The following is a 44,475-nucleotide window of genomic DNA, read 5'->3' as shown; positions in this document are numbered from 1 at the left end:
GCAATGTTCATAGTGAAGCTCCTCCATGATAAAAGGTGGTCCCACTATGACAGCTCAGTGCAGGGAAAAACAGATGCGGTTATTTTGACGGATACGGAAAAGGGGAAGAGTGAATCACATTTCACCCCTGGGGTGAGGGTATCTCATGACATGATCAGCAGGTAGAGGAAGGGAATGAGGAATCCGGTCCCGGTAAGGATAATACCCCGCCATCGTGTCGCACGTCGGATCATCAGCATGCCGGTTACCGCCACGATCAGGAGGGCGATTGCATAGATGTCGGCCAGCCAGGTCCACAGGCCCTTTGCTTTGTTGAGATGGAGGTAGTTCATTTCAAAAAGCAGAGGGCGACGCGTGACCTTCTCCTGTAGTACCTTGCCGGAGCCTAGATCGACATCGATGGTATTGCCTTCCACAAAGATCCGTATTGTCTGTGGCGACAGCATTGCCACATTTTTCAACCCGGCTGTTTCTCCCAATTCCCGCAGGACCTGTGCCACGTAAGCCGATGATGGCTCGTTTCCTTGCGGCAGTGGGGATACTTCAGCCGTCGTTTTTTCGATGGTGTAACTGGGATTGAAACCATGTGAGGTGTGATTGACCACCACCCCGCTGATGGCGTAGATGATGGTCAGCCCGATGCAGATATAACCAATGTCCCGGTGCAGGACATGGTTGATTCGTCGCCAGCCCATATCGATGCTATTGGATTACAGCGCCAAGGCCCTTCAGGCGGACAAGGCGTACTGGTCCGGTTATGGTTGCTGGATCGAAGGTTCCGCCTGATTCCATTGCTTGGTGCTTTGCCATTTCAACCGCCTCTTCCCTGGAGAGGTTCAGTTCCTCGGCGATCCCTTCCACCTTGGCGTTTCTTCCTTTGGCTTCCATCGGGAAAACGATCTCACCATCGACCACCTTGACCTGAATTTTCTCGAAAGGCATATCACTGGCAATATCCAGCCAACATCCCCGTGCTGCGCAGACGTTGATGACCATACCTTCGATGAGGATCCGCTTGCCTTTGTATTTTTCGGGATTCTTGTTGATCTCGGACACTTTAGTAACTTCGGTGAGGGTCAACGGCTCACCGAGCTTGATTTCCTCGGCTGTGGCTAAATTTGCAGCAGAGAACACGAGCAATAACATAATCCATAATCTTTTCATAATAGTTGACCTCGTCAGGTTGAATTTAAAAAAATTACCCATACAACATCTGTGGTCAGGGAATGATATTCATTATCAGAACTTTGACAATGCTGTTTTACCGATCAATTCACATTTTTTCTGAGCCAAGGATTTGGACAACACCTTGGCCAACTTCAAGACCGTTTGGGCCAATTCGTCCCCCCCGTCGGACACCAACGGCCCCGACCTGCTGTCAGAAGATAGTCAGGCTCATATCCGTAACCTCAGTGGAAATCAACCAGGAGGGAGCAGTGGTGTCGGATCTGCTCGAAGAGCTTAGCGGTTAGGCTCATGCCTTAAATGAAGAAACCTCGATTTTTGAGCTGCTAGACGCTGGCAGAGACACCGCTATACTGATACTGTCGGTTTACTATGGTCTGCCGGATATGGAGAAGATAGAGCGATATTTCGCGATCCTGGATGAATTCAGGGCGTGGGAGGATCCGCCGGATCATGTTGGCAAAAAACGAGGTCAGGATTTTCATTTGAGGACGATCATTGGATATCTTCGGTAGTTGCAAGTTAACCCTGATAGGAGATGAGGACTCCTGTAGTTCGTATATACAGTAGGAAGGTAACGTTTAAGCAATTTGTAAATTTCTTGAGATTTCGAGCGGCAATTTCAATCGCTGCACAGTCGCCCTGAACGCTCAAGTTCAGCCGCAGCCGCGCCGCAGGGGCGAAGCCCCGAAGGCGTGAATGTCGGCTGGAACCTGTTGTTAGCCTTGTCCCTCGGTGAGAACGCGGCCCCAAGCTGAGGCAATCCGCCGCAAAAGAGCGTTATGTATCAATATGGATTGCTCTGATTTTATCCAAGCTATCCAGTGCTCGATAACTCTGTTCTTATAGCCGGAGCCGCGCCCCCATTCAGCAGCCATCGAATGCCAGATCGATACGAACGTCTTTACCTGCTCGATCCAATGCTCCATTGCTATAACACCCACGTAAACCGAGAAGGAATCGAACTGAGCAACACACTCGCTTTCCAGCGCGTCAATCTGGTTAGAAAACTCTGGGTACTTGCCGCGCAATAGGGCAAAACTATTCTTAATTTCCAATATTTCAGTTCCGCAGAACTTGACGGCGCTCGACCTTGCGCGTTGATTGATAGCCTCGTAGACGTTTAGGTTGTACCAAGAACCCTTTCGATCGATGCTCGCCGCGAGAGTCCGATGGTGTGTTGCGGAAAAGACACTCTTGATGTACTCACCAAAATGACTCCAGTCAGGTGATCTAGCATCTGCGTTTGCACGCCAATCGACCATCAGGGCATGGATGTCATGTTCAAAGGCCTCGGCCTTGCTCCCTTCGGCAGAAAGCAGTTCCTGTGATGCGGAAAGAAGCGTGACCAGCTCTCTCGATTTGCTGGTTATGTAGGCAGACCGCCGTGACTCTAATGCCTCCCATATCTCAGATTCTGCATCGATCCTGCTATCAAATGTGATGACATTCGGACTGATCTTGTATTCATGCGCGATCTTGTTTGAAACCTGTTCTTCCCTAATGCTTCGACCAATGCTTTTCCTATCTTCGAGGTCCGTAATATCGCTGTCGATGTCTGCAATCTTATCTGACTCGTTTTTGTCCAAAATTAGTAAGGTTACGTCACGAGCAACACGGCTACCCAGCCCCAGTTCGACCCCCAGTTCATAAAACGACCTGCAATCCGCATCCGGGGCATCCACGAACGAGGAGCAAATTACTGGAAATACTCCCTCTGTATCCAGCGCCCTTCGAATATCCTCCCGATGGATATAAGAATCGATGCCGCGTGTGTCGACAATGCTCCAGACGCTACCCCCTTGCATTAAGGGAAACGGTCCTCGGATTATTATACGTGCGGGAATTGAAACTGTTTTGTTCTTTCCATCGTTAATCCGGGCAAAAATTTCTTTGAGCCAGACCTGCCATCTTTTTGATTCCTCTGGGTTTGGCCAAAACTCGGTTTCTGTCCTGCTCTCGAGCGATAGGCAAGAGAACATAAGTTCATTCACTTCCTCTACAGATTTACAGTTCTTTGAGAATTCTAGTGCCTTATCACTTGAGCGCCACTTGCCGTCTTCTTTCTTTTTCTCAATTGTGAGACCGAGCATATTCCGTATGCATCGGGTGAGTTCTTCACTCAGAAGATTGCCGCCCTCGTCTTCATCGGCAATGGTCCTGTGGGCCTTCGCCCATATGAAGTCGGCAAAGTTACTTACTATTCGCTGAACTTCCTCGTTCGGCATCGGCTCAACTTTGATGGAGTACCGAGGTGCATACTCGATCGCTACCTCACACACCGTGGTTCGGCCGGCCCCTGTCTTCAGGACCTCCACCTGCTCATTGTCGGGGCCGTCATACTGTAGGTCGGCGACCTTGCATATTGCGGATGTTTTACCGACGCCGATCTTGCCGATAAAGGCCGCACCAAAGTGCTTCTGATCTAATGCATCGAGAAGTTTAGTTATTCCGTTCCTATTCTCGATCAGACGTGCAGCCACGTCCTGATTGAGCGGGGCTTCCAGGTAACGATCTATCTCGGCCAATAAAGGTTCCGCCTGTTCTCTCATATTTCACGCTCCTATTTGAAATTACTCAAAAGGCTAATCGCGGTGCTGACAAGCGCCGTAGGCGACGCGAGCAAGCTACACTTGGTTGTGTTGTTCAAGCGGTGTCTGGCTGCGGCCCAACATCGCATCAGGAATCATCAAAATCTCTCCCCACGGTCCGATTGAACGTATCGTTGGGCGTCATGTGCGAGTGAATATGTTGATTAACTTGAGGTTATCTGGCTCCCACTTGTTGCTGCCGATGTTGCGCTCAAAGTGCTTGAGACACTCAGCTCTTTGCTCTTCGGACAAGGAATCGAAGTGGTCCGGCGATAGAACGAAGTTCTCGCAGCGCTTCAATATCAGGTACGACAATTGCTCCAAGATGGGGCCGCTGTTGAAGAATCGTTTGAACGATCTCGAAAAGTCGCGAGCATGCTCGGCAAGAAACGATGCCAAAAGAATCGTCGAGCCATTGAACGGGAACACGTTCAGCGTCGCATATGCAAGGGAATCCGTGACACTGCTGTAGCGACCAGTAGAGAGCAATGCGTTCACCGCAACGGAAGGCCCGACACCCAAGTCTCTCTGATAGTGCTCCACCGCATCCCAAGTTTTTGCGAGGTATGCTGAATCGTAACGCTGCTTATGTTCGTGAGTCATGTAGGCCAGAGAAATGTGTTCAACCGCTAACATCCCAGGCTCGCACGGTTCACTCGGGAACAAGCCGTTTGCGACACCTGCCTGATAGCCAGCTTGGGTGTCCCGTGCCGACTTCGCCGTAGCGTGCGCCTCCTTCAAAACCGCTCGATACGATAGGAGGAAACGATGCTCTGGATTCGTCAAATCAAGAGTGCTCTTCTCGATCGGACGAAAGATCTCAGCATCATGCTTGGCACAGAGACCGTGAAACGTCGTTACGACGTTCCTACCGACTTTTTCAAAAGCCATGCAAGGACCGTTCGCGAAACTTAGGTTCAATCTTGGCGCAACAACGTGCCCACTTCGTTGAAGTAGCTCAAGCGTCATCGCGTTCTGAACCGAGTGCGCACGAATTGCCTCCTCCTCGCAGATCGCCCCCGGCGAAAGGCACATGGAATGCGGCGCCTTCATCGTTCTCATTGCGGCTCCAAAGGTGCGCTTTCGGATTTGCGACAGTTCGGAACTCATGACGCCCACCATGTTATTCTAAGGACGGAATCCGTCCTGCTATTGCACAGTTTTGTGATATTATCGATAAAAGCAAAATCCTTACCAGAATCAATCAAATCCTCAAGAGAGCTTAAAAGTTCAATGGGCTTTTTGCTTCTTTCACCGTTTTTATAATCGCTGCTAGTTTGAACAATTATGTTGGTCGTTTTCAGATGATAATACAAGAATATCTCGATTAGTCGTTAGGTATTTTCCCAAGCTTCCTGAAATTGTGACTTTCAGGAGAAAATAACCATGGAGAAAAACAATGTATTTCCATATGTTGGCATTAAAGATTCACAATGGCAAGGTAAATTACTTAATAATAACTGCATGTTAAACATATTCCTGATATGCATTATTCATGAACGCTTGCTCTTTACAATTCAGCTATTTGCTCTATGCGTGAGAGAATGGTCGGGACCCTGGATTGACTCGCCCCATCCGGCGGAAGATGGCCTGAGAGGGCCTCGCGAAATCGATGGCTTTCTAAAAGCTCCCGGAAGCCCTCGACCAAGTGCCGCCGCAGCGTGATTCGAGCCTGACCAATCTCTCCCACCACTTCAGGCCTTCCGTCCAATACCGCCACTATATCCTCCATGTCGTGACTCATCAGATAATCACCTTCGCCACGGTTTCTGAAGGCTGCCAGCTTGCACGCCAGAAAATAAGGTCCCGTGATCATGTGGATGCGTTTCCCTGATGGCAGAGTCTGGAGCGTTGCCGTCTCGAAGGCTTCTCGATACCATACGCTCCCGAAACCGAGCAGCTGTGGATTAGTCGGCATGACGTCGAGGAGAAGGCTACCCGCTTTCCAGCGGCAAATCGGGGCATCCCCACTTGTATCTTCTTGGAAACCACCTGCTCGCAACCGTTCAGCCAACTGATAATATTCCGTCATGGTCGCTACTTCGGTGATGACATCCACATCTTGTGTGGTACGGATCGGCGGGGCGGCCATATCTGTGAGCAGTAGACCGGTAGCGCAACCACCCAGGAAAACCAGTTGGTCGATCAATTCGTCAAGGAGTTCGGCTGCTGCTTCCAAGATCTCAAGGTTGGGGTTTGTTATCCGATGCATACTGCTCCAACCGCATTCTCAATTTTTTAGTGGCGATTTCTCTCTCTCTGGCTCGGCCGCTGCGAACCGCGTCCACCAAGGTTAGTAGCTCGTAGAGATTTTTATCGGCGCGCGCTGCCTGGGGTGCCAGCTTATGTAATGGCCGAAAGGCAATTCCACGTATCTCGCCGTCCGGATCAGGCCAGACCGGGGGAGGCTCCGCAGCGGTGCTGACCAATAATTCCGCAAGCGGAGGGGCCGCGTAGGCGGTCGGCATCCCCCTGGTCATCTCTCCCTGCTCAGCCCAAAAGACATATTTAAGGCCATGGATGAGAAATTCCTCGAGATTTCTGAAATTAGGCGCGATCTTCTCACTCTGGCGTACTGCCAGCTTTGCGGCCAAGGCGCGCTTGACCGCCGAATGGATCTGGGAAGAGCTCATTCCCAGTTCCACAGCCAAAATTGTATACGACCATGGCCGTGATCCCATCACAACCAGCTTAAGCAGAACGAAAATATCCTGTGGCTTCAACATGAATCATTCTCCATTCTAGATTCTAGAATGGAGAATAGCATGGTCGAGATAAAATGCAATTTGAATTTACCTCTTTTTGATTTTGTTTTCTTTCCATGAAATAGAGACTGCAATCGGCAATTGTAAACCGGGAAAGAAAGTCGGATCCTTACATCATCCCTGAATATCTTTTATAGATTGTTCAAGAAAACAAAGCCGTTGATTGTCATGTTATCACCAAATCCGGCTCCGTATGAAGTGGCAGGTATATGTACATACCTCTCCGTTTACCTCAGGTTCCGATCGCCGGCATCCTGCCGCAGGGCGGCGATGATGCCCTGCAGCTCGTAGGCCCCGGTCAGTTCGAGGAAGACCTCCTCGAGATTCTTCTTTCCCGCTGCCGCCTGTGCCCGCAGCTCGGCGATGCTGCCGGTGGTGGTGAGGCGGCCGTGCTGGATGATGCCGATCCGGTCGCACAGCTCCTCGGCGATCTCCATCGAATGGGTGGAGAGAAAGATTGCCGTGCCCCGGGCCGCCAGGGATTTGAAGAGCTCCTTGACGATCCGGGCGCTTTTCGGGTCGAGCCCGACCATCGGTTCGTCGACGATGATCAGCGGCTGGTCGAGCATGAAGATCGAGGTCATGATCAGCTTCTGGCGCATGCCGTGGGAATAGCCCTCGATCAGGTGGTGGCGCCAGTCGCCGAGGTCGAACAGCTCGAGGTAGCGGCCGGCCGCGGTCAGGACCTTTTCGGGGGCGTGATGCCGGTAAAGGCTGGCGATGAAGCGCAGGTATTCGTCGCCGGTCAGTTTTTCGTAGAGGAAGGGGCGGTCGGGGATGTAGCCGGTGAGACGTTTACCCTCGAGGGGGGCGCCGGCGAGATCGTGGCCGCAGATCGTCACCGTCCCGGCCGATGGCCGCAGCAGGCCGGCCAGCATCTTGATGGTCGTGGTCTTGCCGGCGCCGTTGGGGCCGAGGAAACCGTAGATTTCGCCGGCCGCCACCGTCAGGCTGACAGTGTCGACGGCGGTGAAGCTGCCGAAGTTCTTGCTGAGGTGATGAAGGTCGAGCACGGTGGCGGTCATCGCTGATTGCGTCCTTGGTGGTCCTGAGTCGCCGGGGAAGCGGCGGCGGGCGGCAGGGGTTCGATTGACAGCTGACCGAGCAGGGCGCCGATGCGGATCTGGTCCCTGAACTCGCCCTCGACGAACTTGATGTGGCCGAGATCGGCCGGCAGCTGGTTGGTGGTGGTGTCGACCGTGATCCACTGCCCGTCGAGGCAGACCTCGTTCCAGGCGTGATAGTAGAAGGCGTCCTTCAGGAACGTCACTCCGGCGGCGATCCGGCAGGGGATGCCGGCGGTGCGGGCCAGGGCGGCGAAGAGCACGGCATGTTCGTTGCAATCGCCGATGCGGCTGGCGAGGATCGTCAGGGCGTCGGGCAGGCCGAGCACCGGCCGTTTTTCCAGGTTGTCGTGGACCCAGGCGGCGATCGCCCGGAGGGCCTCGAGCCTCGATGTCTTGCCGGCGGTGATCCGTTCTGTCAGCTCCGTAAGCTTTGGATGACCGGTCTGCACCATCCGGGTGGCGGCCAGGTCGGCGGGATCGGCGGTGCAGGCTGGAGATGCGCCCGGGACCTGCGGCAGCGACTCGCGGTCGATTGTCAGGATGCCGTCCGCGTAGCGCTGGCGGCCGGAATGCAGGACAAAGCCGCCGTCGTCGGGGAAATGAAGGCGGTAGCGGATCTGCTCAAGGTCGTCGAGCGGCGGCATGTCGCCGATCAATCCGGCCGCCACCGCCGCCAGCAGGTCCGGGATCTCCCCGCTTTGAGCCAGGGCCTTGAATTTCGGTTCCTTGAGGAAGACGAAGCCGGCCGGCGATTCCTCCTTCAGGACGTCGCCGCGGTCGTCGAGCCAGGAACTTATCCGGGCCCCGGCGACAGTTTCGATGAAATGGTGGAGATTCTGCACCCGCCCGTGGATCAGCACCTTGTCCCGGCCCCGGTACTCGATCACCGAGTCCTTGCCGGCCAGCGATAGCGGGTCGAACCAGGGGATGCGGACCTTCTCCCCGACCTTGATGCCCTGGTTCAGCAGGTACTCGCGACGCGAAGTGGAGAGCATCGGCGGCGCCGGCAGTTCAATCCGTTCCCTGATCGTCGAACCGCCGGTCGCAAGGGTGAAGCTGACGCTGTTGCCGGAGGATCTGCCGTCGGCCTGCATCCGGTAGAACGGGGAGCGGAAGGAGAAAGTGAAGTCCTGCAGCCGGCTGTCGACGGTCATGACCGCCTTGAGGTGGAGGTTGATCGGTTGCTTGCCGCCGGCGACGTTGAGAATCATCGCCGCCTTCTGATCCAGAGTGATGCGGCCGTCGTCGCGGGGCTCGAAGGTCGTGGCGACGTAGCCGATCTTGCGGTCGTGAAAATAGATTCCCTGGTATTCTTCCCGTTCGGCTCGGACGATCGCCGACGATTCTTCCGGGTCAAGGGTGGTGATGAAGAAATCGCGTTGCACCAGCAGACCGAAGAGGATCAGCCAGAGAAGGAAGATCGTGATTTTGATGAATGGGCCCGGGAACCGGAACGCGCTCTGTTTCATTCGCCCACTATAGCAATTCGCTTCCCGGTTGTGAATGGCTGATGGCGATGATATCGGTCAGTGCGATCTGTCTGCGGCGGTTGCCGACGGACCTTCGCCGCCCTGCGGCCGGCCGGCGAAGGTCCGGGTGCAGATTCGCCTTTCCCTTCAGCAGGTTTCAGTTTAAAGATGTAGGCCTGCCGGTTCTCCCGTCCCCGTCGTTGAAGCCGGAATCTGCATGCATCGGGTATCTTTAAAAAAAGGTCTGCCATGTTCGTCTCCCTCAAACCGTTGGTCCTGGCCTCGAATTCGCCGCGGCGCCGGGCCTATTTCGAGGATCTCGGGCTTCATTTCACGGTGTGGTCCGCCGACGTCGATGAACAGCTGAGGGCCGGTGAAGACCCTGAGCACCTGGTCCTGCGGCTGGCCCGGGACAAGGCCCTGGCAGTTTGCCGTCTTTTCCCGGCGAGCTGGATTGTCGCCGCCGATACCGTCGTCTGTGTCGACGGCGAGGTCCTGGGCAAGCCGCGGGACGCCGAGGAGGCGGTCGCCATGCTGCTGGCGCTCGCCGGTCGGGAGCACACGGTCCGGACCGGGTTCTGCGTGACCTGCGCGGCTGAAGGGATTCTGGTGCGGCGCTCGGTGGTCTCCTCGGTCTGGTTTTCAGACTTCGGCGAGGACGTGGCCCGGGCCTATGCGGCAACCGGGGAACCACTCGACAAGGCCGGCGCCTATGGCATCCAGGGAAAAGGGGCCTTCCTTGTTCAGCGGATCTCGGGTTCGTATTCGAACATCGTCGGCCTGCCGCTCTGCGAAGTACTCCGGGAACTGCGGCGTTACAAGGTTGTCGCTCCGCGCCATCGGGCCGGGTGATCGCCGTCGCCGGCCGGCAAGTGAAACTGACTGCTTGCATTGCTTGACTTTCATGGTTGAGCTGTGTAATCAATTGAAGGGCATATTCCCAGATTGATTGTGGAAAATCGATGCAGTCGCCGTTGTGGCAGGGAGTTGCCAATGGAGCGTGCCGCAGGATATTTGCTTGCGACGAGCATCCCGGGACCGCATAGATCTGCAGCCATTCTGTTCCGGAATGGGGGCCGGCAACAGAAGATGTTCACCGTCAACAGGCTGTCGACGTGGTGACGCAGGTCGGCAGCATTCTTTCTCAGGAACCGGAACCATGAAAGAACCTGACAAGCAGCGTGAGGCGCTCGAGACCCTTAAGGCCTTCAACAACGCCATTATGACCGTTCGCCTGTATCCGCCCCACGCCCCCCAGATCAACAATGCGGTCGAACGCGGGTACAAGGCGCTGAAGCAGTTTGTCCGTCAGCATGGCGACCTTGTGATCAGTGTGCAGGAAAAAAAGCCGGTGCTCTGTGGTGAGCCCATCCCCGACCCGGTGCTGCAGACAATCACCAATCTGGTGGTCTACCGTCATCTCGAGGTCATCGGGGTTGATTTTCTGGTCTTGAAATCAAAAATCGACCGCCATGTCTTCAGCCAGATCCTTTCCATGTTCACCTCGAGCGTTGACAAGATCAAGAGGGAGGGCGGAGGGCGCGAATTTGCCCGCACCCTCAAGCTGGACGAGTATTTCCCCGAGGAGTACCGGTTTGCCGAGGAGGTCGAAGAGGCTGAGGTGGACAGGACCCTGATCGCCTCCGCCCGCCAGGATTATATGGACTGTCTCCTCGGGAGGGAGCAGGGGCGACCTGTCATCGATGACCTGAGGGCCGAGCTGGGCAATCCCCAACAGGCGGCGGCGACGGTGGCCGCCGCGGTCGCCACGCTGGTCCTCGATCTTCGCCGGCACAGGAAGTTTGCCGTTACCGCCGCTTTTACGAAGATGCTGGAAACTGCCGGAGGCCTGATTGACAAGAACAATGAACAGGCGACGGCAGTCCAGGCCGCCGATCTGCTTTGTCATGGGCTCGATGACACGTCTCTGGCGCTGGTCATGGTCCAGTCGTTTCCCCAGGGATTCGGGGCCATGCTCTTCGAGGCCCTGCTGGGCCGGATCGATACCGAACTTTTCGGCAAGATCATCGACCGTCTGCGGCGGCAGGAATCGACTCTGCGCCGGGCCGGGGATAAAGATCGGGGGGGGAGAGGGTTGCTCGCAGCGACACTGGGAAGGCTTCTCGATACCGGCAAAGGACGGCACTTTCTGGGTCTCGAGAAGGCGAAAAAAATTATGGAGGCCGGTGAGCGGGAACGGCAGGCAAAACGGATCGGCACCGGTCTGCAGGCCCTGCTCAAGGGCGATCTTCGTGGATTGCAGAACGATGAGCTGGTCATGGGCATTCCTCCCGCCATCCAGCAGTGGATCGGGGACGGAAAGGATCAACAGGCCGTTGCCCTGCTTACCCTCCTGAACCAGCAATTCCGGGAGGGAGACGATGCGATGCAGGCCAGACTGATCCAGAGTCTCGCCATCGTCGGCGACACCCTCGTCGCCGAAAAACGCTGGGATTTGCTGGCGAAAATCATCGAAGCCGTGCTGCTGTGGTTTCGAAGGTCGGATACGGCCGATTTCGTTTACGAAAAAATCGCCGCTCTCCTTCACGCCTTCATGGAGCAGGCCTGGAGAAGAGGGAACATCACCGCCGGCGACCGGATTCTCGAGACCTTCTTCCAGATTCGCGCCGGCATCATAGAGAAATCTCCGGCCGTGCAGGTTCTCGTCGGGCGGATACAGGACCGGGAAATCGATCGCTCGGCCCTGCCGGAACAATTGCAGGAATACCTGGACGACCCGTTCAATGAACAACGCGGTCGCCGGTTGAGCATGCAGGGGGCGGTGGTCGGCCGCTTTCTGGTTCATGCCCTGCTGGATTCCGACAAAACCGACGATCGGCTCAGGATCTTCAATCTCCTGACCTCTACCGGGAAAATACTGCTCCCGATCCTTCGCGAGCTGCTTCCGGAGCCGATGCCCTGGCACGGCAAGCGCAACCTGATCAAACTGCTGGCCGGAACCGGCGAAGAACAGGATGTCGATCTTGTCACCCCCTACCTTTTCCATGAGGATCTGCGGGTTCAGCGTGAGGCCTTTGACTGTCTGTACCGGATCAGCGGCGACCGGAAAAAAGAGGTGCTGCTGCGGGTGGCCTCGGAAGCCGGCGAACTGCTGCGGCCGGATGCGGTCAAGGCACTGATCTTCTTCTGCGACGAGGAGGTCGCGGCGGTTCTCGGCGAACTTCTCAGTGAACATGAACATTTTTCCGATACTATCCGGGATGCGCTCCTGACCGATGTGTGCAAGGTTCTCGGTCGCTGTCCCTATTCGCCGGCAGTCATGGCCCTGCAGGGATTTCTGCAGCTCAAGGGCAAACGGGCCGGCAGAAAGATCGGTCCGGCTGTCTGGGCTGCGGCTGAAGAGGCCAGTGCGCAGCTCGAGGCGGCACAACGGGAAGAGGAAAAACGTCAGCTCCGGGAAGCACGGCTCAGGATGCATCGATCCAGGCAGGATGGGCGGAGCGGCGATCATGCCCCGTCGGGGTCACATGACATCACCGGTCTTCCGGAAGAGCGGGCGGTGCGCACGGTTCTCGCCCAGGGGCAGAAAGAAACGGCGCGGAGGATGATGCTCGACCTCGTCTTCAGGACCGCCCGGATGGGCAATTTCGGTCAGGCGGAGCGGTTGCGCGAGTGGCTGATTGAAACCGATCCGACGGCCCTTGGTGACATCGTCAAGTCGGCGGAGATCATTGAAGAGGAAAAAAAGGCCGCCGTCGACCGAGGGCATCTCGATGTCTGGAAAAATCTCTACCAGATACTGACTCCGGAAGAATTCAGCACCCTGTATCACTGCCTCGAGCACAGGCGTTTTGACGACGACGAGATTATCGTCAGCCAGGGAACGCATCAGACCGCGCTGTTTTTCATCAATTCCGGCAAGGTGAAGATTTTTTTCCGTGATGGCGACAGCGATATCGAGGTCAAGACCATGGTCAGCGGTGAGATACTCGGGGCCGGGGTATTCTTCGATGCCTCGGTGTGGACCGTCTCTGCCGTCAGTGTCGGCCAAGCCGATATTTCAATCCTGACCTTGAGAGATCTTCTGCGCTGGCATGAGGAATATCCGGCGCTGAAATCGAAATTGAACGATTTTTGTCATAAGTTTGAAGATATCGATCGGTTTTTCCGGCTTTCCGACAAGGATCGCCGCAAGGACCGGCGCATCAGCGTTTCCGGTCGGATCAGCATCGATTTTCTTGATCTGCTGGGAAATAGTACCGGCCAGCAGGTCAACGGTGAACTGTTCGACATCTCGGCCGGCGGCGTCTCCTTCTTCCTGCGCCTCTCGCGGAAAGAGCTGTCCCGATCGCTGATCGGCACCAGCATCAGGATCGTCTTGCCCGCAAGGGAGATCGGCGACGCCGTCGCCTCCTGCCAGGGGGTGGTTCTGGCGGTAAAGGGGTATCGCCTTCTCGACAATGAATATTCGGTGCACGTTAAATTCGACGAGCCGATATCCGACGACCGGATGCAGCTGTTTATCCGCCAATCCCGGGACGGCGAAGGGGCAGGGCGTCCAACCTCCACCTGAGAGATCGGGATAAGATCGCCGCTGAGTCCGGGCGCTTGCCAATCGTGATAGCAATATATTGAAATTATGTCTCATTCCTCTGACATGACGACAGAGTTCTACCTTCGGCATCTGCCGGCAGGGCGGATGGAGAAGGCCACTCTGGTGGCGGAATGCCCGTTTTGCCGGGACCGGGGCTTCGATCCTGCCGGCCGGCTGACCGTGTTCCTCAACCAGGATGGGCCCTTCCATGGCTATTTCCGCTGTCACAATCGCTGCGTGCCGGGTGGATTTCCGCTGTGGTTTGCCCGTCTCGCGGCTATCGAGCCGGCCGAGGCGCCGGGGTTTGATCCGGAGCGGGAATATCTCCACCAGGGCGCCGAATTCCCGGTCGTCAACATCAACACCGAGATCAAGCAGTACCATGACCGCCTGACCGATGACCTGGTCCGGGATTTTTCGGCCGCCGGGGTCGGCCCCCAGGTGCTTGACGAGCTGCAGATCGGCTACAACGGTCGCTACATCGTCTACCCGTACTTCCAGACCGACGGCAACTGCTATGCCGCCCGCTGCGTTTTCCCTGACCGGCCGCAGGACTATTTCTGGCACGGCGACGAGCGGTTCGCCGTCGAGGAATACCAGATCTTCAATATCGTTGATCTCCTCTCCTGCGAGAATGGCGCTCTCTTTCTCTGTGAGGGGGAAAACAATCTTCTGCCGCTGAAGCAGCTCGGTTTCCCCGGGATCGCCGTGCCGTACAATCTCAACTTCGAACGCCTCGACTCCGAACTCTTCGCCCATCTCCGCACCCTGTTCATCATCATGGTGAATTCGGGCGAATCGGAGACGGCGGCCAGGGCCCTGGCCGCCCGTGTCGGCTACAAAGTGCGCCTGTTGCAATGGCCGGCCGGACTGCCGCGCGGCTACAGCGTGTGGCAGATGGCCCGTGATCGTGGCAGCGGTTTCAGGGCGGCGATCGCGGCGATGATCCAGTCCGCCAAGACCTTTTCCCCCTTTCCCGCCCCCCAGTTTGAACACCAGCGCTTTCTCCGGCGACTGGCATCGGAGCAGGGATCTGCCTATGCGGCGCTGCAGTCGGGGTTTTGTCGGCTCGATGCGGCCATCGGCGGCATCCACGGCATCAACGTTGTTGGCGGCGCCCCCAAGGTCGGCAAATCGATGTTCATGATCCAGATTGCCACCGAGATGGCGCTGCGGGGGATTCCGGTGCTCTACTACGATTTTGAGAACGGCCGGCAGAAGATCTACCAGCGGACTCTCAGCCGCCTGAGCCGGATGGACGCTTCGATGATGCGCCGGCAGCAGTGGACCGGGCCCGAGCGGGAGCGGTACGACGAGGCCTGTCGCCGGATGCGCCGGATGATGACGACCTTGCGGGTGGTCAACGACCGGAAGCTGACCCCCGAACTGATGCGCCGGCATATCGATTTTCTGCGCCACGAATCATCCAGTGAATACACGGTGGTCGTCGTCGACAGTCTGCACAAGCTGCCGTTCAAGGACCTGAGCGAGCGCCGGACCGGGATCGATGCCTGGCTGCGCCAGCTCGAGGCCATCCGCGACGAACTGCAGGTTTCCTTTCTCGTTATTTCCGAACTCACCCGTGGCGGCGACGGCTCATATCGGGAAGAACCGCACCTCGGGGTCTTCAAGGGCTCGGGCGATATCGAGTACAGCGCCGACAATGCGATGGTGCTGTATCCCGGCGACGTGCACCAGGATCCGGCGGCGGCAGGGGAAAGGAGCAACACCCTGTGGCTGGTGGCCAGCCGCGAGCACAGTCCGGGTCCGGTCGCCTCCTATGCCCTCGATTACCCGTACTGGGGATTCGTCGAGGAAGGGGGGAGCTGTGACTGACGCGGCCTGTCGCCGGTTTCCCGTCTGGTTCCGGGAAGGTATCGAACAGTGGGTATTGTTGTGCTATCCCGGCAACTTCGGCTGCCGGACAGCGATTCTTTTCAATTGACCACGACTATAAAATAGAGAAAGATGATCCTGTGCGGTTTAGAGACTGGCCTTTATATGAACTGACAATGGAGCCTCAAATGAACAAGACACGAATCTCGCTGTTGCTGTTGGCCGTGTGCGGCGTCTTTTTCGCCTCTGCCGCCGGAGCCGCCGACTGTAGCGGCGGCTGGCAGGTGCTGCCCAATTACAACCCCTCCTCCGGTGGCCCCTGTGCCGCTCTCGGACTGGATACCCACAGGGGGGTGTGCCTGCCCGGGCAGCGGTATGAAACCCTCTGCGACGATGCCTCGGGCGGGAGATACCGCACCTGCCAGGGCCCGAGACAGTGTTATGACGACCGGCGCCGGGGCGGCGGCGACTTCTTCGGTGGTGACCGTGGCAGACGCCGTGGTGATGATGACTGCCGGGGCTGGGATTACAACTATGACCAGCCCTGCCCGCCCGGCTACATCAACCGTGACTGCCGGGGCGGCTGCGAGCCTTACTGATCGCACGGTCCTTGACCGCTGCCGCCGGATCGGATTCTTTCTCCGGCCGGCGCCGCCACCTCAACCCGTCTGCCGGTGCGGCCGCAGACGGGTTTCGTGTCTGTTCTTCCCCCCGCTTCAGCCGTTTTTTCCGAGATCCTGCCGCCATCGATGCAGGGCGGCGACAGCCGTTTCCGCCCGCAATTGTCCCCGCAGTCGCTTCGGGGTTTTTTTCTCCCAGGCCGGAAACAGGCCGAAATTGACGTTTGACGGTTGAAAATGCCGGGGATCGCTCCTGGTCAGGTGGCTGATCAGAGCGCCGAGGGCGGTCTGCGGCGGCGGTGGCGGGGTCGTCGCCCCGGTGGCCAGGCGTGCCGCGTTGATCCCGGCCACCAGACCCATGGCGGCCGATTCGACGTAGCCTTCGACCCCGGCAAGCTGGCCGGCGAACAGCAGGTCGGGGCGGGCCTTGAGCTGCAGGGTCGGCTGCAGCAGCAGCGGGGCGCAGATGAAGGTGTTGCGGTGGATCGACCCCAGGCGGGCGAATTCGGCCCGCTCCATACCGGGGATGAGGTGGAAGATCCGCTGCTGTTCCCGATAGGTCAGCTTGGTCTGGAATCCGACCATGTTGCAGGTCGTGCCTTCCCGGTTCTCCTGGCGCAGCTGGACGACGGCATAGGGCTCACGCCCCGTCCGCGGGTCCGGAAGACCGACCGGTTTCATCGGCCCGAAGCGCAGGGTGTCCTCGCCCCGGGCACAGAGGACCTCGATCGGCAGGCAGCCCTCGAAGTATTTCGGTTCCTCGAACGGATGCAGCGGCACGTACTCGGCCCGGGCCAGCTCATCGATGAAGTGCCGGTACTGGTCCCGGTCCATCGGGCAGTTGAGGTAATCGCCGGGCCCGTCGTCATAGCGGGATTTCCGGTAGACGACATCATGATCAAGGCTCTCGGCAATGACGATCGGGGCAATGGCATCATAGAAGGAGAGCCGCTCCTCCCCGGTGACGGCGGCGATCGCCGAGCTCAGCGCTTCGGAGGTCAGCGGGCCGGTGGCGACGATCGTCGGTCCCTGCTCCGGGGAGGGCAATTCCTTTACCTCCCGGCGCTGGATCGTGATCAGCGGGTGCCCCTCCATCGTTTCGGTGATGTAGCCGGCGAAGCGCTCGCGATCGACCGCCAGCGCCCGCCCGGCAGGGACTTCGGTAGCGGCGGCCGCCCGCAGAACCAGGGAGTCGAGCAGGCGCATCTCCTGCTTCAGCAGACCGACGGCCGATCCGATATCACTGGCCCGCAGCGAATTGCTGCAGACCAGCTCCGCCAGCAGCGGGGAACTGTGGGCCGGACTGAAGCGCTGCGGCTTCATCTCGTAGAGGGTGACGCGGCAGCCGCGGAGAGTGGCCTGCCAGGCGGCCTCGCAGCCGGCGAGACCGCCGCCGATGATCGTGATGGAGCATTTACTCGTCATGATGATGTCGCCCTCGGATGCACGTGGGGAAGGTGGGGAGTGATACAGGGAATGCCACTGGAGCTGGTCCGGTCATCATCAGGGATATTGAATCTGGACCGGCACCTTGCGGCGGCCCCAGTGGAGGGCATCCCGGTGGGAGTCAAAGTAGAGATCGATGCGATCCGGCCCCTTGATGGCGCCGCCGCGGTCCTCCACCCGTCCCCAGCCGTATCCGGGCACATACATCCGGGTGCCGAACGGGTAATGGCGGGTATCGGCGGCGATGGTGCCATCTCCCGGCAGCAGGTACCAGGGAAAGAGGACCGTGCGGATCGGAATCATCCACGGCCGTTGCAGGCTGTCCAGCGAAAACAGCCCCTCCTGGGGTTCCTCGGGCCAGGCGCCGCTGGCGGTCCTGCCGCTGTACGGCCGGCCGGCGGCGGCGCCGCGGTTGACGTATTTGTTCCAGAAATCGAGGTAGAGCCACTCCGGGCTGCCGCGCTCCCAACTGCAGCAGGCACCGCAACCGCAGTAGGCGGTGGTCTCCATCATCCGTCCGACCTGGGTCTTGGCGCAGCCGTTGAGCAGTATGGCAAGCGACAGAAGGAGCAGGAGCACGAGGGGGGTGGAACTGCGGCGGACGATCGCCCGCCTCCGGTCGTCGATTTTTATGCCCGGTGAAACCATTTTCGTATCTCCGTTCGGCTGATGGTCTTCCACACCGGCCGCCCGTGGGGGCAGTGGCTGAAGAGGTCGGCCCGGGCCATCCGCTCGAGCAGCGCCTCGATTTCTTCGATTGACAGTCTCGCCCCGGCCTTGACGGCTGCCCGGCAGGCCATCGTCGCGAGAATCCGATCGATCCGGTTCTCCCTCTCGCTCTGGCCGCTCTCGCTGCCGAACTGTTCGAGCATATCGAGCAGCAGCTCCTGCGGCGGGCATTGACCGGCCAGCGCCGGCACCCCGGAAATGACGTAGGCGTTGCCGCCGAAGTGCCGCAGAGCGAAGCCCATCCGCTGCAGCTCGGGAAGGTGCTGTTCGACCAGACGGGCCTGGAACAGCGACAGCTCGATCGTCAGCGGGAAGAGCAGGTTCTGGCTGGCGATCCGGTCGCCGCTGTACTGGCGGCGCAGATCTTCAAACAGCAGGCGCTCGTGGGCGGCGTGCTGGTCGATCAGGACCAGGCCTTCGTCGTTCTGGCAGAGGATATAGAGGTCGTCGAGCTGACCGATGACCTGCATCCCGTGATGCTGCCGGTCCGGGACGGCGAGGGAGGTCTGGCGTGGCGACCGGGCGCCGAGGTCCGGAGCTGCTACCGGTTCAGGTTCAGCGGCGGCGAGCCCTCCTCCGGCAACACTGGCCGGACGGTATGTTCCGGGCGCCGGCAGCGGCGGCGCCGGTCGGTCTGCCTGGTCGGAGCCGGCGGCGGTCCGGGCCCGGGGGAGAGGTCGGGGCGGATCGTCCTTCTCGAGCGGGGCGGCAGCGAGGGAGGGGGGAGCCGCGACGGAGCGGCTGTCGAGAGGGATCGGGGTGGTCCGGCGGGCCTGGGCGGGGCCGAAGATCCGTCCCTGGACCTCTTGCTGGTAATGGCCCATCGCCCTGGCCACCGCCTCACTGATGAGGAGATGGATATCGCGGCTGTGGCGGAAACGGACTTCATGCTTCGCCGGGTGGACGTTGACATCGACCTCGGCGGCGGCGACGATGAGGTGGATCATTCCGGCCGGGTTCCGGCCCTTCATCAGAAAACCACGCAGCCCTTCGATGACGGCATGGGTCATCATCCGGTCCCGGACAGCACGGCCGTTGACGAACAGACGCAGCCTGGCGGCGGCCGGCAGGGTGGCCTCCGGCAGGGCGAGATAGCCGAAGACCCGTGGCGGCGGCGTTCCGGCGTCGGGATCGCCGACACCGAGCAACGGTACGGCGGCGGGCATCAGCCGGGCCAGTCGCTGCTGCAGGGACAGTGTCCGGTCGAGATGCAGGATCTCCCTGCCGTCGACCCTGAGGACGATGGTGGTCTCGGGCGAACCGAGGGCGTAATTCTTCACCACCTCCTCGATATGGGCCTGTTCGGTGCGGACGGTGCGCAGGAACTTGCGGCGGGCCGGGGTATTGCCGAACAGATGCGCCACCTCGAACCGGGTGCCCTGGGCGGCCCCGATCGCGTGGATCTTGACCAGTTTGCCGTAGGCGACGACCGCCTCGGTGCCGAGATCCGCTCCGGCGGGCCGCGAGGTGATCGTCATATGCGAGACCGAACCGATCGAGGGAAGCGCCTCGCCACGGAAACCGAGGGTGGCGATCGCCGCGAGGTCACGGTCTTCCCTGATCTTCGAGGTCCCGTGGCGTTCGAGGCAGAGCAGGACGTCGTCCTCGTCCATGCCCTCGCCGTTGTCGATGACCCTGATCAGCCGGATGCCGCCGCCCTCGATCTCGATTTCGATCCGGGTGGCGCCGGCGTCTAGACTGTTTTCGAGAAGTTCCTTGACCACCGAGGCCGGCCGTTCGATGACCTCGCCGGCGGCAATCTGGTTTGCCAGGTGTTCGGGTAGGATATGGATTTTGGCCATGCGGGGATTGCTTTCCTGTTGCGTCGAGGGTGGTGCGTGTTACATTGGAACGAGGCGATAGAACCATCAAGGAAGGAATTCTACCATCACTCTCCTGTCAGTGTCACCCGAAAAACCCAGCACGGAAGATCCCCGGTCGCCGCCTTCCGGAAAACGGCGACAGAGGATCTGTCGTTCCCGCCACATTGTCGTTGTTCTCGCCGTTGTCACTCTGATCCTCACCGCCGCCTGCGGGGCGCCACTCGTCGCCCTCATCGCGTTGCGCCTCCCCGACCTGAGCTCCGTCGCCCACTATCAACCGCCGCAGACCAGTCTGATCTATGACCGCCATGGCAACATGATCGCCAGGATCTTTGAGGAGAACCGGATCGTCATTCCCCTCGCGGCGATGCCGGACCTGCTGGTGAAGGCCTTTATCGCCGCCGAGGACAACCGCTTTTTCGACCACCAGGGTCTCGACTTTTTTTCGGTGTTCCGGGCGGTCGTGGTCAATCTCCGGCGGGGAGAGAGGGGGCAGGGCGGGTCGACGATCACCCAGCAGGTCGCCCGGTCGCTGCTGCTGACCCCGGAAAAGACCTATGTACGAAAATTCAAGGAGGCGATCCTCGCCTGGCGGATCGACACCCTGCTGTCGAAGGAGGAGATCCTCTACATCTATCTCAACCAGATCTATCTCGGGGCCGGCGCCTACGGCGTCGAGGCCGCCTCCCAGGCCTATTTCCGCAAGCGGGCGGCGGACCTGTCGCTGGCCGAAATGGCCGTCCTCGCCGGCCTTCCCCAGGCCCCGAGCCGCTATACCCCCTTGGGTTTTCCGAAACGGGCCGTGGCCCGTCAGCTCTATGTCCTCAACCGGATGGCCGCCGCCGGCTACATCACCCCGCAGCAGGCCCGGGAGGCCTATTCGAGCCCGATCACCTATCATAATCCGGCAGCGGCCGATGAGCTTGAAGAGAACGGCTACTTTATCGAAGCGGTCAAGAAGAAGGTGGCCCGGCAGGTGAAGATGCCGCTGACCCGGGCCGGCCTGCGCATCTATACGACCCTCGACCCCGGGATGCAGCACGAGGCGACGGTGGCGGTGAAGGACGGGGTCCGCGAGATCCATGCGCGGATGGTGAAGGGCAACGGAGCGAAAACACCGTCGCCGCAGGCGGCGCTGGCGAGCATCGAAATCTCGTCGGCGAAGGTCAGGGCCCTGGTGGGGGGGACGGACTTTTCCACCTCCCCCTTTGACCGGGCCACCCAGGCGAAACGGCAGGCCGGTTCGTCGTTCAAGCCGCTGGTCTACGCGACGGCCCTGGCGATAGGCTGGGAACCGGAATCGTCTATCGATGACAGCCCCTTCTCGCTGACCGGCAGCAACGGGGTGCGCTGGCAGCCGAAGAATTTCGGCGGCAAATACCACGGGACGGTGACTCTGGCCGAGGCCCTGGCCCACTCCTACAACAGCGCCGCGGTCCGGCTGCTCCAGGCGGTGGGGGTAAAGAGGGTCCACGATCTGGCGCGAGCGACAGGGATTGCCTCCTCCCTGCCGCCGGACCTGTCGCTGGCCCTGGGGTCGGCCGATCTTACCCTGCTCGAGCTGACCGCCGCCTATATGCCCTATGCCCGCCAGGGGCGGTTTTCGCCGCCCTCGCTGATCGAACGGATTGAGATGCCGGACGGCACGGTGCTGCCGGGAGACGGCGGCGAGATCCGGCAGGTGCTGGCGGTCGCCAACGCCTACAAGATGCGGAGGATGCTGGAAGGGGTGGTCCGGGGGGGCACCGGTCGGCGGGTGGCGGTCCTGGGAGGATCGATCGGCGGCAAGACCGGCACCTCGAACGACAACCGTGACGCCTGGTTCATCGGCTTCAACGAACGACTGCTGACCGGGGTCTGGGTCGGCTACGATCACAATCAGAGCCTTGGCGACGGCGAGACGGGCGGCCGTACGGCGGCGCCGATCTGGCTGGCGTACACCCGGTCGCTGCCCCAGTCATTCTGGTAACGGCGGCGGAATCCCAGGGGGTTGCGGCCCGTCAGTCGACATGGAGGATGACGGCATAACAGCTGAAGATCGCCCAGACCCGGTCACCCTCCTGCAGACCGAGGAGTGCGCTGCCGCCGCTGCCGACGATGGCGCAGAGCTCGGTCCCGTCCTCAAGGCGCAGGCTGAATTCGGAGTTGATCGTCCCGGTGCTGATCCGTTCGATCAGGCCGCAGAACCGGTTCTCCGCCGTACATCGCGGTTCCTCCCTGGAGAGGACGACCCATGGGGCCTTGACCTCGGCCCTGACCAGGCGGCCGATCGCCAGATCGAGCTGCTGCAGGCTGCCATGGGTGATGATCGACTGGATCGTCATGCCGCTGACCGTGGCGATTTCGATGATCGCCTGGATGTCGCCCTTGCGGATGGCGCCGATCTTGCCGAAAAAGACGTTGCAGGCGCTGGTCTTGCGCGAAAATTCGCGCTCGACGTGATAGCGGGTGACCTGCGCCAGCTCCTCCTCGGAAAAGGAGACATAGCTGCTGGTCAGGGTGGGATTTGAATGGCCGAGGAAGGCCTGGACCGCCGGCAGCGGCATTCTGTCGAGGAGCAGTTCGACCGCCCGGGCCTTGCGGATCATTTCCGGACCGCCCTGGCGGGGAGGAAGGCCTATCGCCTTCGTCCGTTCATAGAATTTGCGGCGGACGAAGCCGGGGTCGATAGCCAGCGAGTTGTTGAGCGCCTGGCGTAACGGGGGGTCGGCCAGCAGCGCGGCAATCGTGTCGGACATGCTCTCGGGGATCCGCACTTCACGACTAGTCGCCTTTTCCCCTGCATTGCCACCGGAGAAGCGGATGATATGCCGAGTTGGGTCGAAGTCTTTGTAGGGATTGAGATTCAGGACCTCGTTGAGTTTGGCGCCGGTGTAGCGGATGAGCAGGAAGATGAGATAGATGCGCTGCCGGGAGAGCCGCACTTCGCGGCGGGTCGAGGTCTCGAACCAGGTACGGAAATCGTCCTCGAGCCGCTGCAACTGGAGGGTGTCGAGGCAGGTTCTGTCATTATCCTGTGTGGATGGAGCTGTCGCGGCCATAGAACCGGGAGGTCGTCAATTTTATCTGGACGGGCAGGGGAAATGACCGGCTTGAGGCTGATCTGCCTGGGTTCGGGTCACCCCTACCTCTACCATAACCAGGCGGAATTCACAAATAGAGAGCAACGCACCGTTCCACTGCGGCACCGAATCTCTCCGGTTCGCTATCGATCCGGCGGGAAGGCGATCCCGATTCGACCCTGCCGGCGGCGACCGCGTCGGATCGAAACGTTCTCAAGGCACAAGGAGACATCATGCATCCCGATATTGATCAACAGGACATCCTCTGCCGCACGATATCTTCACCGATCGGCGACCTGGTCCTCTATGCCGACGCCGACCATCTCTTCGCCATCGACAGTATCAGCGGCGATCACCGGATACGCCCGGGTCGGCACGATGAAAACCGGGTCCTGATCGAGGCCGAACGCCAGCTGCGGGCCTATTTCGCCGGCCGGCTGCAGGTCTTCGACCTGCCGCTGCTGCCGGCCGGCACCGACTTTCAGCTGGCGGTGTGGCAGGCCATGCGGGGTATTGCCTATGGCGCGGTCCTGACCTACGGCGAACTGGCCGCCCTCGTCGGCGGCCGCAACAAGGCCAGGGCAGTGGGCCAGGCGGCCAACCGCAATCCGCTGCTGATCGTCATCCCCTGTCATCGGGTGATCGGCAGTGACGGGCGGCTGGTCGGATTCGGTGCCGGGATCGCCATCAAGGACCTGCTGCTCCGCCATGAACGGGGCGAGAAGGTGTGGCCCCCGGCCCCCTGATTCCGCTTCGCCCCCTTCGGGCCTGGGTTCACGGCAACAATCCCGGTGTGGCGGCTAGAAGGCGTTCATCGTCCAGATGCCGCAGGGGCAGGTGTCGGCGCAGAAGCCGCAGGCGATGCATTTGTTGTCGTCGGAGACATACTCGAAGGTCTTTTGCCGCGCCAGCAGCCGGTCGCTGCCGCCCGGTTCGATCTCCCGCCGGCTGATCGCCCCGGTCGGGCAGATGGTCTCGCACAGGTGGCAATCGCGACAGGAGGCGCAGGACAGGCAGCGGTCGGCCTGGTCGCTTTCGGTCGGTCCCGAGTCACCGGGAAAATAATGGGTGATCGTCAGCGCCTTGTGGGGGATCAGCGGTTTGGTGAACGGCTGCCACTTTTCGCCCTTGATGTCGGCGATGATGTATTCGGCGGCGGTCTTGCCGGCGCCGAGGGCGTTGGTCGCCAGGCCCGGCTTCTCGACATCGCCGACCGCCAGGATCCGGGCATTCGAGGTGACATGGGCCTGATCGGTGGTGATCCATGCGGCGCCGCCGACGGACATGGTCTCGATCGTCTCGGGCAGGAAGGGCAGGGCCGGGACATCGCCGATCGAGATGATGGTCGTCTGGGCCGGGATCAGCTCGCCGGAGTCGGTGACCACGCCGATGGGGGTCACCTCCTTGGTCACCACCGGCCAGCGGAAGACGGCGCCGTGGGCCTCCGCCGCCTCCTTCTCCTTGCCGAAGGCCAGCGGTTTCTGGATATCGATCAGGGTCACCTTCTCCGCCCCGAGCCGGTAGGCCTCGCAGGCGACATCGCAGCCGACGTTGCCGGCGCCGATGACCACCACCTCCCGGCCGACGGCCATCGGTGTCTCGCTCTTGGCCTTCTTCAGGAAGTCGAGGGCGGTGATCACCCGCTCATGGCCGGGGAACGGGATCCGCCGCGGCTCGTGGGCGCCGACCGCGATCACCACGTAATCGTAGTCCCGCTCCAGGCCGGCGAACTGTTCCTTGTCCATGTCGACGTTGAGGTGAACCTTGATGTTCGGCATCGCCAGGAAGCGCTTTATCTCGACGTCCCAGATCGCCTGCGACAACCGCTCCCAGGGGATGACCTGGGCCAGCTTGCCGCCGATCCGGCCGTCCTTTTCGAAGATGTGGGCCTCGACCCCGGCCAGGGCCAGCTGCCAGGCGACATTCATCCCGGCCGGGCCGCCGCCGATGACCGCGACCTTCTTGCCCAGCGATTCGGCCGGCGTGGGGGCGGGGAAATTGCCGACCGCCCGGCCGAGGATCTGGATCTCGATCGGGCCGTCGACCCCGCGCCGGGAACAGTTCTCCATGCACAGGTTCGGACAGACGGCGCCGCAGACCGAGGCCGGCAGCGGGGTGTAGCGCAGCAGCATCTCGTAGGCCTCGTCTATCCGGCCTTCCCGGATCAGGCGGAGACGCTCGACCGTCGGGATATGGATCGGACAGTAGAAGGTGCACGGGGCCGCGGCCTCGCTGTTGGCCCAGTAGGGTTGCCTGCGTCGCAGGTCGCCGGTGACGATCGTCTCGATGACGCTGCGATCCAGTCCCGGGGCGAGATCGCGCAGGGGGTCGCCGCCACCGAAGGCCTTGTTCCAGAACTGGTTGCGGAATTCCGCCATCGGCATCGGTCCCGAGAACATCAGGGCCCGTTCCTGGGGGGTGACGGTGGCGAGGATGCGCCATTCGTCGCGCCGGGTGAGGGTTGAGAAGAGATCGGCCCTCCCGATTTTGCCGAGGTAGACCGGCATGTTCTCGACCAGCCACTGCCACTGCTGATCGTTCGGCTGGTCGAGGCGGGCATTGGTTCTGGGGTAGGAGTCGTCGATGGGCCCCCGGAAATAGATGAGGCCGCCGACCATCCCGACACAGGGGCGGTAGCCGAGGATGTTGTCGGGGTTCTTGGGGTTGACGCCGCAGACGACGGCGATGCCGCCGCAGTTGAATTCGGCGAACGAGTCGCCGGTCGAACCGAGGACCCAGAGCTGCGGTTTGTCGTATTCCGGGTTCCACTTGGTCATCGTCAGACCGCGGGAACCGATCGACCCGCCGATGTAGACTTTGCCGTTGGCCATGGCGTTGCAGGCGCCGTTGGTGGCATCGCCGAGGACGGTGATCTCGGCGCCGATATTGAGGTAGCCGACGTCGTCGGAGGTCGGCCCCTTGCAGAGGATGGTGGTTCCCGGCATCCCCATGCAGCCGAGGCGCTGTCCGGAAGGGCCGTTGACCTGGAGATGGAGACCGCCCTCACGCTGCAACCTGATGCCGATATTGTGCTGACCGTAGGATTCGAGGAGGAGGGAAGACGAGGTGACGGCGGCCTCACGCACCATCCGTTCGAATTCCATCGACCTGATCCGATGCCCCTGATCGTCTCGACCTTTTACAACCGTTGTTGTCACTGCAGGCTCCTTGTTTCAGCGGCGGCGGCAGATCCCTGCCGGCGACGGGCATGATGGTGTGTTCGGGGTGGACTAACAGACATAGTTGATTTTCAGCAGATCGGCGGCATCCCTGTCGGCGATGCCGATGGCGTCCGACATGCCGACCGGCAGGCTCTGCGAGCGGCCGAGCGGCGCCATGATCTTCTTGACCTCCGTCCGGATCGCCATGAAGACCTCGGCCACCCGATCGGCGACGAGGTCGGGATCGAGCCGACGGTAGAGCTTGGGATTCTGGCTGGTGATGCCTTTCGGGCAGATGCCGAGATTGCAGACGTTGCAGCGGCCTTTCTCGTTGCCGAGGCAGCCGGCGGCGGCCTGCATGATGTACTTGCCGACATGGACCCCGGAGGCCCCGAGCATGATCAGGGCCATGCCGTTCTGGGCGATGTTGCCGTTCTTGCCGACTCCGCCGGCGGCGAAGATCGGGATCTCGTTCTGCCGCCCCTGGGCGACGAGGTCGAGGTAGCATTCCCGGACGCAGGAGGCGATCGGATTGCCGGTCGCATCCATCGAGATGTTGTAGGCGGCGCCGGTGCCGCCGTCGATCCCGTCGATCAGCAGGCCGGCGGCGTAGGGGTTGCGCACCAGGTTGTTGAGGACGGCCTTGGCCGAGGTCGAGGCCGAGATCTTGGGGTAGACCGGGACCTTGTGGCCGAAGGCGGTCGACATGGTCTGCACCATCTTCATCACGCTCTCCTCGATCGAGTAGAGGGTCTGGTGGACCGGCGGCGAGGGCAGATCGACGCTCTCGGGGACCCCGCGCAGGCGGGCGATGAGCTTCGAGACCTTGTGCCACATCAACAGGCCGCCGTCGCCGGGCTTGGCGCCCTGGCCGTACTTGATCTCGATCGCTGCCGGATCGCACTGCATCTCCGGGATGGCCCGGATGATCTCGTCCCAGCCGAAATACCCCGAGGCGATCTGGAGGACGATGTACTTGAGGTACGGGCTGCGCAGGACCCAGGGCGGACAGCCGCCCTCGCCGGTGCACATGACGACCGGGATGCCGAGGACCTCGTTGCAGTAGGCGACGCCCTGCAGCAGGCCCAGCCACATATTGGGCGACAGGGCGCCGAACGACATCGAGCCGATGACGAAGGGGAAGATCTCGCGGGTCGGCGGGATCCAGCCGCCGTGTTGGATTCGGTCGAGGAAGTCCTCGGGGGGCAGGATGCGGCCGAGGGTCGTGGTGAGGTTGAATTCGTGGCGACCGGCGTCGAGGGCCGGGTCGGTCAGCATCGAGATGCGGTTGAAGACGATGCGGTCGAGCAGGTTCGGGCCGCTGACGTTGCGCCGTCCGCCCCGCTTCTGGGGCTCACCCTTCTGGTTGTTGAAGAACAGGGTGCGGTGTTCGTTGGTGTTGGGCGCCGGCATGATCGCCTCGTTGGGGCAGACCATCGCGCACATGCCGCAGCCGATGCAGGCGTTGGCGATCGCCGTCTCCTGGCGGATGCCGGTAAAGGTCCGGTATTCGCTGCCCCGCTTCGTGCTCAGGATGTCGAGCCTGGGCAGCCGCTGGCGCCGGTAGGCGAGTCGGATCGCCTCCTTGGGGCAGACCGAGGTGCAGTTGCCGCAGAGGGTGCACCGATCCTCGCGATGCTCGATGATCCAGGGGAAATCGTTAGGGGTCAGGCTGCCTGGGGCAACGGATACGGATCGTGTTGAGACCATATGGTGAGTTCCTTTCTATCGGGTGGAATGATGACGGTATGTTCGCGCATCGGCTGGAAGTCAAGGGCGCGGTCGCGATCCGGGATCATGGCGTCGACGCCGCACATCTCGCTGGCGATGGCCCACTCGCCCGTACGGCCGCCGACGGTCGCCGGACGCAGTTTCTTCTGGTCCATGACCAGCAGGCAGGTCTCGTCGGGCAGGGTGCCGATAACGGCATTCGGGCCGTCGATGATCAGCCGCCGGCAGACGTTGCGGAGCCCGGCGAGGAATTCGCCCTGCGGATGGACGGCCAGTTCCTGCGAACTGAGCGGGGTGATGATGTGCTTGTAGGCCTGCAGCGGCAGCTTCAGCTGCTTCAGCGTATAGTGGAGGATGTGGGTGAAGACCTCGGAATCGCTCTGGTAACCGAGATATCCGGGAAAATGGCGGCCCAGCAGCCAGTCCTTGATCGGCACGAAGGCGGTGTTTTCGCCGTTGGTCATCGTCGAGATCCCCTGGAGAAAGAAGGGGTGGCAGGCGTAGAGGTTGATGCCGTAGTTGGTGTTCTGACGCCCCTGGGCCATACAGACCCTGGACTTGATCTGACCGTCGTGGAGACAGAGGGAATCACCGATCTTGATTGGCCAGCCGACCTCCTTGATGATGGTGACGTCCGGCCAGAACGAGAAAACGGTCAGGTCACCGCCATGCAGTTCGCCGTCCTTGCGCAGGGCCAGCCGGGTCAGCATCAGCTCGTCGTCTTTTTCCTGCTGTGTCCGGTCGGTGAACTTGTCGGGCATGCGGTAGGCCCGGACGAAATAGCGGTAGCGGTCCTTCGACTCGACCAGGTCCCAGCGCATATGGAACTTGTGGTCGTACTTCAGTTCGTAGCCGCGTTCCTCCATGAAGTCGTCGAGGCGACGCCAGGCGGCGACGCTGTGGGCGATCCCGGAGAGGATCGGGAACTTGTGGTTGTAGCGGAAGTCCTCGAACTCCATGCCCCGCAGCAGCAGGCCGAGGCCGGAACCGTCGTACCCTTCCTGCATGGCCTCCATGGCGGTGAGAACCGTATACGGGGAGAACGGTTCGAGAGCGGTTTTCAGGGCTAAACGACACATGTCCTACTCCTGATGGATGAAGGTGAAAGCGCCCGAAGGCGGGTGGCGGCATGGCAGCGGGGTAGACACCGAAAAATACTGTATTGGACAATAATGTAAAATATTGAAGTCAATAATTTACATTTATAGCAGAGTTATGTGGTTGTCAAGAAGATTGTCGTTTATTGATAAACGTTATTTTATCAACGTATTAACTATCGTTGAGTGGGGAAAATCATGCCACCGGAATACTGAAACACCAGTTTCTTCAGCAATAGTGCAAGGTAGAAAAGAGAAAAAGGCAGGGAGATGCGAGCAGGGCAACCGCGGAAAGGATGGCCGGTGAGGGGGATGACGGAGAGGCCGGTTTGGACAGGCCATCGTTGCAGGACTGCAGCGGTGATCAGCCGCGGTCCTGCGGTCGATGGGGCTTACTTGATGACCTTGCCGATATTTTTGACCTGATCGATGGTCTGTTTGACCTCGGCCGCCTCTTTGACGCCGGGGATGCCGTTCATCAGTTCCTTGCCCTCGTCTTCGACATCGCGAATACCCTTTTTGAAAGAGGTTATCGCCTTGCCGAGACCGGCGCCGATCTCGGGCAGTTTCTTGCCGCCGAAGATCAGGAAGGCAATGACGAGAATGACGATCAATTCTGGGGTGCCAAGTCCGAACATGGTGTTACTCCGTAGATAGGTGGATGTCAGGTAGCCTTCGAGCTGTCATTCTTGTCGTCGTCGATTTTTTTCGGCTCTTCTTCTTTTTTAGTCGCATCTTTGAAGTTTTTGATCCCTTTGCCGATTCCCGAGCCAATTTCAGGGAGTTTGCCGGCACCGAAGATGATGACGACAATCACCAGGATGACAATCAGTTCCGGCATTCCAAGTCCAAACATAAAAACCTCTTTGACAGGGCGGTTGTATTCTCACCGGTTGCGACACCTCGTGCTTCAGCAGCATGCAGGTTACGAATGTAGAGCAGTCCGAGGAGAAAGTCAAGGTTGTCATCGCCGGCCCGGCAGCGGGCGGAAACCGGCCGAGATGGTCCGCATCGCCGCCATGACTTCGTGTTCGTCGATCGTCAGCAACCGGCGGTCCCGCATGACGATCCGTCCGTTGATGACCGAATGGACGACATCGCCGCCTCTTGCGGCATATACCAGGTGCGACGGCACGTTATAGAGCGGGATGAGATGCGGTTGGTCGAGGTCGATGACGATGACGTCGGCCTTCCTGCCGACCGCGAGCGAACCGATCCGCTCTTCCATCCCGAGGGCCTTGGCGCCGCCTGCGGTCGCCGCCTCGAGGGTGGATTCGGCGTTCATCGCCGTCGGGTCCATCCGCTCGACCTTGTGGACCTTGGCGACGCAGTTCATCTCGCCGAACATATCGACATTGTTGTTGCTGGCACTGCCGTCGGTCCCGAGCGACACGGTGACGCCCCGTTCGATCATCCGGACGACGGGAGCGATGCCCGAGGCCAGCTTCAGGTTGGATTCGACGCAGTGGCAGACCTTGACTCTCCGTGCGGCGAGCAGATTGATATCGTCTTCGTCGAGGACCACGCAGTGGGCGGCGAGGGTGTTGTCGCCGAGGACCCCGAGCTCGTCGAGGTGCCGTGTCGGAGTGGCGCCGTAGCGCTCCCGGCAGGTTGCCACTTCGGCGGCATTCTCCGACAGGTGGATATGGAGGATGGCGTTTTCCCGGCGGGCGGTTTCGGCCAGGCGGCGGAGCAGATCCGGCGAACAGGTGTAGACGCTGTGCGGCATCACCGCCACGCTCACCAGCGGATGATGGCGATAGTGGCGGAACATCTCCTCGACATAGCTGTGGCCGGCCTCCACCGGGCCGTAGGACGGGGAAGGGAAATCGTAGAGGACTTCGCCGATCCATGCCCGCAGGCCGGACTGCTCGGCCGCCCGGGCGACGTCCTTGGCGAACAGGTACATGTCGCAGAAGCTGGTGGTCCCGGACTTGATCATCTCGGCCAGCGACAGCAGGGTCGAGTGGTAGACGATTTCCGGGGTCAGGCGCCGTTCGAGGGGAAAAATATATTCCTGCAGCCAGGTCATCAACGGCAGGTCGTCGGCGATGCCGCGGAAACAGCTCATCGCCGCATGGGTGTGGGTGTTGATCAGGCCGGGCATGATCAGACCATGGGCGGTATGCAGCCGCTGGGCCCGGGGATGGGCCGCCACCAGGTCGGCCGTGGGGCCGATGGCGATGATGGTGTCGCCGGCAACGGCGATGCCGTGGTCTTCGCGCAGCTCCGACTGGCGGGCGCCGGGCAGGAGGTGCGATCCGGTGATGAGGAGGTCGGCCTGGGGTGTCATAATGGAAAGGAGGAAAGGCTCAGTACGCTGAAGTATCCCGTGCCAGCACAGCCGCGATCAGGGTGGTGATCTGGGGGCCGATCCGGCCGGCGCAGTTTATGATATCGTCGAGCAGGATCGGTTGGAAGTTGTCGGGATCGTTGATATTGGATACCGCCGACAGCCCGAGCACGGCCATCCCGGCATGGCGGGCGACGATGACTTCGGGAACGGACGACATGCCGACGGCGTCGGCGCCGCAGTCCCGAAGCCACCTCGTCTCGGCCGGGGTCTCGAGGCTGGGGCCGGGGATGCAGGCGTAGATGCCGGTGATGACGTTGTTCAGGCCGCAGGCAACGGCGCAGTCCAGGGCGGCCTTGATGAGGCCGAGATCGTACGGTTGCGACAGGTCGGGGAACCGTGGTCCCCAGGCATCGACGTTGGGGCCGCGCAACGGGTTTTCGCCCAGGAAATTGAGATGGTCGCGGATGACCATGATCGATCCGGCCTTGAACAGCGGGTTCAGGCCGCCGGCGGCGTTGGTCAGGATCAGGGTCCTGGCCCCGAGCAGGGACAGCACCCTGATCGGGAAGGCCACTTCGCGGGTGGAATACCCTTCGTAGTAATGGAACCGCCCCTGAAGGACGGCGACTGGCCGGCCGCCCAGCCGGCCGATGATCAGGTTGCCGGAGTGGCTGGCGACGGTGGCCCGGGGAAAATGGGGGAGGTCCGTGTAGGGGATGATCAGCTCCGCCTGGATCCGGTCGGCAAAGCCGCCGAGACCGGTTCCCAGCTGAACGACCGTTTCCGGCAGGAACGGCAGCCTGGCCCGGCAGAAGGCCGCACATTCCAGCACGGCCTCAACGTATCGCCCATGGTCCATGATCAGCGGTAGAGGGCGTTTTTCCTGAGATAATCCCGGATCTGGTCGACATCGGCGTCCATGATCTCGCAGCGGCTTTCCCGCTCGAGGATGCCGGTCAGCGATTCCGGGTAGGTCGGCGGTCGACCGATCGCCTTCTCGACGGCATCGCCGAACTTGGCCGGATGGGCGGTAGCGAGGCAGACCATCGGGATCCCGGGTTTCTGGTGATCCTGGCCGGCCTTGACCCCGACGGCGGTGTGGGGGTCAAGGATGTAGTCGTATTCATTATAGATTTCAGCGATGGTGGCCAGAACCTCGTCTTCGGAAACGGCGGTGGCGGCAAAATCGCGGCGGATCTGGTCGAGATGTGACGAGAGATCGATCCTGCCGGTGGCGGCGAACTCCGCCATCAGCTTTGCGACCTGTTGCGGTTCCTTGTCGAGAAGGTAGTAGAGGTAGCGCTCGAAATTGGAGGCCGCCTGGATATCCATCGACGGGCTTGAGGTCTGGACCACCTGGCCGAGCGAGTAGTCACCCTTGTTGACGAAGCGGGAAAGGATGTCGTTGGCGTTGGTGGCAAGGACGAGCTGGCGGATGCAGCCTTCCGGAAGCATCCGTTTGGCGATGTAGCCGGCGAAGATATCACCGAAGTTACCGGTCGGCACCGAAAAGGCCAGCGATCCGTCGTTTTCGTGACGGCTGACGTGGAGGGCGCTGTGGACGTAGTAGACGACCTGGGCCAGGACCCTGGCCCAGTTGATCGAATTGATCGCCCCGAGGCTGAGCGCCGTCTTGAATTCGATGTCGCTGAAGATCTGTTTGACGATGGCCTGGCCGTCGTCGAAGGAGCCATGGATGGCGATGTTGAAGACATTGTCGTCCATGATCGAGGTCATCTGCTTTTCCTGCACCGGACTGACCCGCTTATGGGGGTGGAGGATGAATATCCGGATCCGGTCCTTGCCGCGGACGCCGTAGATGGCGGCGCTGCCGGTGTCCCCCGACGTGGCGCCGAGGATGTTGAGGACCTCGCCGCTTTTGGCGAGGAGGTATTCGAACAGGTTGCCGAGAAACTGCAGGGCGATGTCCTTGAAGGCCAGGGTCGGGCCATGGAAAAGCTCGAGGATGTGGAGGTTGCCGCAATGGACGAGGGGGACGACATCCGCGGCGTCAAAGGTGGCGTACGACCGGTTGATCAGATTCTTCAGGTCGCTGACCGGGATATCGTCGATGAACCTCGACATGACCTCGAAGGCCAGGTCCGCGTAGCCGAGCCCTTTCCAGGAGGACAGGGTCTGGCTGTCGATGCGGGGAATCGTTCGGGGCAGCAGGAGCCCGCCGTCTTCGGCGAGGCCCATCATCACGGCTTTGGTGAAGGGGACGGGCTGAATCCCTCCCCGAGTGCTCAAGTATTGCATATCGTTGATGTCGTGAAACCGGTAAAATTCCTGGGACGGGAGATATCCCGAAAAGGCGCGATCAGGAAAGCGGAGTGTCCTGTTCGCCGGCAGAGATATCGACACGCCTGGCGTCATGCCAGAGCCCGTCCAGATCGTAGAATTTTCTCTGTTCGTGGTAGAAGATATGGACAATGACATCGTCGAGATCGAGGAGGACCCACAACCCTTCCTGCAGCCCTTCGGCATGGGCGGCCTTCACCCGTTTGTTGCTCAGTTCTCCCTCGATGGCCTCGGCGAGGCCCTGGACATGGCGGGTCGATCGGCCCGTCATGATGACGAAGTAATCGGTGAATGATGCAATTCCCCGGACATCGAGGACCACCACATCCTCGGCCTTGGTGTCGAGGGCGATGGCGGCGCAGAGCCTGGCGATTTCCAGCCCGCTCTTGTCGCGGTGTTCTATCTTGAGTTGTTTCATGATTCTCTTGTGCCCTTTTCTCCCGGGGCTGTCAATTTATTTTTGTTGTTTTTTCGGCGTTCGCGGCGGGAACTCGAAGGTGACCTTGCCGCTTTTCGAGAGCAGCAGATAGGCGTCGAACGGCCGTTTCTTCTTGGAAATGAAGCCCGGGATCAGTTCGGTCTTTCCCTCCTCCAGCATCTGCCGGATATGTTGGGCGGTGATCGGCTTCTCGAGAATGATGCGGCTGATTCTCAGACCGTTTTTGTCGTCGCCGGTCAGGGCCGATTCGGACATATAGGCGGTCGGGGTCTCGTATACCGGTGTGCCGTCGATCGGCGACCGGCCGAGGGGCTCTCCCTGGCGGATGGCCTCCAGGTCGAGATTGCTCGTCGATTCGGCAAAGAGAAATTCGACCTTGTCGTTCACCAGGTGGATGGAGGCGGTGAACGGTTTGCCCTTTTTTGACCGGAAGTCGCTGAAAGGGCCGAGGGTCTTGCCTTCGATCAGGGCGACGATCTCGTTTTCGGCCATGACCCGGCCACCGAGGATCTTACGCAGCCTGATCTTGCGGTCTTCGGAGATATAGGCGGTCGGGGAGGAAAAAAAACGTTTTCCGGCCACAGGACTGAACGGGGCCTCCGGTTCAGTGGCATCGGTCTCGAAATTCTTGACCTGGGAGATGATGTGACGGGTCAGGTTTCGAATTTCCTCCATGAATTTGTGCCGCGAAAATTCACCCTTGAGCATCTTGTTCAACTTCAGCTCCCACTCACCGGTCATCTCCGGCGAAGCGAGGACATCGATCTGCATTGCCTCGAGGAGGGCGAGCAGGTCGAAGGCCTTGCCGGTCGGAGTGAGGTCCTTGCCTTCGCGGACGACGTATTTCTCCTTGATCAGTTTTTCGATGATCGCGGCGCGGGTGGCCGGGGTGCCGAGACCGCGCTCTTTCATCGCGTCGGCCAGTTCATCGTCGTCGATCAGTTTGTCGGAATTCTCCATCGCCGAGAGCAGGGTCGCCTCGTTGAAACGTGGCGGCGGCGTCGTTTCCTGCTCATCCCGGTTTATTTGGATGCAGCTCACCGCGGCCCCGGCGGGAATCGGTTTGAGCACCGTATCCGTGTCATCGTCCTCGAATTTGCCGTAGATCGCCTTCCAACCGGCCTCGAGCAGGATTTTGCCCTCGGTGACGAAGGTCTCGCCGGAGACGACCGATATCCGGCGGGCATTGAGGTAAACGGCCGGGGGGAAGAAGACGGCGAGAAACCGTTGCACCACCATCCGATAGATCTTCATTTCCGGTTCCGACAGGGTGGCCGAAAGGGCAGTGGTGGGGATGATGGCGTGGTGATCCGTGACCTTGCTGTTGTTGAAGATCCGCTTGTCCGGCTGGATATACCCTTTGTTCAGCGCTTCCGTCGCATAGTGGGAAAACTGCCAGTCCGTCTGGGCTTTGAAGACCCTGGTGACAATGTCGTTGTAATCTTCCGGCAGGTGCCGGCTGTCGGTCCTCGGGTAGGTCAGGACTTTGTGGCGTTCGTAGAGGGACTGGGCGATGGACAGGGTCTTCTGGGCCGAAATGCCGAAGCGGGTATTGGCCTCGCGTTGCAGCGAGGTCAAGTCGAAGAGCTGGGGGGAGCGCTGGGAGGTCTTCTTGCTCGTCTCCTCGATTGCCGCCGGCTGGCCGGTGCAGGCGGCGACGATGGCCTCGGCCTTCTCTTTCTCCCAGATCCGGTCGGCGCGCTCGTAGCCGTCATTTTCCTCCCGGATGAAATGAGGATCGATCCATTTTCCCTGATAGGCATCCTGGTCGTAGGCAAAGGTGGCGAGCAGGGTCGAATACGGCCGCGGCACAAAAATCTGGCGGGCCCGCTCGCGTTTGACCAGCAGCGACAGGGTCGGTGTCTGCACCCGACCGCACGGTGTCAGGAAGAAACCGCCTCGCCTCGAGTTGTAGCCGGTCAGGGCGCGGGTGGCGTTGATGCCGATCAACCAGTCTGATTCGGAGCGGCAGAGGGCGGTGTCCTCGAGGGGAAGCATCTCCTTGTCGGATCGCAGTCGGGTGAGGCCGGTCCTGATAGCCTCGCTGGTCATCGATTGCAGCCATAACCGTTTGAAGGTCTTGTGGCCGACGGAGCTGTTCCACACATACTGGATGATGTACTTGAAGATCAATTCCCCTTCGCGGCCGGCGTCGCAGGCGTTGATGATCTCGACGACATCCTTGCGGCGGATGAGTTTCTGCAGGGCGTGCAGCTGCCCCTTGGTGTCGGGCAGTTCCTTCAGGGGGAATTTTTCCGGCAGGATCGGGAGCTTGGCGATATCCCATTTTTGATAGGCGGGATCGATCTCCTCGGGGTAGCGGATGGAAACCAGGTGGCCGATGGCGAAGGACACGATATGCCGTTCCCCTTCGTAATGGGTCTTGGCCTTGGTGAACTTACCGGGCAGCACCTTGACGATGTCTGCTGCGACGCTGGGTTTTTCGGCGATGATGAGAGTCTTTTCAGTCATGAACAGGTTGTCGATCAGGCTGGCTGCGGATTGTCGACCATCGCGTCAGTTGTTCGCCGGATGGAAGCTTGAATGATAGCTGTATCGGCTTTGGTCGAGGACGAAGAATGGAAGCTGGTGTTGATGGGGTACTCGAAGGCTCCGGACGCGGACCAAAACAGAGAGTTGTTGTAAAGGTCGAATATCTGTTTGTCAAATGTATTTTCTATGAAACTGGATCGATTGGTATCGGTAAGATTATAAAATAACGGAAGATTTATTTTTTTCATTGTGGTTGTCGGTGCTCTTGGGACATGGAGAGGATGTCTGCGCGGCAGGGGGCATTGCTAGAACATCTTTTTCCGATGATGTCAACGACTACATTGCCGACGGATCGCTTCGGGCATCGGCCGGAACGCTGGGCCGGGGGAAAGCTCAAATCTTTCCTCCAGCAGGAGATCCTCCCTGTAAGGTTTGGTTTCTTCCCTCTGGTTGGTAGCGGCCGAAGACGCCCGGGATTGCCGGACGGATGCCGTTGTACCATCCTCGTGACGGGATAAAAACGGGATGCCCTCGGAGAAACTGACAGGTTGGCGCTATTTTCTGCTGCGGATAAAGGCCGAGACGTCGCGGGTCATCTCCAGGACCTTGCGGGCATGGTCCGGCGAGATCGATCCGGTGCCGCAGCTGGGGGTGATGAGGGTCTGGGCGATGATCTTGTCTCGTGAAATTCCCAGCTGTTCGAGTTGCGTCGTCTGCTGGTCCCATCTGGCGACCAGGGAATCGGCGGATTCCCTGTCGATCAGCTCCTCGTCGGTCGGCACGATGCCCGTTGCCAGTATGCCACCGCGCTGCAGGAAACTGCGAAGGTGCTCGGGGTAGAGTATCAGCCGGTCGAAAAAGGAGTAGGCATCATAACTGAGGATGTCGATACCGGCATCGAAAATGACCGGCCATTCGGTGTTGGCGCAGACGTGGACCCCAACCAGTCCGCCTTCGGCCCGAACCGCCTCGAAGGTCTCGGCCAGGCAGGCGATGATCTCGTCGGCAGTGATGGTGATATAGGCCGATGACCCAAGGCCGGCCAGGGCCGGTTCATCGAAGAAGAGCAGCACCGTTTCGGCGATTTCCTTCATCCTGCGGGTTTGCCAGCGGGCCTTGAGCGCCAGCAGCTTGACGGCCGCATCCCGCAGCTGGTCATTGTAAAATATGGCTTTGCCCCCCTGATCGACCAGGCCGGTACAGAAGGTGATCGGACCGGTGATCTGGCCTTTGAGGGCGATCAGCGCCTCTTTGTTCCGGTGGGCAATGTCCAGGAAGGTGAAGAATCCCTTCGCCTCCTTTTCGGAGAGTGTAAACCGCGAGTCGGCGAGATCGACGGCGTCTTCGGCGACCGATAGGTATTCTTCATAAAAGGCGAGGATCTCGGCCTCGAATTCATCCTTTTCGGTGTTGATGAACAGCCGGTCGTCCATTTCCGAGATCCCGGGGAGACCGGGGAGGAACTGGCGCAGCATCCCCTCGTCGCGAAAGACCGGAAGCTGGGGCCAGAGGGGGATCTCAGGGGTATGGGCCATAATGAGTTCAATGGCGGCGGCATGCTCCTGCAGCGGCAGGCTGCCGATCAGGACGGGAAGGGCTCGGGGGGTGAATATTGCCATGTCTGGTTTTTGACCTTAGCACCTGCAGTGCAGGCTGGTGGGGTGTGGCCGGCCGATCCGGGCACAACGCAGTGAGGACATCGGGGGTCAGACGTTCGGATAAAAAAAAGGCAGGCGCACAAGCGCCTGCCGGTACCGCCATAGGACGTGGAATCGTCAGTAGCAGGGGACCTCGTACCTCCGTTTCATCGGGTACGGAAAAGACACCCAGTACCGGGTTCCGTCATAGGGATTCTGCTGCCATTCACCACTGACGACCCGTTCTTCGACGCAGATCCGCTGCTGCTCGACGACGACAGGCGGGGCATAATAATAGCGAGGGGTATAGACCGGCGCCGGCGGCGGGGCGAAGGCCTGGCCGATGATCGCTCCGGTCAGCAATCCGAAGGCGACCCCGGCGATGATGTCGCCGTCATGGTGCCCGTGATGGCTGTAGTAGCGGGGGGGAGGGTAGTGATAGTAACCTCCTCCCCCGCGGGGATAGTAACCTCCCCCGCGGGCGAAAGCCGGGGCAGAGACCAACAGTAACGATACCAGGCAGATGAAAGCGGATAATTTTTTCATTGGCGATTTCCTCATGGGTTGGAAAAATTGCATGCTCGTACCAGTCCCACAGTCGAAATATGTGGAGATTTTTGCTTTTTGTCAAGATCCGTGAGGCAGGTTTCAGCGGGAATCGAATTTCCCGTCGGCTGTTCTTTCGCTTTTGCTTCATGCTTGACAGGCCATCACTAATATGGTTATGTAACGCCGCTGTTGTATCTGGTGCGGGTGTAGCTCAGTTGGTAGAGCACAAGCTTCCCAAGCTTGGGGTCGCGAGTTCGAGCCTCGTTGCCCGCTCCATTTCCAGAGCGGGACCGGTGTATCTGGTCGGTAATCGTTCTGTTCCGGTATACTTCCTGCAGAATTTTTGCAGGCAGGCTTTGGAAAGTGGGCAATGCCCGCTTTTTTTTATGCCCGTTGACCGGAGAGGGGGGTTGTCTGTCAGGTTGAGACTCCGGTTGATCATATTGAATTTACAGAATTAAGTTGTTTGGCCGGAAAATACCGGTTGGCTGGCTGGGCGCGATGAAAATATGAGTGATCATGTAGCGGACAAGGTTCGGGCCTTTGCTGAGGTCCTTCTGCCGACGATGGGATTGGAACTGGTCGATGTCCAGTTCCGCCGGGAAGGGCATGGATGGGTCCTGCGTCTCTTTATCGACCGGGAAGAAGGCGTCACCGTCGATCATTGTGCCGACGTCAGTCGTGAAGTCGGACAATTCCTTGATGTCGAGGATGTGATCGATCATCCCTATCACCTCGAAGTGTCGTCGCCCGGCCTCGAGCGGCCGCTGAAAAGTGTCCGCGATTTCAACCGGTTTCTCGGCAAGAAAGCGAAGGTCAGGGTCCATGAAAACGTTGACGGCCAGAAGGTGTTTGTCGGAATCATCAGCGAAGCGTCGGAAGAGGCGATACAGCTCGATCTCGAGGATGGGGGTAAAATTCGTGTCGCCTTCGATCAGATCAGCAGGGCCAGGCTGGTGTTTTGAAGTGAATAGTTGAAAATTCGGGGAATGACAGAATTACATTCTCGAGATAGAGACGGTAAAGGATGGGGTAAAGCATGTTATCGGAATTGAAGCGCATAATCGACCAGATCAGCAGGGATCGCGGCATCGACAGGAGGTTGCTGATCGAGGCCATTGAAGAGGCGGTACAGTCGGCCGCGCGCAAGAAGCTGGGAAGCCGGCGCGAAATCGAGGTCCGCTACAACGAGGAATTCGGCGAGGTCGAGGTTTATCAATTCAGGAACGTCGTCGAGGTGGCCGAAGACGAGCAGACCGAAATATCCATTGACGATGCCCTGCTCCTTGACCCTGAAGTCCAGCTTGGCGACGAACTGGGCGAAAAGATGGAAAACATCACCGATCTCGGCCGGATCGCCGCCCAGTCGGCCAAGCAGGTCATCATTCACAAGATGAAGGATGCCGAGCGCGAGGTCATCTACGATATGTTCAAGGATCGTCTCGGCGAGGTCGTCAGCGGGATCGTCCAGCGCTTCGATCGTGGCAATATGATCATCAACCTCGGTCGTACCGACGCGATCCTGCCGAAGGACCACCAGATCCCGAAACGCTCCTTCAAACAGGGGGACCGCATCCGTGCGTACCTGATGGAGGTGCGCCAGACAGCGCGCGATTCCCAACTGGTCCTCTCCAGGACCTGTGACGAGTTCCTGGCCAAGCTTTTCCAGATGGAGGTTCCGGAGATCTCCGAGGGAATCGTCAAGATCATGGGCGTCAGCCGCGAGCCGGGTTTTCGCGCCAAGATCGCCGTCAGTTCCTCCGAAAGCGACGTCGATCCGGTCGGTGCCTGCGTCGGGATGAAGGGTTCCCGGGTGCAGAATGTCGTCCAGGAACTGCAGGGCGAGCGGATCGACATAGTGACCTGGAGCCCGGATCCGGCCAAGTATGTCTACAACGCTCTGGCCCCGGCCCACGTAAGCATGGTCATGGTTGACGAGGAAAACCATTCCCTGCTTGTGGTCGTGCCGAACGATCAGCTGTCGCTGGCGATCGGACGTCAGGGCCAGAATGTGCGCCTGGCCTCGAAGCTTCTGGGGTGGAGAATCGATGTCAAGAGCGAGCAGCGCTATGCCAATCTCGAGGATCCAGGGTATCGGTCACTGCTGGAGATTGAAGGCGTCGACGAGGCCTTGGCCGACACGATCCTCGCCAAGGGCATACCGTCGGTTGAAGCGCTGGCCCGGGCCCAGGTCGAGGAACTCACCGTCATCCGCGCCATCGATGATGAATTTGCCGCCTACCTGATTCACGCGGCCGGAAAGATCAGCGGGGAATCACCAGCGAACTTCGCCCCGATTGCTGTTGCCGAGGAGCAGCCTTCGGAGGAGAATCAGCCAGATGGTGATCAAGATACCGATACGGTGGGCGAAGGCAATGGGGATGATGAACCGCACATCATGTGATGTTCACCCATGACGGAACCTGTTCGGACTTGTGCCGCCTGCGGGACAAAGCGAGGCAAAGGGGAAATGCAGCGCTTTGTCTGGGGGGATGAACAGCCGGTTCGGGATGCCGATGGGCGCTGCAAGGGTCGCGGAGCATATTGCTGCCGGGATGAAATTTGCCTCGAAAGGTTCCTGAGCCAGAAGAAAAAATGGAAAAGACTGTTTCGCCTTTAGGGAAATACTCTTTATAATACTTGAGAGAAAGCTGTGCCGCTGCGGACTGCCAACTCTGAGAAAGGATGCCGTAGAGAAGGATAGACGGGAGCAACGAATGAGCAGGGTGAGGATTTATGAGTTAGCCAAAGAGGCTGGGATGAACAGCAAGGCCTTGGCAGACAAGCTGGTGGCAAAGGGTTATGCGATCAAGGGGCCGAGTTCCACGGTTGATGAAGACGTCGCTGATACGATCCGCAAGACGGTTCTCCGGCAGGCAAATGTCGAACTGGCGGAAAAGCCCATTGCTGCCGACCGGGGGCAGGCGCCCGTTCAAAGAAGGACCACGGTGATCCGCCGCAGGCCGAAAACCGCTCCCGAAGAGGTTGCCGCCGAGCAGCCTAAAGCGGGTGACGAAGAAGAACGGCCGGTTCCAGGCGCAGCCATTCCTTCAATGGAAAGAAGCGAGAAAGAATCGTTGATCCAGAAAGCCGTGGAGACATCCCCGGCGGAGGCCGATCAGGAGAAGCAGGCCGAGCGCATCGCTGAACATGGAGATGAGAAAGATGCCCCGCATGTGATATTGACACCGACTTCGGAACGGGAGACCGAGATGAGGGAGGCCGAAGCGCCGATTCGGACCGAAGACGCCGGGGAAACCCCTGAGACGGAGGCTGCCGAATCGCCTGCCTTCGAAACCAAACAGTTTTTTCCCGAACGCAAGCCGAAGAAAGAAAAAGAAAAGGAAGTCGAGAAGAAGTTGCCGGCCCGTAAAGGTCTGGCGCGCGTCGTCGGCACGATCGCGATCCCGGTGGAGGATGATCAGTCGTCGCAGCGGTTCAAAAAGAAAGTCGCCAGAACGGGACCTGCGGGAAAAGTTGCGGGAGAGCAGCCGGTCGCGGCCGTGGTCACACCAGTGACCGAGGACAGCGCCCGCGGCAAGAAAAAGGGAAAACGGGCTCCAGGGGCTGTCGAGGAAGAGGACGATCGGCGGCAGGGTAAAGGGGCAGGCAAGAAGGGTAAAAAAGGGGTCAAGTTTACCCATTTCGGTGCCGATTATCAGGCTCCACGCGGTTCCGGGAAGAAAGGAAGACGTGACAAGGGGCGCGACAAGACAATGCCTCCGGCTGCTGAAATGAAGGCCAGCAAGAGACGGATCAAGGTCTTTGAGACGATCAGCGTTGCCGAACTTGCCAGCAGGATGAAGGTCAAGGCCAGCGAGGTGATCGCCAAACTCATGTCGCTCGGCGTGATGGCAACGATGAACCAGGCGGTGGATGTCGATACTGCCATGCTGATTGCCACTGACTTCGGTTACGAGGTCGAGCAGGGCATCACCGAGGAGATCGGCATCCAGATGTTCGAGGAGGCCGAGGAGGGCGGGGAGATGCAACCACGCTCTCCGGTTGTCACGGTCATGGGTCACGTCGATCATGGCAAGACCTCGATTCTCGACGCGATTCGCAAGACCGATGTGGCGGTCGGTGAGGCGGGCGGCATCACCCAGCATATCGGCGCCTACCATGTTCGTTCCAGCGCCGGCGATGTCACGTTCGTCGATACCCCGGGGCATGCCGCGTTTACCGAAATGCGATCGCGCGGGGCGCAGATAACCGACCTGGTCATTCTCGTTGTGGCAGCCGATGACGGCGTTATGGATCAGACCCGTGAGGCTATAAATCACGCCCAGGCGGCCGGGGTTCCGATCCTGGTGGCGGTCAACAAGATCGACAAGCCCAATGCCGATATCGATCGGGTCAAGAGGGAACTGTCCGACCTCAATCTCGCTCCCGAGGACTGGGGCGGGCAGACGGTCTACTGCGAGACCTCGGCGAAAAAAAATATCGGTATCGACAACCTGATGGAGAGTATCCAGCTGGTCGCCGAGATGCTCGAACTCAAGGCCGATCCGACCAGGAAGGCCAAAGGACGGGTCGTCGAAGCTCAACTCGACAAGGGCCGTGGGGCGGTGGCGACCGTGCTGGTCCAGGAGGGGACGCTCAATCGCGGTGATCATTTCGTCGTCGGTCAGTTCAGCGGCAAGGTCCGGGCGATGCTGGACGACAAGGGCCGGCCCATTAAAAAGGCCGGACCTTCGATTCCCGTCGAGGTCCAGGGTCTTTCCGGCGTTCCCTCGGCCGGCGACGAATTTCTCGTGGTTACCGACGAGAAGATGGCAAAAAGCGTCAGCAGCGCCAGGGCCCTGAAGGCGAGAGAGATGGAACTTGGAGCCACCTCCAAGATATCCCTCGACAAGCTCTTTGAGAAGATGAACGAAGGCGAGGTGCAGGAGTTGCGCGTCATTATCCGCGCCGATGTCCAGGGGACCCTCGAGGCCTTCGCCAAGGCCGCCGAAGAGCTCTCGACCAAGGATATCAAGGTCAAGGTCCTGCACGAGGGGACCGGTACCATCACCGAGTCCGATATCCTCCTGGCTTCGGCCTCCGAGGCCATTATTATCGGCTTCAACGTCCGGCCGACGGTCAAGGTCAAGGATTTGGCGGTTCGGGAAAATGTCGATGTCCGCTCCTACGATGTCATTTACCATGCCCTTGACGATATCCGTAATGCGATGGTGGGTATGCTCGAGCCGACCTTCAAGGAGGATGTCATCGGTAATGCGGAGATCCGTGAGATTTTCCATGTCCCGAAAATAGGCACGATAGCCGGCTGTTCTGTCACTGATGGCAAGATTCAGCGCAATGCCAGTGTCCGTGTACTCCGTGAGGGAGTCGTGATTTTCACCGGCAAGATTGCCTCGCTGCGTCGCTTCAAGGATGACGTGAAGGAAGTACTGACCGGATACGAATGCGGCATCGGGGTGGAAAACTTCAACGATCTGAAGATCGGCGACAACCTCGAGGCCTTCGTGCTGCGCGAGGTCGAGGCGACGCTTGAGTGAGGTGAAAGGTATGGCAGGCAGCTTCGACCCGAAAAGAACGTTTGATGCACTGGGGCTGGGTCGTGCCGGACAAAAACGGTCTGCACGGGTGGCCGATGTCATTCAGAAGGAATTGGCGATGC

Annotated in this window: 35 protein-coding genes and 1 tRNA gene (1 of these 36 only partly in view); 12 read left to right on the top strand and 24 right to left on the bottom strand. The window is 59.9% G+C overall.

From position 1 onward, the window contains the following. Positions 1-143 precede the first annotated feature (143 nt). The 8 genes from HNQ81_RS07565 to HNQ81_RS07530 form a co-directional block, all read right to left on the bottom strand. Positions 144-695: a PepSY-associated TM helix domain-containing protein gene (locus HNQ81_RS07565; protein ID WP_183349910.1), complete on the bottom strand. Its 552-nt coding sequence runs from the start codon at positions 693-695 to the stop codon at positions 144-146. 7 nt (positions 696-702) lie between these two features. Continuing rightward, positions 703-1,164: a DUF4920 domain-containing protein gene (locus tag HNQ81_RS07560; protein ID WP_183349908.1), complete on the bottom strand. Its 462-nt coding sequence runs from the start codon at positions 1,162-1,164 to the stop codon at positions 703-705. A gap of 740 nt (positions 1,165-1,904) precedes the next feature. Continuing rightward, positions 1,905-3,737: a hypothetical protein gene (locus HNQ81_RS07555; protein WP_183349906.1), complete on the bottom strand. Its 1,833-nt coding sequence runs from the start codon at positions 3,735-3,737 to the stop codon at positions 1,905-1,907. Positions 3,738-3,917: 180 nt separating this feature from the next. Beyond that, positions 3,918-4,886 carry a hypothetical protein gene (locus HNQ81_RS07550; protein WP_183349904.1) on the bottom strand — a complete coding sequence of 323 codons (969 nt, stop codon included), beginning with the start codon at positions 4,884-4,886 and terminating at the stop codon, positions 3,918-3,920. 400 nt (positions 4,887-5,286) lie between these two features. After that, positions 5,287-5,955 (bottom strand): hypothetical protein, encoded by a 669-nt coding sequence (locus tag HNQ81_RS07545; RefSeq protein WP_240191833.1) that lies wholly within the window; start codon positions 5,953-5,955, stop codon positions 5,287-5,289. Positions 5,956-5,959: 4 nt separating this feature from the next. After that, positions 5,960-6,502: a hypothetical protein gene (locus tag HNQ81_RS07540; RefSeq protein WP_183349900.1), complete on the bottom strand. Its 543-nt coding sequence runs from the start codon at positions 6,500-6,502 to the stop codon at positions 5,960-5,962. Positions 6,503-6,768: 266 nt separating this feature from the next. Beyond that, entirely contained in the window at positions 6,769-7,566 is a 798-nt protein-coding gene (locus HNQ81_RS07535) for an ABC transporter ATP-binding protein (protein ID WP_183349898.1), read from the bottom strand. Then, positions 7,563-9,077 carry a transglutaminase-like domain-containing protein gene (locus HNQ81_RS07530; RefSeq protein WP_183349896.1) on the bottom strand — a complete coding sequence of 505 codons (1,515 nt, stop codon included), beginning with the start codon at positions 9,075-9,077 and terminating at the stop codon, positions 7,563-7,565. Before HNQ81_RS07530 ends, HNQ81_RS07535 begins: the two co-directional genes overlap by 4 nt. Before the next feature lie 249 nt (positions 9,078-9,326). Between HNQ81_RS07530 and HNQ81_RS07525 the strand changes: the two genes are divergently transcribed. The 4 genes from HNQ81_RS07525 to HNQ81_RS07510 all read left to right on the top strand — a co-directional run bounded on the left by HNQ81_RS07525 (position 9,327) and on the right by HNQ81_RS07510 (position 16,067). After that, positions 9,327-9,929 carry a Maf family protein gene (locus tag HNQ81_RS07525; protein WP_183349894.1) on the top strand — a complete coding sequence of 201 codons (603 nt, stop codon included), beginning with the start codon at positions 9,327-9,329 and terminating at the stop codon, positions 9,927-9,929. A gap of 307 nt (positions 9,930-10,236) precedes the next feature. After that, on the top strand, positions 10,237-13,611 hold the full coding sequence (locus HNQ81_RS07520; protein WP_183349892.1) for a cyclic nucleotide-binding domain-containing protein: 3,375 nt from the start codon (positions 10,237-10,239) through the stop codon (positions 13,609-13,611). A gap of 126 nt (positions 13,612-13,737) precedes the next feature. Continuing rightward, positions 13,738-15,468, top strand: coding sequence for a DnaB-like helicase C-terminal domain-containing protein (locus HNQ81_RS07515; RefSeq protein ID WP_240191832.1), 1,731 nt, complete (start codon positions 13,738-13,740; stop codon positions 15,466-15,468). Between the two features lie 188 nt (positions 15,469-15,656). Continuing rightward, on the top strand, positions 15,657-16,067 hold the full coding sequence (locus HNQ81_RS07510; protein WP_183349890.1) for a hypothetical protein: 411 nt from the start codon (positions 15,657-15,659) through the stop codon (positions 16,065-16,067). A gap of 117 nt (positions 16,068-16,184) precedes the next feature. Here the strand turns inward: HNQ81_RS07510 and trmFO are convergent, their stop codons facing one another. From trmFO to mutL, 3 genes are all read right to left on the bottom strand, one after another. Continuing rightward, the gene (gene trmFO, locus HNQ81_RS07505; RefSeq protein ID WP_183349888.1) at positions 16,185-17,513 is read right to left on the bottom strand and encodes a methylenetetrahydrofolate--tRNA-(uracil(54)-C(5))-methyltransferase (FADH(2)-oxidizing) TrmFO; all 1,329 of its coding nucleotides are present in this window, start codon (positions 17,511-17,513) and stop codon (positions 16,185-16,187) included. 78 nt (positions 17,514-17,591) lie between these two features. Further along, a complete protein-coding gene (locus HNQ81_RS07500) occupies positions 17,592-18,182 on the bottom strand; it encodes a 3D domain-containing protein (protein WP_240191831.1) in 591 nt (196 codons plus the stop codon). After that, positions 18,164-20,065 (bottom strand): DNA mismatch repair endonuclease MutL, encoded by a 1,902-nt coding sequence (gene mutL / locus HNQ81_RS07495; RefSeq protein WP_183349886.1) that lies wholly within the window; start codon positions 20,063-20,065, stop codon positions 18,164-18,166. Before mutL ends, HNQ81_RS07500 begins: the two co-directional genes overlap by 19 nt. A gap of 100 nt (positions 20,066-20,165) precedes the next feature. Here mutL and HNQ81_RS07490 point away from each other — a divergent pair, with 100 nt between their 5' ends. Next, the gene (locus tag HNQ81_RS07490) at positions 20,166-22,055 is read left to right on the top strand and encodes a PBP1A family penicillin-binding protein (RefSeq protein ID WP_183349884.1); all 1,890 of its coding nucleotides are present in this window, start codon (positions 20,166-20,168) and stop codon (positions 22,053-22,055) included. Between the two features lie 31 nt (positions 22,056-22,086). On the opposite strand, the gene HNQ81_RS07485 is transcribed toward HNQ81_RS07490, so the two are convergent. After that, positions 22,087-23,127 (bottom strand): TOBE domain-containing protein, encoded by a 1,041-nt coding sequence (locus HNQ81_RS07485; protein WP_183349882.1) that lies wholly within the window; start codon positions 23,125-23,127, stop codon positions 22,087-22,089. 254 nt (positions 23,128-23,381) lie between these two features. On the opposite strand from HNQ81_RS07485, the gene HNQ81_RS07480 reads away from it, so the two are divergent. Further along, a complete protein-coding gene (locus HNQ81_RS07480; protein WP_183349880.1) occupies positions 23,382-23,894 on the top strand; it encodes a methylated-DNA--[protein]-cysteine S-methyltransferase in 513 nt (170 codons plus the stop codon). Between the two features lie 54 nt (positions 23,895-23,948). On the opposite strand, the gene HNQ81_RS07475 is transcribed toward HNQ81_RS07480, so the two are convergent. The 12 genes from HNQ81_RS07475 to HNQ81_RS07420 all read right to left on the bottom strand — a co-directional run bounded on the left by HNQ81_RS07475 (position 23,949) and on the right by HNQ81_RS07420 (position 38,849). Continuing rightward, positions 23,949-26,252, bottom strand: coding sequence for an FAD-dependent oxidoreductase (locus tag HNQ81_RS07475; RefSeq protein WP_221270838.1), 2,304 nt, complete (start codon positions 26,250-26,252; stop codon positions 23,949-23,951). Positions 26,253-26,378: 126 nt separating this feature from the next. Further along, complete coding sequence (locus tag HNQ81_RS07470) at positions 26,379-28,019, bottom strand: glutamate synthase-related protein (protein WP_183349876.1); 1,641 nt, start codon at positions 28,017-28,019, stop codon at positions 26,379-26,381. Continuing rightward, entirely contained in the window at positions 27,977-29,119 is a 1,143-nt protein-coding gene (locus tag HNQ81_RS07465; RefSeq protein WP_183349874.1) for a class II glutamine amidotransferase domain-containing protein, read from the bottom strand. The genes HNQ81_RS07470 and HNQ81_RS07465 overlap by 43 nt, the downstream gene beginning before the upstream one ends. A 410-nt stretch (positions 29,120-29,529) precedes the next feature. Next, positions 29,530-29,775, bottom strand: a complete 246-nt coding sequence (gene tatA / locus HNQ81_RS07460; protein WP_183349873.1) for a twin-arginine translocase TatA/TatE family subunit — start codon at positions 29,773-29,775, stop codon at positions 29,530-29,532. Positions 29,776-29,801: 26 nt separating this feature from the next. After that, the gene (gene tatA, locus HNQ81_RS07455; protein WP_183349871.1) at positions 29,802-29,993 is read right to left on the bottom strand and encodes a twin-arginine translocase TatA/TatE family subunit; all 192 of its coding nucleotides are present in this window, start codon (positions 29,991-29,993) and stop codon (positions 29,802-29,804) included. A 108-nt stretch (positions 29,994-30,101) separates the two neighbouring features. Continuing rightward, positions 30,102-31,430, bottom strand: a complete 1,329-nt coding sequence (locus HNQ81_RS07450) for an amidohydrolase family protein (RefSeq protein ID WP_183349869.1) — start codon at positions 31,428-31,430, stop codon at positions 30,102-30,104. 19 nt (positions 31,431-31,449) lie between these two features. After that, positions 31,450-32,292: a purine-nucleoside phosphorylase gene (locus HNQ81_RS07445; protein WP_183349867.1), complete on the bottom strand. Its 843-nt coding sequence runs from the start codon at positions 32,290-32,292 to the stop codon at positions 31,450-31,452. A gap of 2 nt (positions 32,293-32,294) precedes the next feature. Next, positions 32,295-33,692, bottom strand: coding sequence for a threonine synthase (gene thrC / locus HNQ81_RS07440; RefSeq protein WP_183349865.1), 1,398 nt, complete (start codon positions 33,690-33,692; stop codon positions 32,295-32,297). A 61-nt stretch (positions 33,693-33,753) separates the two neighbouring features. Beyond that, on the bottom strand, positions 33,754-34,152 hold the full coding sequence (gene rsfS / locus HNQ81_RS07435; protein WP_183349863.1) for a ribosome silencing factor: 399 nt from the start codon (positions 34,150-34,152) through the stop codon (positions 33,754-33,756). A 36-nt stretch (positions 34,153-34,188) separates the two neighbouring features. Further along, complete coding sequence (locus HNQ81_RS07430; protein ID WP_183349861.1) at positions 34,189-36,645, bottom strand: DNA topoisomerase III; 2,457 nt, start codon at positions 36,643-36,645, stop codon at positions 34,189-34,191. A gap of 575 nt (positions 36,646-37,220) precedes the next feature. After that, a complete protein-coding gene (locus HNQ81_RS07425) occupies positions 37,221-38,285 on the bottom strand; it encodes a uroporphyrinogen decarboxylase/cobalamine-independent methonine synthase family protein (RefSeq protein ID WP_183349859.1) in 1,065 nt (354 codons plus the stop codon). Positions 38,286-38,441: 156 nt separating this feature from the next. After that, a complete protein-coding gene (locus HNQ81_RS07420) occupies positions 38,442-38,849 on the bottom strand; it encodes a hypothetical protein (protein ID WP_183349857.1) in 408 nt (135 codons plus the stop codon). A gap of 203 nt (positions 38,850-39,052) precedes the next feature. Between HNQ81_RS07420 and HNQ81_RS07415 the strand changes: the two genes are divergently transcribed. The 6 genes from HNQ81_RS07415 to rbfA all read left to right on the top strand — a co-directional run. Continuing rightward, positions 39,053-39,128, top strand: a tRNA-Gly gene (locus HNQ81_RS07415). 233 nt (positions 39,129-39,361) lie between these two features. Next, the gene (gene rimP, locus HNQ81_RS07410; RefSeq protein WP_183349855.1) at positions 39,362-39,817 is read left to right on the top strand and encodes a ribosome maturation factor RimP; all 456 of its coding nucleotides are present in this window, start codon (positions 39,362-39,364) and stop codon (positions 39,815-39,817) included. Positions 39,818-39,891: 74 nt separating this feature from the next. Further along, positions 39,892-41,256 (top strand): transcription termination factor NusA, encoded by a 1,365-nt coding sequence (gene nusA, locus HNQ81_RS07405; protein WP_183349853.1) that lies wholly within the window; start codon positions 39,892-39,894, stop codon positions 41,254-41,256. Between the two features lie 9 nt (positions 41,257-41,265). Continuing rightward, entirely contained in the window at positions 41,266-41,472 is a 207-nt protein-coding gene (locus tag HNQ81_RS18080) for a YlxR family protein (protein ID WP_183349851.1), read from the top strand. 97 nt (positions 41,473-41,569) lie between these two features. After that, complete coding sequence (gene infB / locus HNQ81_RS07395) at positions 41,570-44,353, top strand: translation initiation factor IF-2 (RefSeq protein WP_183349849.1); 2,784 nt, start codon at positions 41,570-41,572, stop codon at positions 44,351-44,353. Between the two features lie 10 nt (positions 44,354-44,363). Then, positions 44,364-44,475, top strand: partial view of a 30S ribosome-binding factor RbfA gene (gene rbfA, locus HNQ81_RS07390; RefSeq protein WP_183349847.1) — the start only. It continues 311 nt past the right edge of the window; the window shows 112 of its 423 coding nt (coding positions 1-112); the start codon lies at positions 44,364-44,366; its stop codon lies beyond the right edge, outside the window.

Origin of the sequence: Desulfoprunum benzoelyticum (assembly GCF_014201505.1) — a bacterium.
Lineage (GTDB): Bacteria > Desulfobacterota > Desulfobulbia > Desulfobulbales > Desulfocapsaceae > Desulfoprunum > Desulfoprunum benzoelyticum.
The sequence above is the reverse complement of the archived record's forward strand: the minus strand, read 5'-3'. Positions and strand labels throughout refer to the sequence as shown.

Coding starts and splice junctions, on each gene's coding strand:
- HNQ81_RS07565 (WP_183349910.1), bottom strand. CDS start 695: ATGGGCTGGCGACGAATCAACCATGTCCTGCACCGGGACATTGGTTAT.
- HNQ81_RS07560 (WP_183349908.1), bottom strand. CDS start 1,164: ATGAAAAGATTATGGATTATGTTATTGCTCGTGTTCTCTGCTGCAAAT.
- HNQ81_RS07555 (WP_183349906.1), bottom strand. CDS start 3,737: ATGAGAGAACAGGCGGAACCTTTATTGGCCGAGATAGATCGTTACCTG.
- HNQ81_RS07550 (WP_183349904.1), bottom strand. CDS start 4,886: ATGAGTTCCGAACTGTCGCAAATCCGAAAGCGCACCTTTGGAGCCGCA.
- HNQ81_RS07540 (WP_183349900.1), bottom strand. CDS start 6,502: ATGTTGAAGCCACAGGATATTTTCGTTCTGCTTAAGCTGGTTGTGATG.
- HNQ81_RS07535 (WP_183349898.1), bottom strand. CDS start 7,566: ATGACCGCCACCGTGCTCGACCTTCATCACCTCAGCAAGAACTTCGGC.
- HNQ81_RS07530 (WP_183349896.1), bottom strand. CDS start 9,077: ATGAAACAGAGCGCGTTCCGGTTCCCGGGCCCATTCATCAAAATCACG.
- HNQ81_RS07525 (WP_183349894.1), top strand. CDS start 9,327: ATGTTCGTCTCCCTCAAACCGTTGGTCCTGGCCTCGAATTCGCCGCGG.
- HNQ81_RS07520 (WP_183349892.1), top strand. CDS start 10,237: ATGAAAGAACCTGACAAGCAGCGTGAGGCGCTCGAGACCCTTAAGGCC.
- HNQ81_RS07515 (WP_240191832.1), top strand. CDS start 13,738: ATGGAGAAGGCCACTCTGGTGGCGGAATGCCCGTTTTGCCGGGACCGG.
- HNQ81_RS07510 (WP_183349890.1), top strand. CDS start 15,657: ATGAACAAGACACGAATCTCGCTGTTGCTGTTGGCCGTGTGCGGCGTC.
- trmFO (WP_183349888.1), bottom strand. CDS start 17,513: ATGACGAGTAAATGCTCCATCACGATCATCGGCGGCGGTCTCGCCGGC.
- HNQ81_RS07500 (WP_240191831.1), bottom strand. CDS start 18,182: ATGGTTTCACCGGGCATAAAAATCGACGACCGGAGGCGGGCGATCGTC.
- mutL (WP_183349886.1), bottom strand. CDS start 20,065: ATGGCCAAAATCCATATCCTACCCGAACACCTGGCAAACCAGATTGCC.
- HNQ81_RS07485 (WP_183349882.1), bottom strand. CDS start 23,127: ATGGCCGCGACAGCTCCATCCACACAGGATAATGACAGAACCTGCCTC.
- HNQ81_RS07480 (WP_183349880.1), top strand. CDS start 23,382: ATGCATCCCGATATTGATCAACAGGACATCCTCTGCCGCACGATATCT.
- HNQ81_RS07475 (WP_221270838.1), bottom strand. CDS start 26,252: ATGGAATTCGAACGGATGGTGCGTGAGGCCGCCGTCACCTCGTCTTCC.
- HNQ81_RS07470 (WP_183349876.1), bottom strand. CDS start 28,019: ATGGTCTCAACACGATCCGTATCCGTTGCCCCAGGCAGCCTGACCCCT.
- HNQ81_RS07465 (WP_183349874.1), bottom strand. CDS start 29,119: ATGTGTCGTTTAGCCCTGAAAACCGCTCTCGAACCGTTCTCCCCGTAT.
- tatA (WP_183349873.1), bottom strand. CDS start 29,775: ATGTTCGGACTTGGCACCCCAGAATTGATCGTCATTCTCGTCATTGCC.
- tatA (WP_183349871.1), bottom strand. CDS start 29,993: ATGTTTGGACTTGGAATGCCGGAACTGATTGTCATCCTGGTGATTGTC.
- HNQ81_RS07450 (WP_183349869.1), bottom strand. CDS start 31,430: ATGACACCCCAGGCCGACCTCCTCATCACCGGATCGCACCTCCTGCCC.
- HNQ81_RS07445 (WP_183349867.1), bottom strand. CDS start 32,292: ATGGACCATGGGCGATACGTTGAGGCCGTGCTGGAATGTGCGGCCTTC.
- thrC (WP_183349865.1), bottom strand. CDS start 33,692: ATGCAATACTTGAGCACTCGGGGAGGGATTCAGCCCGTCCCCTTCACC.
- rsfS (WP_183349863.1), bottom strand. CDS start 34,152: ATGAAACAACTCAAGATAGAACACCGCGACAAGAGCGGGCTGGAAATC.
- HNQ81_RS07430 (WP_183349861.1), bottom strand. CDS start 36,645: ATGACTGAAAAGACTCTCATCATCGCCGAAAAACCCAGCGTCGCAGCA.
- HNQ81_RS07425 (WP_183349859.1), bottom strand. CDS start 38,285: ATGGCAATATTCACCCCCCGAGCCCTTCCCGTCCTGATCGGCAGCCTG.
- HNQ81_RS07420 (WP_183349857.1), bottom strand. CDS start 38,849: ATGAAAAAATTATCCGCTTTCATCTGCCTGGTATCGTTACTGTTGGTC.
- rimP (WP_183349855.1), top strand. CDS start 39,362: ATGAGTGATCATGTAGCGGACAAGGTTCGGGCCTTTGCTGAGGTCCTT.
- nusA (WP_183349853.1), top strand. CDS start 39,892: ATGTTATCGGAATTGAAGCGCATAATCGACCAGATCAGCAGGGATCGC.
- HNQ81_RS18080 (WP_183349851.1), top strand. CDS start 41,266: ATGACGGAACCTGTTCGGACTTGTGCCGCCTGCGGGACAAAGCGAGGC.
- infB (WP_183349849.1), top strand. CDS start 41,570: ATGAGCAGGGTGAGGATTTATGAGTTAGCCAAAGAGGCTGGGATGAAC.